Origin of the sequence: Sphingomonas fuzhouensis, assembly GCF_034659795.1 — a bacterium.
Taxonomy (GTDB): domain Bacteria; phylum Pseudomonadota; class Alphaproteobacteria; order Sphingomonadales; family Sphingomonadaceae; genus Sphingomonas; species Sphingomonas fuzhouensis.
The window spans coordinates 1-57,671 of sequence record NZ_JAXSQY010000013.1 but is presented as its reverse complement, the minus strand read 5'-3'; the positions used below and the strand labels follow the sequence as shown (position 1 = coordinate 57,671).

The following is a 57,671-nucleotide window of genomic DNA, read 5'->3' as shown; positions in this document are numbered from 1 at the left end:
GCCCGCTACGATACCTGCTCGTGCCCGACCACTGAGAAGTTCTGGGTAAGCGTTCGTCGCCCATCCTTCAGATGGATATTTACCGCATCATAGTTGTGCTCAACATCCAACCGCCACAGCGCATCATCGGGCATTTTAATCTGCAACGAGAGCGGGAAGGTGACGCTAATATCGATTGGGGTGGCACCTTGCCCTTTCGGCATCACCCTGGTCTCCAAGTGAAGCGGTCCTTTACAGGTAATCGATAGGAGCTGGGCACCAGGAGTCTGGGCGTATAGCTCCCCCTCCACATCGTTGGTTACGAACTGGCGGAAGTTGCCCCCACGTCCCAACCAAGATATCATGTGTGCGACCTCATCGACTTGCGCGAAGCCGAACGCCTCGATCCGATGCGGCTTGTTCAATGATGGTATCATATCCATTAGATCAACGCAGCTCATATTATTCGAGGTACACCGGGAATTCGATCATTATGATCTTCACCTAACAAAATCAGATCGAACGTCATTTCAAGTTTGCTGGCCATATCTAGCATCATGCTTTGCTCCGCCCGCATATACGGAGCCTCAGCCTGCAACATCTTCGTCGCCGTTCGTATTTCATTGAGCATGGCCTTGGGCACTAACGCTTGGTTCTTCAGCTCCTGGGCCAGCCTTCGAGCATCCGCATCGATCCGCTCAAACGCCGCCTCATCCAATACGCGAACAGTCTGGATTTTCAGGAGGAAGGCCCCAAGCCCGTCTTTCAGATGCTCAAAGATCGTCTCCGCTTCGGTCATCGGGGCCATATAATCGCCTCGCGTGGGATTGTCCCGTGGATCGTCACCTCCTGGCCCCAGATAGATCGATGATATGGCAATCCTTCCACGCCGTTCACACGCGGAGCAGTCCGCCACACCTCAACTTGAAGCGAGTTGACCTTACTGAGATCAATGGCGACGACACCATTCCCGCTATCGTAGGCAGTCGCGACATCGAGCCGCTTGCTAGTGGATATCCAAGGGCTATTTTTCGCCGCCCCACCGATACCCGGCCCGCTGTTCGCCACGTGCTCAGCGGCAGACCACGTGCCTTGTGGCGCTTTGGCCGTAAATCCCTGGCCCGACCGAAGCGCAACGGCATCGGCCTCGGTGAGCCCGCGATACACGATATTGGGTGCACTCTCTACGGCCGTACGCCCCAATCCGATCCTGCTGAAGAGGCCCGAACCCGCCCGAGCGATCATATTCCCTACGCCGAAGCCGACCACGCCGCCTGCAAAGTCGGTCGCCGCGCTCAAAGCGGTGTTGGTTTCGCCCAGAGCCGGTCGGTAACCCAGGCCGGTCGCCGTCGAGGACAATCCGGCGACGCCTGCATTGGCCGCTAAGGTAGTCCCGGCGCCCCAACCCGCCGTCGCCACCAAGGCCGCGCCGCCCGCACCGACCAACGCTCCACCAGCCGAACCGAGCAGGAAGCCTCCGAACAGGCGATTGACCTCCGATTCCGCCGTGCGATCCCACTGTTCGATCAGTCGCCGGTTGTTGGCGATCGAAGCGTCGAACTGCTGCTTTCCCTCGACGCTATACCGGCCGGTGCCGTATTGCGCGTCATAGGCCTGAACCCGCGCCTCCAGCGTACCCAAGTCGATCGCGTAACCCGCATCCCGCGTCACCAGATTCGGCTTTCCATCCGATCCGATCCCCGCCATGCGCTGACCGTTCGCGCGATCCAGCGCGGCCTGTTGCTCGGCGAGCCGGCTTTTGACCTCGGACGCGAACTGCCTGATTTCGGTAGCCTCCTGCGGCGTGATCCGGCCACTTGCCCGAAGCTCGGCGATGCGCCGTTCGATCGACTCCGATGTGCCGCCCGTCACCACACCGCCATCGTCCAGCGCAGCCGGATCGACCGCCAATCTCGGGACCCTGCTTCCCGATCGGAGACTGGCTTCGCCGACGGCTTGTGCAGCCAGCCGCCCGATGGTGCTGCCGATCACATCGGGGAGGACCGACAGGATGTTGTCGCCGAAGCTCGTACCCTCCACGAGGCTGCGCGTGGCGGCACCTGCGATCCCCGAGGCCGCGCCGGACAGCAGTTGCGCGCCGAAGGACGACCCGCGCGGGGCGGTGGCATAGCCCACCGGTCCCGTAACACCCGCGGCGGCCACGCCCGCCCAGTCGAACCGGTGCTGAAGGCCCGTGGCCACCGCGATGCCCTGGGTCAGCACATTACCCGCGAGGCCGCTCACCGCCGCACCGGCCACGCCGCCGACCCGGCTGGCCAGGCCGCTGGCGCCGATACCGGCACCGACCCCGCCCGAAATCGCCGCCAGCGCCACGCCCTTGAACGAGAATTGGTCCTGCAAGCCCGTTGCGACACCGACGCCCTGGCTCACGGCCGAACCAACGGCCGCCGACCCTGCACCGATCGCGATCGCGCCCAGCGTCCCGCCCAGGCCGCCGCCCAGAGCACTCGCAACGCCGCCGCTCAGGACCGTGGAGATGCCCGCCCCCAGCGAACCCACGCTCGGCGCCAGCGCCGCGACTGCGGCCCCGGCCGTCACCACGGTCACCGCGACCGCGACCACCGCCAGCAGGATCGCGCCGAAGATGCCGCAGCGGTTGCGCCTGCCGCCCTGGGCCGCGCGCGGCTGGGGGACGGGGGTGTTGGGCTGGACGTCGCCCAGCGCCTCGGCGGGGTCATAGGGGCGCCAGGTGTCGGCGGTGTTGCCCCGGTTGACCACGGTCGAGGGGATGGACAGCACCTGTCCCTCGGCCAGCGTCGCGTCGGCGGTGAGGCCGTTGGCGCCTGCGATCAGATACCAGAGGTTCGCATCGCCCCAGAGTGTCTGGGCGATGCCCGCCAGCGTGTCGCCGCCGCGCACCGTATAGCTTTGCGGCGTGGTCGCGACGTTGCGGTAATTCACCGCATCGTAATTCTGGTCGAAGTCGGCATGGGCCGCGCCCGAAAAGGCGCCGTTACGGAATGGCCCGGCCGGGTTGGCGGTCGTCGATTGCGGCTCGGCGGACCGCCCCTCGGCGACCGCCGCGGCGAAGGTCGTGTTGTCGGTGCCGTCATTGCCGACCTCGCCCATCACCACGCCGTCGAAGATATAGCGCTTCTCATGCGGGTTGGCGGCGGGGGCGTTGGTATATTGCGGCAGTTCGTCGCGGGTCAGGATCTGCCCCGCCAGGTCGGTCGTCACCGCCACGGTGCGCGGACGGGTGCCGCCGGTCAGCGTCACGCTCTGCAGCCGCCCCGCCTCGTCATAACCGTACAGCGACTGGGTGGTGCCGTCCGTGTTGGTCAGCGTCACCGCGCTGGTCAGCGGCCCGTCGCGCCAGACATAGCGATAGGTGGTCGTGGCGTTGGACGTCGTGCCGCCGCCGTCCTTCCAACTCTGCACCGCGCTGGACGACAGGGTGCCGTCCGGGTTGTACCAGTTGGTCGAATAGCTGTTATAGGTCTCGGTGCCCCGCCGCTGCGTCGCGCTCTCGGCCGTCACCCGGCCGCGATTGTCATAGGCGATGCCGTAGCGCGAGCGCACGACCGTCGCACCGTCCGGATCATATTGCTGCTCGGACAGCACCCGGCCCAGCGCGTCGCGCTGATAGCTCGCCAGCAGCGTCTCGGGCCCGAAGCTCCCGGCCGTCACCGCATCCGACTGATACACCGCGACCAGCTGGCCATCGTCGGAATAGACATAGCGTTCGCGGTGTTCGCCGGAGGACGCCGTACCCTCCTGGCCTGCGGCCGTAACGCCCGTAGCGGTGGTGGCGCTGACCCGCTGCCCCGCCGCGTCGTAGAGCAGGCTGACGCCACCGCCCCGGACGATCGTACCCCCCGCCCGCTCGCCCTGGTCGAGGACAACGCGGTTCATCGCGTCATAGAGATACCAGCGCGTCTGCGGTCCGCTCTGGAGCGATGACAGCCCGGTCGGGTCCATCGGCCGATAGCTTTGCGTCAGGCTGCGGATATTGCCGACCGCGTCATAGCTCCAAGACAGGGCGGCATTGGCCACTCCGCCATCGGCGGCAAGGTCGGTCCATGTCGCCATCCGGCCCAAGAGGTCGTAGGTGGCGCGGCTGTCCTGCTTGACCGTGCTGCCCGCGACCAGCCGCTCGTACACCCGGTTGCCCGATGCGTCATAGCCATAGGTCGCAGCTTGGCCCGCCTCGGTCACGTTCGCGAGCAGGCCGGTATTGTAATAGCCGAACGAGACCGTCCACCCGCCCGCCGGGTCGCTATGCGTCTCGGTCGTCGCCCGTCCGGCCAGGCTGTATTCGACCTGGGTGAGGTTGCCGCCCTGGTCGGTACGCTGCTGGACATGACCGAAGCTGTCGGTCGTCTCGGACGCCGCCACTGCGCCGTCGACGCCGAAGCGGTCGGCGGGGGTGCTGACCGTCTTGACCCAGCCGCCGGTGACGCCGAGCCCCGCCGTCTGCGCGGACGCGCTCCATTGATAGCTATAGGTGGTCAGGTCGCCCGCGAAGTCGACGCTGGCGACGACACGGCCTTGCAAGTCGTAATCGGTGGTCTCGACGCCTGCCACGACCAGGCCGGGCGCGCCGCCTTCACCGTCATCCTCGGGGCTTTCGTAAGTCGTCACGCCGGCGGGCAGCAGCACCGCATAGCCGCGCACCGAATCATAGACCCAGCGCCGCTCCTCCGGCCCGGTCGCGGGATAGCTGACCGGCATCGTCAGCCCCTTGTTGGTGCCCGCCGCCCCGCCGGTATCGCCCTGGATCAGATAGCGGCCACTCGGCGAGAGGTAGAAGGTGCCGCCCGCCACCTCGTCATAATAGGGATAGGTCTGTCCGACGACCGGCGCCTGATAGACCGAGTTGGAATGCCGGATACGCTGGCCCAGCCCGTCATAGGCATAGGTGTCGGTCAGCCGGGTCGTTGTCGCGCCCGGCATCGCCTGGGTCAGCAACCGCCCCAGCTTGTCGAAGGTGCGGTCGGTGCGCCGCCCGAGGCCATCGATAGCGGCGATGGCGTCACCGAAGACGTTGTATTCGCTGGTATTGGTGCTGGCGTCGGGACGATATTCGACGCGCACCAGAGCCTCTTCGTCACCATAGCCACGCCCTTCCAACAGGGTGCGACGGGTGAGATAGCCATTGGCGTCACGGGTGCCGATCGCACGGCCCGACAGATCGTAATAGAAGCGGTCCGTCGGGCTCTGGCTGACCGAGTTCGTATCGGCGAGCGTCACCGTCACGGTGGGGCCGTTACGCTCGATCAGCTTGCCGATGCTGTTGTAGCGATAGCTGGTCGTGGCCCCACGCGGATCGACATCGGACACCACATCGCCAAAGGCATTATGGGCCTGGGTCCGCGACAGCGTCACCGGCGCTGCGCTGGTTCCATCGGCTTGCAGGCCGCGTTCGCGGCCGACCTCGTAACTGGCGGTCGCCAGATTGCGGCGATCGTAAGTGGTATAGGTCACGACCGCGTCGGCATTGCCCGCCAACCCGCGTTGCAGCAGCGCACCGACTGCCGCCTCGGTGGCATCGAAGCCGTTGCTGGCGACGGTCAGGGTCGCATTGCCATTGCCGTCATAGCCATATTCGCGCCACACCCCGTCACGCGCATTGGTCTTCACCACCCGGCCGAGCGCGTCATAGACACGGCGTTCCTGAACGGTGCCGTTGACGGCGGTGAACACCGCGTCGCCGAATGCGTCATAGCCGGTGGTCGACAGGTCGCCCCGATACCAGCGATCGTTCGACAGCGACGCGGCATAGCGGCCGACCGTGCGGCCGACCGCGTCATATTGGGTGAAGCGGCCCTCGGTGACGACATCGCCGTTCGAGCGCTCGCGGTCATAGCTTTCGCGCAGCACGCGGCCGACCGCGTCATAGGCGAAGGAACGGGTGAAGCCGGTCGCATCGGTCTGGCTGACCAGCCGCCCGCCCGCGCCATAGACGAAGGCATTGACCCGGTCGGTGGCGGCGGGCGTGATCGGCGCAGTCGTCGGCGCGGCGCTACGCTGCGGCATCGCGATCACCGGGTCGGCGGGCGAGAAGGTGAAGTCGGAGGGCTGGATTTCCGCGACCGTCAGCGACTGGAGAATGATGCGCGGCGCATTCGCCATGGTGACGTGGACGTCGGCGCCGACCTGCGTGAAGGTCAGCTCGGCAAAGCTGCGGCCGGGGATGACGATACGGTCGCGGCCGGGCGCGAAACCGGCGATCATCCCCCAGTCATATTGGGGGTTCCGTATCCAGTCGTTGGGGGAAAAGATGCTGTCGTCGAAGACGAAGGTGTCATTGCCGTTGCCGCCGATCGCGAGCACACCGACGCTGCGCACTTCGATCAGGTCGTTGCCGTCACCGCCGCCGACGGTGCTCAGCCATTGCCCGCTGATGAGATGATCGTCGCCATCGCCACCGCCGAACGCCCTGCCATGCCCCTCGCCGGGAAGGACGATCAGGTCGTTGCCCGCCGTCCCCTGCGATTCATAATTCGTGCCTGTCGGCCTATTGGTGATGAGCGGGGTGGGAAGCCGGTCGCCGATCGGCCGTGAGCCGGTGAAACCCGACCGGTCGATGACGAAGTCGGCGGCAGTGACGCTCGCGGCATCGGTGTTGCGCAGCACGATTCGGGGCGCATGGAGGAAGCGCACTTCCGCATCGGCGCCATTCTGGACGATGGTCAGGTCCGCGAAGCTCGTGATCGCGTTCAGGATCGCGATCTTGTCGACGCCGGGCGTGAAATCCGCGATATCGCCCCAGCGCTCCTCGGGACTATAGCCGTATTGCTGCCCGACGAGATGCCCCATGTCGAAGACGAAATAGTCGCTGCCCGCTCCGCCGACCCCATAGAGGAACGTGCGGAATTCGAGCACGTCGTTGCCCGCGCCGCCGTCCATCATGCCGTTCCAGCTGCTGTTGATCAGCCAGTCATCGCCGTCGCCGCCCTCCAGGCCGTAATTATTCCCCCCGCCCTCTACGGCAGAGATCATGTACATGTAATCATTGCCGCTGCTGCCATGGACCCGCGAATAGCCATCGGCGGTCGCGATCCCGAAGCTGGCGGTGGTCACCGGCACCGGGACCGGGCGGACGGCGGGGACGATATCCTCGAACACCACGGGCGCCGAGGTGTCGACGGAGCCGCTCTCGCGCGCGGTCAGCAGGTTGTTCAGATCGTCATAGGTGAAGTCGGTGGTGCGGCGGATGCCGCCCAGGCTGCCGATCGGGGCATCCTGTTGACGGATCAGGCGGCCGCTATCGTCATAGCTGTACTGGGTGACGTCGCCGGTCGCCTCATGCTTGCTCAGCACCTCGCCCAGCGCGTTATAGGTATAGCGGATCACCGCGCTGGTCGCCGCCGCTTCGGTGCCGGTCGCCCCGTCCATCAGGCCGGTCACGCCCAGCCGTTCCTCACGGATACGCTGGCCGTTGCGGTTATAGGCGAACAGGGTGACGCGGTCGTTGGCGGCGTCCGCCACCGTCTGCCCGATCACGGTCGCTAGCGACGTCGTCTCGCTATAGGTGCCGCCGACCCGGTTGGCATAACGACGCTCGGCGGTGACATTGCCCTCGGCGTCGCGGACCCAGCTCGTCAGATAGCCCTCGCCATCGACCTTGCCGATCTCGCGGCCCAGTCTGTCGAACCAGTGGAGGACGGTCGCGCCGTTGCCGTCGGTCGCGCGCACGACATTGCCCAGCCCGTCATAGGCGACGGCGGTGGTGACGCCCTGCACTGTGACATAGTTCGCCCCGTCATACCGCCCGGCGACCGCCGCCGCGACGCTGGTCGAGACCAGCCGGTTGTTCCGGTCATAGGCATAGGCGGTCTCGCGGACGTTGCCCGCATTGGCCGGGGCGGGCGGCGTGCCCCCGGCCGCCGTAGGTAGGGCCACCGGATCGCCATAGACGCGCCGCAGCACCGCATTGCCCGCGCCGTCATAGTGCCAGGTGGTGAGCGTACCCACCGCCGACAGCTCGGCGATCTTGCGGTCCTGGCCGTCATAATAGGTCAGCGAGCGCGCGCCGTTCGCGTCGACCCGCTCGATCACATTGCCGCGCCGGTCGTAGATCGTCCGTTCGATCGGCGCGACCATGGCGGTGGTGCCAAGCTCCGGGTCGACCAGTATTTCGACCGGATCGCCGATCGTCGCGGTTATCCGGTCCAGGCCGTCATAGGTATAGCGGGTGGTCCGTGCCTCGGGCCGCCCCGCCGCCTCGACCTTGACCGACAGGTTGCCGCCGGCGTCATAGGCATAGGTGTTGGCGATGTTGCTGCCCATCGCCAGGCCGCGGGCGGGATCGGTCCAGCGAACCTGGGTCATCGCCTCGACCAGCAGGCCGCGCCGGTCATAGCTGTTGAAGGTCACGCCCCCCAGCTTGTTGACCACCGCCACCCGGTCGCCGAACGCATCGAGGACGTAGCGCTCGGTATTGCCGCGCGCGTCGGTCGTGGCGACCAGCCGATCGAGCCGGTCATAGCCGAAGCTGGTGATCGCGTCGGCACCGCTGCCATAGACGACGGGCATGGTCGTGGCGCTGCCGGGCGATACCGCGCGCTCGGCATAGCGGATCACGCTGTCCTTCTGGCCGGTCGGCGTCCAGTTGGTCTGGGTGACATAACCCTCGGCATCGACCTGCGCGATCAGCCGATCGAGATTGTCATAGTGGAAATAGCCCGAATGGCCGTTCGGGTCGGTAATCTGCACCACGCGGCCAAAGGCGTCATAAACGCTGGTCGTCGCCAGTCCCGCATCGGTCGCACCGACCGGCACGGTTTCGGTCGTCGCGCGGCCGAGCCGGTCATAGGCCGTCGTAACGCTGAAGCTCAGCGGATCGGTGGTGGAGACCCGCTCGCCGAAAGCGTTATAGCCATAATCGGTCCCGGTGATCGCACCCGCGCCGATCTCCCGGACGAGCTGACCCCGTTTGTCGAACACGCGCGTCGTGGTCGCGGCATCCGCCGTCCCATAGGCCGCCGTCGTGCGCACCGCGTCGCCCAGCGCATCATAGTCGAACCGGGTGACGCTGCCATCCGGATCGGTGCGCTCGGTCAACCGGCTGGTCCGGTCATAGCCATAGCGGGTCACCGCCGCGTCGACGGGGATCGCGGCGGGCAGCAGCGCGGCCAGTTCCCCCGTCGTCGTCGCATCGGTCAGGCCGGAAATGACGGCGGCATAGCGGATAGTCGTCGTGAGATTGCCGACGCCGTCATAGCGGCGCTCGGTCACGAAGCCCTCGCCATCCACGGCAAAGGCCTGTCGCCCGGCCGCGTCATGGAAGGTGCGGGTGACGCGGTCATTGGCGGCGGCAGACACGCTCGCCTGCGCCAGCGTGATCGCGGGCGGATAGGCGTCCAGCGTCGCGCGCGCGATCGGCGTCGCATAGCTCTTGGTCCACGCGATCCGGCCGAGCGCGTCATAGCCCATCGCCGTCACGCCCCCGAGCGCGTCGACCGCCGCGATCCGGCGATTGGCGGCGTCGTACACGTACCGCGTGGTACGGCCCGCCACATCGGTTTCGGCGACCACATTCCCGTTCGCGTCGCTGACGAAGGTCGTGACCTGATTGAGCCGCCCCGCCCCTGCGTCGCGGGTCTCGCTCTCCAGCCGCCCGGCGGAGTCGTAAGCATAGGCGGTGACTTGCGCCGTGGCGGGCGGAGTCGCGCCGATCAGCGCGCTCGCCTGGTCCAGCGTCGTCGCCCCGTCGATCGCCGGATAGCGGTCGGGATAGCGGATCTTCTGGATCAGGTGCGACGCTTGGTCATAGGCATATTGGGTGACATAGCCCTCGGCATCGACATCGATGCGCAGCCGGTCTTCGCGGTCGTACAGCGCGCGGGTGACGCGATCGGCTGGGTCGGCGTTGGCGGCGGCCCAGCTCGCCATCGCCGCGTCGCTCGGATCGTCGGTGCCGGTATAGGCGGTAACGAAGCGCCGTTCGGACGTCTTGTTGCCCCGGCTGTCATAGGTGAAGGCGGTGACGAAGCCCGAGGCATCGATCCCGTACACGCGCTGTCCGCTGGCATCGAAGACACTGCGGCTGACCGGCGCGGCCTCGCGCTCGGCCGTCGTCATCGCCGCGATGGCGGCCTGCATCCCGGCGACGGTGAAGGTCGCGCTATCGGCCACGGCGACCGGATAGGTGATGGTGCGGACGAGATGGTCGGCGCCATCATACAGCATCTCGGTCAGCGACCCCGCCCCGTCGACGGTGAAGCGCAAGCGGTCGTCGCGGTCGTAGATGGAGCGGGACGGCGTGTCCGCCGCCGGGTTCGCGCTCACCCGCGCCGTGATCGCCGCAGCCGTGGTGACGGCGGACAGGCCCGCCAGCGCGATCGGCGCGGCATAGCCGATGGTGCGGATCGCATTGCCCGCTTTGTCATATTCGGTGCGAACGACCCCGCCGAGCGCGTCCACCGTATAGACGCGCCGGTCGAACGCGTCATAGGCATAGCGGGTCACGGCCCCCTTGGCGTCGGTGACGGCGGCCAGATTGCCGCGCTTGTCATAGGCATAGGCCGTGACATTGCCGAGTGCGTCGGTGGTCGAGGCGAGCCGCCCCGCATCGTCATAGGTGCGCGTGCCGGTGCTGTCCCGCGCATCGGCCAGCGTCACTTCACGCCCGAAGGCGTCATGGCCATAGCTGATGGTCAGCGCCTTGCCGCCACTCGCCGCATCGACGATCCGCGTCTTGAGCAGTCCGCGTCGATCATAGGTCGCAGTCGTCACGATGCTGCGCCCGTCGAGCGGATCGACACGCGCCACCATGTCGCCGAACGCGTTATAGGCCTGGGTCGTGACCGCCGCCTCGGCATCGGTGATCGTGCTGATCCGGCCCGCCTTGTCATAGGTCCAGTCGGTCACCGCATCCCGCGCGCCGTCGGCGATGACGTTCGGCAGCGTGGTGGCGCTCGCGGCATCGCTTGCCAGATTGGCGTAGCGGAGGCTGCGCGTGACCTCGCCGAACGCGTTATGGCTGGTCACGGTCACCCGGCCGATCGCGTCGCGCGTGGTGGTCGTGCGACCGGTCAGGTCGTAGTAGCGATAGGCGGTCTTGCCCCGCGGATCGGTGACGGCCACCACCTGGTCAAAGGCATTATAGGCATAGCTGGTGGTCAGCCCCTCGGCATCGCTTTCGGTGATCCGGCGACCGGCGCGGTCATAGGTCGCGGTCACGCTGTTGCCATTGGGGTCGGTGGTGACGAGGAGATTGCCGATCCCGTCATAGACCATCGCCGTGGTCGCCGCCTCGTCGGTCCCGACGCCATCGGTCCGCGACACCATCCGCCCGGCGGCGTCATAACCATAGCTGGTCTGCGACGCGTCCGCGCTGCCGTTCGCGCGCAGCGTCTTGCCGAGCAGCCCCCCCGCCGCGTCATAGATATAGGCCGTGACCGCACCGGTTCCGTCGGTCTCGGAGGCGACTCGTCCGCTCATGTCATAGGCGGTCGCGGTGGTGATCGCCCGGCCGGTCGCGGCGGCGGCGACCTGCGCATAGCTGGTGGTGTCGGTGACGGCGATCGCATCGACGAACGCCGCCGTGCCGGTGGGACGCCCCTCGGCATCGAAATCGGTCCGCGTGACGAAGCCTTCGCCATCGACGACATAGCGCAGGTCGTTCCGCGCATCATACCAGTGGCGGGTGACGCGATCGTCGCCGACGTTCGCGTTCGCATCCGCCCAGCTATCCATCGCGGCGGCGGTCGGCAGCGACGTGGTCGCGCGCAGCGTCGCATAGCGCGTCACCCTGGTGACGTTGCCCGACACGTCATGGCGATAGCCCGTGACCGCCCCGGTCGCGTCGATCGCATAGGCCAGATTGTCGCGATCGTCGTAAATCGCCCAGGTCGTGCGGTTGTCGGCACGATCGGCGAGTCCGGCATCGTTCAGCGCGGCGCGAACGCTCGCCACGGTCCAGCGCGATGGTGCCGCGATCGATCCGGCATAGCGGATGGTCTGTCGGGCCAGGCCGTTGACGTCGGCGGCGTCGCCATTGGGATAGACCATCTCGGTCACCCGGTTCAGCGCGTCGATGCTGAACACCATCTGCCCCAGCCCGTCATAGACCATGCGGGTGGTCCGGTCGGCTGCGGCGTTGGCGAGCCCGTCGACCAGCGTCGCGAAACTGCCGTTGGCGCGGTTCGACGCGGTAGTGGCGGTCGCAAAGGCCGTCTCCGCGATCTTGCGCCCGCCCGCATCATAGTCGATCCGGGTCAGGAAGCCCTCGCCATCCAGCATCCCGACCATCCGGCCGTTCCTGTCGTAGAAGGTGCGCGACACGGCATCGCGCGCGCTGTCGGTCGTGGGCAGCGTGACGGCGGTGGGCGGCGTGGTCTTGAACCCGCTCACCTGCGTCGCGGTCAGCATGTTGTAATAGGCCGTCGACCGGACGCGGCGCCCGGCGGCATCATAGGCGTTCACGATCGTCCGGCCGGTGCCGTCAATCGTCTGGAGGATACGCCCTTCCCCGTCATAGACAGTCCATGCCCACAGGTCGCCTGCGGTCGCCGCCGGACGGATCGTGGCGATGTCGACCGCCGCCAGCGGATCGGCAAGCGTCGCCAACTGGGCGGTCGTCAGATAGTTGGCATAGGCCACCCGCCCGACCACCCGGTCATTGGCGTCGTAGCGATATTCGGTGACCATCCCATAATGGTCGACATCGGCGACCTTGCGCCCCGCCTGGTCGTAGATGACATAGCTGTTGTGGCCAGTGGCATCGGTCGCCATGCGCATCCGGCCAAGCGCATCATATTTATAAGCGGCAGTACCGGTCGCGATGTTCGTACCGCTTTCGCTCCAGCTGACGCGTTCGCCCGCCTGGTTGTAGGTCGAGGTCTGGACCAGCCCCGCCGCCAGCGTGACCACCGTCGTACTCGCCGCATCGTTGAAGACGATGCTGGTCGTGCCGCCCGCCAGATCGACCGAGGAGACGACCCGGCCCATGCCGTCATAGACATAGGTCTCGGCGGCATGCGCATAGCGGTTGGTGGACAGCAGCTGCCCCGCCTGGTCGTAGGTATAGAAGACCCCGCCCTGCGTATCGCCCGCGCCCGAACTGTCGAGCGTGCCATAGCCATAGCTGGCGGTCATGTTGCCGCGCGCGTCATAGGTGTAGGAGCGCTGGCTGATCTGCGTCTTGTCCGCATTCGACGCCCAGCTGTTCATCTGCGACAGGCTGGGCGTCGCCGTCTTGCCCAATCCGCTGACGTCATAGCGCGCCGCGGTGTAGGTGAGGGTCAGCACCTCCACCCCACCCTTGCCCGATGAATCGTCGTAACGATGCTCGACGACATTGCCGTCGGGCGACAGTTCGAACCGGACGCGGTTGTTGGTGTCATAGACCCAGCGGGCCGTCTGCTGCACTGCGGCCCCGCTCTGGTCGGCGGCGGTGCGCGTCTCGGTCAGGAGCTCGTTCTTCGATCCGAAGGTGCGCGTCGTCGCATGGCCCAGCCGGTCGGTGACCGTCTGGGCCATGCCGTTGGCGGTGAACGAAGCATAGCTGGTGACGTTGCCAAGCGGATCGGTGACCGATGTCAGGTCGCCGTTCGCATTATAGGCGAATTGCGTCACCTGCGCCGTCGCACCGCTCGCCGCCGGGGGCGCGGTGATCTTGGTCAACTGGCCCTTGTTGTCATAATCCAGCCGCGTGACCTGACCGGTCGGGTCGGTGATGCTGGTATAGCCGGACTGATAGTCCAGGCTGGTGGTGCGGGTGATCCCGCTCGCCGCCGTCTGCTCCAGCGTCTTGACCCGCAGCGCCGAGTCATAGGTGATCGCCAGCGAGGACCCATCGGTCTGGCTGATCGAGGCGACCCGCTTCGAGGTGCCGTCATAGGTGTAGGTCGTGACATAGGTCTTGCCGTCGGTCACGCTGTTGTCGGTCGGCGACAGGTCGACGGTGACGGTGGTCAGCCGGTTCGACGAGTCATAGCCATAGCGGGTGCGGGTCAGCGTCTTGGCGCTGTTCGACGCATAATCGGTATAGCCGGTGACGATCTGGGTGATGTTGTTCCCCGACCAGCCATATCGGGTGTAGCCGCCATCGGCGGTCGTCACCTTGTCCAGCTTGCCGCCGTTCAGATAGGCGAAGGTCAGGCTGTTGCCCTTGGTGTCGGTCGCGCGCGTGATCAGGTAGCGGCCGCTGCCCGCCGCATAGCCATAGGTCTCCGTCTGCTGGCTGTCGCCGTCGGTCCAGCTCCAGGTCGCGTTGGAGGCGGTCCAGGTCAGACGGTCATAGGCCCCCGCCCCATCGGTTGCGACATAGGCCGAGGCGCTGGCGTTCCAGGCATAGGTGATTTCCGCCCCGTCGGCCGACACCCGCTTGACGGTCGAGCCCGATGCATTGGCGGTGCCGGTCAGGCCATAGACGCGGCGGTCGGTCGACTGGCGCCAATTGTCGCCATTCTCGTCGGACAGGTCGCCCAGGCTGTTATAGGTGCGCCCGACCGCGACATCGGGGCCGCGCCCGATCAGCATTTCGTCCTGCTGCTGGATCAACAGATTGCCCGTCGCGGCGTTGACATGGATCCGCTCGTTCGCGCGCCCCAGCCCGCTCGACCACAGCATGCCGGCGTTGCCGAGCACATTGCCCGAACCACGCTCCGCACCCGCGCCCAGTCCGGTGAACATCGCGACCATCACAAGATCCCCTTCGACGCGACCCGTCCCTGTTGCTGGTCGCCAAGAATTTTGTCGGGGAGGGATGGGAGAAGTTTAGGCCGGTATTTTCGCGACGATGGCGAACGGCCGCGCCAGCGTCAGGCGCATCCGTTCAGGACCTTTCTCCCATGGCGCACCGAGGGGCCCGACCTATGGTGAATGGAAGGCCCAAGGGCATGAAGGGGGATCGATGGAAGCCGACCGGGCGCTCAACCTGCTCGACGACATGATGTGGCAGGCGCTGATGGTCGCCGGGCCGGTCCTCGTCGCGACGCTGGTCGTCGGCGTCGTCATCAGCGTGTTCCAGGTCGCGACCCAGATCCAAGAAGCGACGCTCAGCTATGTGCCCAAGATCCTGGTCGTCGCCGGGCTGATGATCCTGCTCGGTCCCTGGATGATGACGCGCGTCACCGATTTCGCGCGCGGGCTCTACCTTGCCATCCCGATGCTCGTGAACTGAAGGGGCGGACGGGCATGGACGCTCTGGTCGGACAGGCGGTGGCGACGCTGCTGCTGACGCTGCGGATCGTGCCGACGCTCGCCTTTGCGCAACCCTTCACGCTGATCCGCATCCCCGGCCTTGTCCGCGTCATCCTGGCGATCGCGCTTGCGGGCTGGCTGGTCGCAGCCAATCCGGAGGCGACGTGGCGCATGGCCCCGCCGCCGGGCGGTCTGCTGGCGATCGCGGGGGGTGAATTACTGCTCGGTATCGCACTCGCCCTGGCGCTCCAACTCGCCTTTGCCGCCCTGCTCGTCGCGGGGCGGACGATCGACATTCAAGCAGGCTATGGTCTGGCGGTGCTGGTCGATCCCGCGACCCGCGCACAATTGCCGCTGATCGGCACGATCCTCGCCTATGCGGCGGGCGCGATCTTCTTCACGACGCAAGGCCCGGCGCGGCTGCTCGCGGTGTGGAGCGCCTCGGTTCGGCGGGTGCCTTTGGGCAGCGCGCTGGGGCGGATCGATCCGCAAATCCTGATCGGTTACGTCTCGGGCGTGTTCCTGCTCGCGCTGGGGCTGGCGGGACTGGTGTTGGTCGTGCTGCTCATCCTCGATCTCGCCATCGCCTTCATGTCGCGCACCCTGCCGCAAATGAACGTCCTGCTGCTGGGGTTTCAGGTGAAGACGCTGGCCACCCTGATCCTGCTGCCGATCGCACTGGCGCTGTCGGGTTCGCTGTTCGCGACGATCCTGGAATACGCTTTCGACACGATGAATGCGCTTGGCGACGGAATCGGCTGACACCATGGCCGAACAGACCGAACAGAATCGCAGCGAGGCGCCGACCGAGTTCAAGCTCAAGAAGGCGCGCGAAAAGGGCACGGTCGCGCGCAGCGTCGAGCTGGGCTTCCTCGCCACCCTGGTCTCGGTCGCCGCGTTCGTGCTGATGGCGGACAAAGGGCTGATGAGCACGCTCGCCCATGCGATGCGCGTATCGCTGTCGGGCGGAATCGCGCGCGCGGGCGAACCGGCCGGCGTGGCGCCGATGCTGGGCGAACTCGGTTGGCAGGTGGTCGCACCGATCGCGCTGCTCGGCGGTATGATGGCGGCAATCGTAATCACGCTGGAACTGATCCAGCTTCGCGGTTTCCTGCTGACCTTCCATCCGCTCAAGCCCGACTGGAGCCGCCTCAATCCCGCCAAGGGGATCAAACGGCTCTTCTCGATGCGGATGCTCAAAGAGACGCTGAAGAGCATCGTCAAATTCGCGCTCTACGCCGCCGCGACCTGGTTCGTCGTCCGCTGGGCGATGGCGCGCTTTGCCAAGACGGCGAGCGACGGCGAGCGCCTGCCCGCCATGCTGCAGGCGGCGGGGATGCGTCTGGTCTGGACCTTCCTGCTCGTCGCGGTCGCGGTGGCGATCCTCGACCAGATCATGGTCCGGGGCGAGTTCACCAAGCAGATGCGGATGAGCCGCCGCGAGGTCACGCGCGAGGCGCGCGAACGCGAAGGCGAACCGCGCCTGAAGCAGCGCCGTAAACAGCTCCACCGCGAAATGATCCAGCAGGGCCAGGGCAGTCTGGCGGGCGCCGACATGCTGGTCGTCAACCCCGAGCATTTCGCCGTCGCGCTGCGTTACGACGAAGCCGCGATGGTCGCGCCCGAGGTCGCGGCCAAGGGACGTAATGCCCACGCCCTGGCCTTGCGCGAAGAGGCGTTCCGCCGAGGCCTGGCCGTCATCGCCGACCCGCCGCTCGCCCGCGCGCTGTTCCGCGCCTGCCCGGTCGGCGGCACCGTTCCGCCCGACCGCTACGAGGCGGTCGCCACCCTCTATATCGATCTTCGCCGCGCCCAGGCGGCGGCCGAGCAAGGCTGACCCGACATGTCGAACACCACCGCCGCGCCCCGCCTGCCTTCCTTGCCCAGCGGCAACCGCGACCTTGCGCTGGTGGTCGCGACGATCGGCATCCTCGTCATCCTGTTCGCGCCGATCCCGCCCGCGCTGCTCGACCTGGCGATCATCGCCAATTTCGGGCTGGGCCTGACCATCATGCTGCTGACCTTTTACGTCGGCAAGCCGGTGGAGTTCTCGACCTTTCCCTCGCTGCTCTTGGTGGCGACGCTCTATCGCCTGTCGCTCAATGTCGCGGCGACCCGGCTGATCCTGACCGGCGGCGATGCGGGGGCGGTGATCGGCTCGATCGGCGCCTTTGCGGTGCGCGGCAATTTCGTCATCGGCCTGGTCGTCTTCGCGATCCTGGTCGTCGTGCAATATGTCGTCGTCACCGCGGGCGCGCAGCGCGTGTCGGAGGTCGCGGCGCGCTTCACCCTCGATTCGATGCCGGGGCAACAGATGAGCATCGACGCCGATTTGAACATGGGTCTGATCGACCGCGACGAGGCGGTGGCACGACGCAAGGCGCTGGAGAAGGAAGCCAGCTTCTACGGCGCGATGGACGGTGCATCGAAATTCGTGAAGGGCGACGCGGTGGCGGGCATCATCATCCTGCTCATCAACATCATCGCAGGGTGGATCGTCGGGGTCAGCCAGATGGGTATGGACTGGACGCAGGCGCTCAGCCACTTCACGCTGCTGACCATCGGCGACGGCATCGCCACCCAGCTGCCCGCGCTCATCATCTCGATCGCGACGGGCATCATCGTCACCCGCTCCGCCTCCGACCGCGAATTGTCGACCGAGATATTCCGTCAGCTCGGCTCGGTCCCGCGTATCCCGCTGATCGTCGCGGCGGTGCTGGGCGCGCTCCTGCTGCTGCCCGGTATGCCGAAATGGCCGATCGCGGTGATCGGGGCGCTCGCCTTTGTCGCCTGGTGGCGAATCCGCAAGCGCGCCGCCGAACAGGCCGCGCAGCCGGTGGAGGAAGAGATCGCCGCCGAATCCACCGCCGCGCCGCCGCTCGAAATCCGGCTCGGTGACCAGCTGTCGACGGCCTGGGCGGGCGAGGGCGCGCTGGTGATGGAGCGGATCGCCAGCCTGCGCCGCACCCATGAGGACCAATTCGGCCTGCCCTTCCCCGCCGTCCGGCTGGAGGATGGCGCGGGGCTGGGCAGCCATGAATATGAGATTCGGCTGTTCGGGGCGCGTTACGGCGCGGGCACGATTCACGCCGACCGGTTGCTGGCGGTGACGGGCTCGGGGCAAAAGCCGGTGCTGGAGGGAATCGAGACGATCGACCCTGCCTTCGGCCTGCCCGCCTGGTGGATCGAGCCCGCCCAGAGCGATGCCGCCAAGGCCGCCAACTGCACGATCATCGACCCGCTCACCGTCCTCGCCACCCATTTCGGCGAGATCGTCCGGGGCGAGGTGGGCACGCTACTGACCCGCACCACCGTCGTCGGGCTGCTCGATGGGGTACGCCGCCGCCAGCCGGGCCTGATCGAGGAACTGGTGCCCCAGACGCTGTCGGTGTCCGACGTTCAGCGGGTGCTCCAGTCGCTGCTGTCCGAAGGCGTCTCGATCGCCAATCTCGACCTGATCGTCGAGCATCTGGTCGATCTCGCGCGGACACAGAAGGACCCGGCGGAACTGACCGAGCTGATCCGCCAGCGGATGAACTATGCCATCTGCCATGCCTTGCGCGGACGCCATCCCGACCTGGCAGTGCTCAGCCTGGACCCGCGTGTCGAGAACCAGCTGTCCGCCAGCCTCGGCGCAGCGGCGGGCGGCGCGTCGATGGCGGTCGAGCCGCGCCTTGCCGAACAATTGATCCGCCGCCTTATCCCCCTGACCGAAGAGATGTTCCGCCAGGGCCGCGCCCCGGTCCTGCTATGCGGAGCCGAGCTTCGCCGCCATCTGAAGGCGCTGACCCGGCGCAGCCTGCCGACCCTTTCCATCCTGTCGGTGGCGGAGATTCCGATGCGCATCACGCTCAAATCCTTCGACATCGTCCGCCTCGAACAGCAAGGTTGACCTGCCATGCCCGATTACGACCAGCTTGCCGCCTTCCTGAAGGCCGATCCCGACAACGCGGCGCTGATCGCCGACATGGCGCGTGCCGCGCTTGATGCCGGGCGCGCGGACGAGGCGGCGGCGCTCGCCGCCCGCCACCGCGCGCTGGCGGGGCCGACCCCGGCGATGGATCATGTCGCGGGGCTGGCGGCGATGGCCGCGCAGGACTGGCCCGCCGCGACGACGGCGTTCCGCAATCTGCTCGACAAGGGCGTCGACCAGCCCGCCGTGCGGTATAATCTCGCATGGTCGCTGATGATGACCGGCGACAAGGACGCCGCGCTCGCCAGCCTGGACGACGACACCGCGCACCACATTCCCCAGGCGGCGCAACTGCTGGTCGGCCTGCTCCACGAACGCGGCGAGATGGAGCGTGCCGAGGCCGTCGCCCGCAACGCGGTCGCACGCTTTCCCGACCATCGCGGGCTGAACGCAGCGGTGTCGACGCTGGCGATCGACCTGGCAGACCTGGACCTCGCGCGCGAGACGGCCGCGCGGGCGGGCGGCCATCCCGAAGCGCTGGTGACCCAGGCGACGCTGGCGCTGGAGGAGGACAATATCGCCGATGCGGGCGCGTTGTTCGAGGCCGCATTGACCCGCCACCCCGATAGTCCCCGCGCGCTGGTCGGGCGCGGGCTGGTCGCGCTGGCCAGCGATCGCCGCACCGACGCGCTCGCCGATCTCGATCGCGGCGCGGCGCTGTTCGGCACGCATCTGGGCTCGTGGATCGCGGCCGGATGGGCGCATGTGCTGGCGGGCGACACGGACGCGGCGCGGGAGCGCTTCGAACGCGCCGCCGCGATCGACGACAGCTTCGCCGAAGCGCACGGTTCCCTCGCAGTGCTCGACCTGATGGCGGGGGATGCGGCGGCGGGACAGCAGCGAACCGCGATCGCTCAACGGCTGGACCGCGAAAGCTTCTCGGGCGCGCTGGCGGCGGCGATGCTGGCGGCGGGCGGTGGCGACCGCGACAGGGCCGAGCGGATCGTCACGTTGGCGCTTTCTACCCCGATCGACGGCCAGGGCCGGACCATCGGCCAGGCACTGACCCGGTTGGGGGCTTTTTAGGGACGATGGACCATTCTGAGTAATGCCCCCCCATTCCTCCCCTGCAAGGGGAGGTGGCAGGCCGAAGGCCTGACGGAGGGGTGTCCCTGGTCGTAAGGTCGGCCAACACTCGCACCGGGGACACCCCTCCACCATCCTTCGGATGGTCCCCCTCCCCTTGCAGGGGAGGAATGGGCTGAATGTCACTCTATCCCTAACCCTCGCGCAAGGCGGTGGCGGCACGGTCGATCATCGCGCCGCCGCCCGGCATCTCCGCGATAATGCGCAGCACATCGTCGAGCACCGCGCCGAACGCCGCGTCATTGGCGACCGCATCGCCCAGTTCCTCGGCGAGCAGCGCATGGACCACCGCGCGCCGCCGATCCTCCTCGCCCAGCGCGTCGAACCCCGCCATCGCCCGCAGCCGGTCGAGCGGTCGCGGATCGGTACGCGTGGCGGCCGACCGCCCGACACGCCGCTGCCCCGCCTTGGCCAGTTTCTCGCGCAGCAACAGCAGGACATGCTCGGTGCCGGTGATCCGCGTCACGGGGTCGGCCCTCTCCCGCCCAGCTGACCGAGCAGGAACGAGGTCGCCGATGCCTCTTCGACCGGCGCGGTCTCGGTCACGGGATTGGCGACGAGCCCGCCGCATTGCGCGATGATGAGGCCCATGTCGCGATTGAGCGGCGGATTTTCGGTGTTGGCGGCGATCCCGGCTTCGAGTTCGCGGATGGTCTCCGGGAAACGGTCGTGGATCAGATGGGTCAGCCCGGCGACGAAATGCGCCAGATAATGATCCTCGGGCAGCGCCGATAGCGGCTCCCAGGTGGCCAGCGCCCGCGCCGGTTCGGCCGAGGTCAGCTCGAAAAAGCCCAGCTGGAAGCGCGCGAGGTGAAAATCCGGGGCCAGCGCCACCGCCCGCGACAGCGACGCATGCGCCTCGATCGGCCGCGCGCTGCCCGCCAGGAACGATCCGCGCAGGAAATGCAGCCGCGCATCGTCGGGATAGGCGTCGATCAGCCGCTCGGCCAAGCCGATCTCCTCGCCCGTGCCGGTTTCCGCCACCGCGATCAACCGCGCCATGTCTTCGTCGCCGCACATCAGCATCATGTCATCTCCTGTAGCCATTTAGGCGCTGCCGCAACCGGCCGATCGCGGCGGCGTGAATCTGCGACACCCGGCCCTTGGTCAGGCCGAGCAGATCGGCGATCTGGGTGAAGCTGACCCCCGCCTCATAATGCTGGCGGATGATCCAGCCCTCGCGCTCGGGGAGGTCGGCGATGCCGCGCGCGATCAGCACCTGGAGTTCGCGCCATGCGAGACTCTGATAGGCATCAGGGCGCGGGTCGGATGCATCCTCGCCGACCGGGATCGCACTACCCTCGATCATGATCCCGAGCGCCAGCCCGGCGGCCAGCGCGGCCAGTGCCGCCACCGGGTCGGTCTCCTCATGCTCGGCGTCGGTCAGCGAGCGGGCGCGGTCGACCTCCTGTCGGCGGCGCTGGCACCAGGCGGCATCGATCTCGCTCATCCGTGCGACACCGTCCGCCACGCTGCCGACGATCCGCCGCCGGGCAAAGGCGCCGAACGGGATGCCCCGCAGCGGGTCGTAGCGGTCGATCGCCTGGAGCAGGCCCTGATAGGCGAAATGCTCCATGTCACCCAGCTCGGCTCCGTGCGGCGGACGGCGGCCATGCTGCCGCCGGGCGATGGCGCGTGCCAAGGCGCGATAGCGGGTGAAGATGAGGTGGCGGCACCCCGTCTCCTTCTCGAAGCGAAGCCGTCGCCACAGCGATGCCTCGGCCCGCGGCGGAACCACCACGATCTCCAGGCCCGCGCGTGGCTTCATCGAAAGCTGCCGAGCACTCCCTGAAGGACCAGCCCCCAGCCATCGATCAGGACGAACATCAGGATCTTGATCGGCAGGGAAATGGTCGCCGGGGGCACCATCATCATGCCCAGCGCCAACAGGATCGACGCGACGACCAGATCGATCAGCAGGAAGGGCAGCAGGATCACGAAGCCGATCGTGAACGACACGCGCAGTTCGTTGAGGATGAAGGCGGGCGCGAGCTTCAGCGTCTCGACATCCGCCGCCCGGCGCGGCAGCGGCGTCTTGGCGATGGCGTAGATCGATTCTAGATCGGCGTCGCGGGTCTGCGCCAGCATGAAGCGGCGCAAGGGGGCCACGCCCGCCGCCATGGCCTGCTCCACGCCGATCCGCCCGGCCATCATCGGTTGCAGCGCGTCGGCGTTGATACGGGTGAGCGTCGGCGACATGGTGAAGGCGGTCAGGAACAGTGCGAGCGCGATCAACACCGGGTTGGGCGGCGTCTCCGGCATCCCAAAGGCATGGCGGACCATCGACAGCACGATGACCGTGCGCACGAAGCTGGTCATGCTGATGACGATCGCGGGGATGACCGCCAACAGCGTCAAGATCAGCGCGGTGCGAACCACGTCGTTGCCGATGACGCCGCTGGGCAGCATTCCGCCCGCCAACGGCGCGGCGACGACGAGTGCGATCACGACGCCGTCTCCCGCGCGGGCGAGCGACGCAGCACCCGCTGGGCAGTGGCCGAGGACAGGATCAGGAAATCCTCATCGTCGCAGCGGAACAGGCAGATATCGGCATGGGCGCTGATCCGCCGGGTTTCGATCACCGCGATCCGACGCTCGGGCACCGCCTGCCACCGGCGCAGCGCGGTCCAGTCGATCCGACCGCCGCCGCGTTTCAGCAAAAGAGCCGCCGCGCCCGCCAGCAACAGGCAGACGAGCAGCGCCGACACGATCCGCCCGAGCGACACGTCGAGCGCCCCGCCGCCGCCCAGCCGGGCGGGCGCGGCGGCGAGCATCGTTACCAGGCTCACGGCCATCAGGCTCACTGGGGCCATTCGACGATCTCAGCCAGACGCACGCCGAAGCTCTCGCCGACGGCGACCAATTCGCCCCGCGCCACCGCGACGCCGTTCAGCCGCAATTCCACCTGCCGGTTGAGCGCAGCATCGAGCGTAACGACCGATCCCGGCGACAGCGCGGTCAGCGCGCCGACGCTCATCCGGCTGCTCCCCAGAAAGGCGTCGAGCGCGACTTCGACGGTGTCGATCAGCTTGGCGCTGACACGGGGCGGGATGGCGGTGATGGTGTCGGTCACGGGATACTCATGCTGGGGTTGCGGCTTGGACGATGTCGAGAAAGGGCGGGTCGGCGGCGGCGACACGGGCGGTACCGCGCGACAGGGGATGGCCATCGACCGCGAGGGGCACCGGCGCGGCGAGCGGGCGGTCGAGTATGATTACGTCGCCGATTTCCAGCGCGCGCAGATCGGCAACGCTGAGTTCGGCGCGCCCGACCGCCGCACTCACCGCGACCTCGATGGCGGCCAGCGCGGCCGCGCCCGAGCCGAGCGGCAATGCGGGCGCTGGCGGCAGGACACGCAAAACAAGCGCCGCGAACAGCGCATCGGTCAGCGCGAGCCCCAGATGCAGGGGCGGCGTGCCGATCGTCGCGACCCAGCCCGGCGCGCGAACAACCGGCCGCCATTCAGCGGTCGGCGCCATCGCGACGGCCTGCACCAGTCGGGCGCGCAGGTCGCCGAGGCAATCCTCCGCCACCTCTTCCAGCAAGGCGCGGTCGGGCGCGGCGCGGTCCTTCGCCTCGACACCCAGCATCCGCGCACCGACCTGGACCATGGTATCGGCCGTGGTGCCGAGCATCAGCCCTGCCTCCAGCGACCGCCACGACCAATCGCCGCGGCCGTCGCGTCGCAACGACGACAGGCGCAGCGGCTCGCCCGCGAACCAGCGTGTCGACCAGGGTTCGATCGACTCCGCCAGCAGCGCACGCAACGAGGCGGGCGGCACCGTATCGGCGGGCAGCCAGGGTCGCGCGTCGGGCGTCATCCCTGCCCCCGGATACCGAACAGCTGCTGGATCATGTCGTTGGAAACGCTGACGATCTGCGATGCGGCCTGAAAGCCGCGCTGGATCAGGATCAGGTCGCCGAATTGCTGCGACAGGTCGACATTGGACGCCTCCAGCCGCTTCGATCGCACCTGTCCGACACGGTGGTCCTCACTGGCCAGCAGCATATGCTGGGCGTCCCGCGCCGCCGCGAACACGCCGTCACGCTGTTCCAGCGCCGTGGGATCACGGAAATCGGCCAGGGCGATGGCACCCAGATCGACCTTCTGCCCGTTGGAATAGGACAGCTGGAGCCGCCCGCCGGAATCCGCCGCCAGCCCCGTGACCGTACCCGCGCCATAACCATCGACCTTGGCCGCGCGCAGCGTCGACACGTCGCCGCCGGAGAAGGACGTGACACCGCTCGAAAAGTCGAACGCGACCGTCAGGCCCGATGTCGTGTCGGTGAAGTCGAGCCTGGTGGTGGTGGGGTCGACCGAACCGCCCGAGAATTTCAGCGTCTGGGTGCCGATCGCGACGCCCTTGTCATCGGTCACCGCAACCGACCAGGCGTTGCTGCCGGTGCTGGTGTCCTTGGTGAATTTGGCGGTCCAGCCATGGGACGTGCCACTGGCATCGAAGACCTTGATATCGCTGACCGTGAAGCTCGACGCGCTGGACGACAGATTGTCGGCGAACGTCACGGTGGCGGTCGGCTTGGGCGCGCTGGTACGGCGGCTGTCGATCGACAGGCTGACGGCGCGGCCGTCACCGTCCAGCGTCGCCAGCCGGTAATTCGTGCCCGCCATCACGACATAGCCGTTCGGGTCGACCTCGAAACTGCCGGTGCGGGCGTACAGGGTACGGTCGCCGTCGAGCAGCACCAGGAAACCGTTGCCGTCGACCGACAGGTCGAGGTCGCGGTCGGTGGTGCGCAACTCGCCCTGCTTGAAGTTGAGCGTACCATCATTGACCGCGACACCGTGGCCGCCGCTATCGCCCTGCCCGGTCATCGCCATGCCGCCGCGATCGGACTGGCCGTACAGATTTCGGAAGCTGACCGTCGCGCCCTTGAACCCCGTGGTGTTCAGGTTCGCGACGTTGTTGCTGACCTGTTGCAGGCCCTTGGAATAGGCGTTGAGGCCGGACAGGCCGACATAGATCGCACCGAACATCATTCATTCTCCCTGACCTGCGCGATGCTGCCGATCGCGATGCCACTCACCGTTCGCTTGTCGTCGGTCTCGATGGTCAGCGTCGGCGTCCCACCCGACAGCGCGATCGCGGTGACGGTGCCCGACAGCGTCGCCGAGCCTGCCGGTATGTCGACCCGCCGCCCCAGCAGCCCGGTCGCCTGGCTGATCGCCTGTGCACCGACCAGGGCCTGCAACCGGTCGTTGGTCGCCTGCCCCTGCTGCACCTGGCTGAACTGCGCGAGTTGCGAGACGAACTGGAAATTATCCATCGGCTTCAGCGGGTCCTGATAGGTCAGCTGGGTCAGGATGATCTTGAGCAGCGCGTCGAAGCCGAGGCCGAAGGCGCTGGATGCCGCCTGGCCGGAGCCCGCATCGGCGGACGATGTCGAAGTCTGGGTCGAAGTCTGGGTCGCAGAGGTGACGGACGAGGTCTGCATCAGCGAGGTTCCTGATGTGCGAGGCGCGCGGCCGCGTTGACGGAAATGTGCGCGGGCGCGTAGCCATGCGCGGAGAGGAATGCCGCCATCTCCTCGGCCAGCACGGTGCGGTCGCGCTCGTCGAGGCCGGCGACCCGCGCCGCGACCTCCATCCCCTGCGCCGTGGCGTGGAGCGCGACGGCGGCCATCGCGTTCATCGGCGGGGTGGGCCGTCGTGCGGGCGCGGGGGCTGCGGCGCCTTCCGCGCGACCTGGTGGCGATTCTTCGATAGGGCGAGGTGCGGTCGATAGGGGCATCCTGGCCGCGAACGCATGGTATGGGGCGGGCTTTGTCCCAGAGGTCGGTGCCGCCGGATTCCTGACGAGAGACGGGCGCGAATCCCCCTCTCCGGCTATCAAGACGGGACAGTCTTTCATGACCGATGGTCTGGCCTCCGGGACGACCGAGACCTCGGCCGCGCCTGCGGGCACCGGCGCGGGCTCAGTTATGATGGCCGGTTGCAAAGGGATGGGCACGGCCCAGGCTTGTGCGGTGCCGAAGAACCCGTCCCGATTGAACGGGTGTGCATAAGCGTCGCGAGATGGTGGCGCAGAGGTCATCAACAAATCAGCAAAAGCGGGTAGCGCCGCGCCACATGCAGCACCCGCGATGGCGGGCCGCAGCGTCGCGTCGCCGCTCGGCACCAGATCGGTGAGGGGCGGGATCATCGCGCGCTCCGGCGAAACGTCTCGCGGTCGGCGAGCGTGGCGAGCAATCGTTCGTCGGCTCGGTGCCGGGCCCGCCGCCGTGCGGCGGCGGCCTGCGCCTCGATAGCCCGGCGGCGGGCATCCTCGGCTTGCCAAGTCGCGGCTGACTGCGCCACGGCCTGTTCGGCATTCCCCTGCGCAGCCTCGGCATCGGTCAGTGCCGTCGCCCGCGCCCGGACTTCGCCAGCGAGCAGGCTGCCCAGCATGGGATCGAACCGGTCCGCCATCTGCCGATGCCATGCCGCCTCCGCCGCGACGAGCGCCAGACGGGCCGCATCGCGCGCCGCGATTGCCTCGCGCTCGGCCCGGATCGCCGAGGCGTGGCGTATACCGGACTGGTCGACCCGCGCGCGCACCGCGGTCAGGCAGTCGACCAGCATCGTCACCATCTGGTCAGCCATGCCGCCCACCCCGGCCCAGCATGGCCAGCCGCCGCACCGTTTCGGCGATCGGGCTGCGTTCATCCTGCCCCTGGCGCAGAAAGGCGTTGAGGCCATCGCGCCCCGCGATCGCGGCGTCGATCGCGGCGCTGGTCCCCGCCTGATAGATACCGCTCTGGATCATCACCCGCGCCTCGTCATAGGTCGCGAGTTGGCCTGCGACGGCGCGGGCGGCGGCGGCATGGTCGCGCGTGACGAGGCGGGATGCCTGACGGCTGATGCTGCGGGTCGCGTCGATCGCGGGGAAATGCCCCTGATCGGCAAGACGGCGCGACAATATGATATGCCCGTCGAGCAGCGACTTCATCGTCTCCACGATGGGATCGTCCACATCATCGGTTTCGCTCAGCACCGTCATGACCGCCGTGATCGCCCCGCCCGAACGGACCGCGCCGCACCGCTCGACGAGGCGGGGCAGGCTTGCGAAGACATTGGGGGTATAGGCGCGCACGGTGGGCGGCTCGCCTGCCGCAAGCCCGATTTCGCGCAACGCCATCGCCAGCCGCGTCACCGAATCGATGACCAGCAGCACATGCTCCCCGCGATCACGCCAATATTCGGCCAGGCACAAAGCGGTCGACACGCACCGCGCGCGCATCGCCGCGCTCTCGTCCGAAGTGGCGGCGACCAATGTGCAGCGATCGGCATCCGACCGCCGCGAAAACGCGCGCCAGAAGCCTTCCACCTCGCGGCCGCGCTCGCCGACCAGGCACAGGACATGACGGGTGGCGGATACCTGGGCGACGAGTTGCTCGACCAGGCCGGTCTTGCCCACACCGCTTGCCGCGACGATGCCGATCCGCTGTCCCTTGCCCAGCGTCAGCAGCGCATCGATCGCGCGGATGCCGGTTTCCAGCACCGTATCGGGTGCGGTCCGGTCCAACATGTCGGGTGCGATCCCGCGCGCCGGTCGATATGCCGTCGCGCGGATCGCCGAACGACCGTCCAGCGGGCGGCCGAGCGCATCGATCGCACGGCCGCCATAGCCGTCACCGACCCCGACCTGTCCGCCATGGGGCGCGGGCCAGACCCGCGCGCCGATCGAAACGGGTGCGCCGTCCTCGACCGGGACCAGCACCAGGCCGTCCTCACCCACTGCTGCCACCTCGGCCAATTGCCCGGTCGAACCGACCCGACAGAGATCACCCACCCCCGCCACGGGACCACTCGCCTCCATCCTGCCGGGCGTGACGCGGCGCACCTCGCCATATGGCACCGCCAACTCGGCCTCGGCGATCCGGGCGAGGAAGGGATGCGTCGTCATGCGGCGGCCATCTCGTCGAGCAACCGCGCCAGCCCATCCCATTGCCCCGGCACGTCGAGTTCGACCTGCCCCAGCCGTACCGCGACCCGGCACGCACCGGAGGGCAGGTCGCGGTCGATCGCAACGGTCGCGCGCGCACCTGCCTCGCGAACCGCCGCGTCGAGCGCTTGGCTATCGGCGAAATCGGCACCGCTGACCTGCACCGACAGCAGGACGTCGTCACGGAGCATCGCCAGATGCCGGGCGAGCGCCTCGATCACCATCGCCGCCATCGCGTCGGTCCGTGCAAATATTCGATCGAGACAGGCGCGCGCCAAGGCGGCGGCCAGGCCATCCATCGCGGTCAGTCGCGCATCGAACTGCGCCAGCGCCGCCGTCACCCCGCGCGCGATGGCGGCGACACGCTCCGCCTCACGCGTGTCGGCGGCGGCCAGTCCGGCACGGCGGCCTTCCCCCAATGCCTCTTCGCGCACTGTATCGAGCCGTTCGCGCGCCTGCGCCTCGGCCCGTGCGATGACGCCCCGCGTCTCAGCCAACTCGGCCGCCAGCGCATCGCGCTCGGCCTGAAGCAGGGCGAGCGCCTCGTCACGCGGATCGATCAGGATCGCGGTGAGGGGCGGCGGGCTGGTGAGTTGCCGCACCCTGCCCGTGCCGCCGGCCTGTTTGATGACCGCCATCGGCTTACCCCCGCCGCAGCGCATCACCGAGCCGCGCGAAGAGCGACGGGCTGCGATGGGGTGTCCCGACCGGTGCGACCGGCCCCGCGACACGGAGCAGCACGTCGCGGGCGGCCGGGGTCATCACCGTATCGGTCGGATTGGCCCCGATGCGCGCCATGATATCGGCGGCGTAACATGGGGCCATCACGGGCGCGGGGATATCCAGCGCGCCCTCGACCCGACGCCGTTCGGACGCGGTCAGCCGCGACAGGATCGCCCGTCGATCGGCGGGCGACACGGCGCGTAGCCGTTCGATGAGCAGGTCGAGCGGGTCCTCAGCGCGCAGCATAGCCGTCCCCGTCGGTCAGGGCGAGCTGGCGTCGCAGCGTCTGGACGAACGCTTCCTGCTCATCCGCCGACAGATCGCGCGCGGGCCGGGGGCGCAAGCGCGCCGCCAACACCATGGCGATCAGCGCCGCCGCGCCCGCCCAGAGCCACCATGGTCCCCAGGCATCGCCGCTCGGCGCGGCCACCGGGGCGGCGGGGACGACGAAGCGGCGCGGCTGGCCCTTGCCCGCCAGGGATGCGGCAGGGGTCGTGGCGATCATCGGGCCAGTCTCGAACAGCAGGACATCGCCCGCTGCATCGTCGAGCCCGGCGGCGGGCCGGATCGCCACCGTCAGCGCGTCCTGCGTCGTCTGGTCGAGCGGCGACGGGGTGACGATCGTCATCCGCAATCGGAAATTGCGCCCCTCACCCGTCTCGCCGGGCGTCCAGCGCGCAGGGTCGACCACCCCGTCCGCCTGCGGCAAGGCCTGGACGCGCAGTTGATAGCGCAGGTCGGGCCGCGCCGACTCGATCGCGGCCCGAGCGCGGGCGCGATAATATTGCTCCACCGCCGCGCGGGCCTCGCCCTCGACGGAGTGGTCCTCGCCCTGCGCCGGGTCGACCAGCGCAGCCTGGCTGACCACCCGCCCTTCAGCATCCAGCACAACGACGCGCGCAGCGGGCAGGTCGGAGACCGACGCCGAGACCAGCCGCTGTATGCCCGCCACCATCGCCGCATCGGGCATGGCTGTCCCGCGCATCTGCACCGTCACCGCCGCGCTGGGCTCGGTGCGGTCGTCGCGGAACAGCGCGCGTTCGGGCAGGGCTAGGTGGACCCGTGCGGTCTCAACCCCGTCCATCAGCATGATCGTGCGGACCAGCTCTCCCTGCAACGCGCGCTGATAATTGATCTTCTGCGCGAAGTTGGTGAGGCCCATGTCGGACTTGTTGAACAGCTCGAACCCGATCTGCCCGGTGGTCGCCGCATCCGAGCGGACCAGCGCCAGCCGTGTCGCATCAGCCTCAGCCGACGGCACCAGCACCGTGGTCCCGCCGTCCTTCAGCTCATAGGCGGTGCCGCGCTTGTCGAGTTCGGCGACGATCGCCGCCGCCTCGCCCGGCCGGACGTGATCGGCCAGCACCGTGTAGCTGCCCGACAGGAACCAGTAATAACCCGCGCCGAGCAGCGCGACGACGCCCGCAAAGATGCCGCCGATCACCAGCCACTGACGGCGGCGCGAAGGATCGACCGCGCTCATAACTGCATGTTCATGAGTTCGCGGTAGCCCTCGACCAGGCGGCCCCGGACCTGCATGGCGAGTTCGAGCGACAAGCGCGCCTCCTCCAGCGCCATGGTGACGTGATGGACCGGCACGCTGTCATCGACCGCGAACTGGCGGACCAGCGCGTCGGCACTTTGCAACTTGGCGTCGACCACGCCGATGCCGTTCATCAGCATCGCGCCGAATCCACCCATCGGCGCTGCCGTCGCGGGCCATGGCGCGACCGGCCCAAGTTGCAGGGCGAGCGGCGACGCGCCGACGCTGGGCAGCGGAGGAATGGCCTCGATCGTCACTGCTGCTTCCCCAGGTCGAGCGCGCGGGCATAGATTTGCTGGGCGATGCCCATCGCGGTCAGGTTCGCCTCGTACGCGCGGGCGGTGCGGATCATCAGCGCCATCTCGCCCGCCTGGTCGATGTCGGGATAGGTCACGAACCCTTGCGCATCGGCGTTCGGATGGCCGGGTTCGTGCACGCGGCGGACACCGTTCGCGACCGGCTCCAGTCCCAGCGCCGACACCCCAGACACGCGCGCGTCACGCTGGACCAGACTGCGGAAATCCCCATTGGTGCGAGCAGGCCCCGACAGCAGCCGCATCGCGCGATAGGATTGCCCGCCCGCCGACTGGCTGGTGTTCATATTGGCGATGTTCTGGGCGATGACCTGAAGACGCTGCCATTCGACGTCCAGCCCGGTGCGGCTGATCTGCGCGGCCTGCATCTCAGCGCCCCCCCGCCAGCGCGGCGCGCATCAGCCCCATCTCGCGGCCCAGCACATCGACCAGCGCGGCATAGCGCATCGACGTGGCCGAAGCGGTCGCCAGTTCGAGGTCGAGCCGCGCCTCGTTGCCGAACGCAGGGAGCGCCGCCGTCACCCGGTCGGGCCGAACCGCCGCGACCGCCGCCGCGCCCTGCCCCGCTGCGGCGCGTAAGCGGTCCTCGAAATCGACGCGGACGGGGCGATAGCCGCGCGAACTCGCATTGGCGATGTTGGCCGCGCTCGCCTCCACCCGCGCGGTCAGGCCGTCCAGGGCCTTGGCGATGATCAGCGGGGTCAGCGCGTCCACGTCTCTCTCCTCACTTGACGACCAGCTCGGCGTGCAGCGCGCCGGCGGCCTTGATGGCTTGCAGGATGCCGATCATCCGCTGGGTATCGACGCGTGCCCGCGACAGCCCCTGGACCAGGTCGGCAATGGTCGTGCTGGGGAAACGGAAAGCGCGGTCGCCGACCCCTTGCGCCACGTCGAGCTTGGTGTTGGTGACAACCAGGCTGCGGATGCCGTCACCGGGCTGGACGACATCGCTGGCGAAACCCGCGTAGAAATCGGGTTGCGAAGCGATATTCTCGGCCACCACCGACACCTTGATGTCGCCCTGCGCGATGACGACGGGCGAAATGGTCACGTCGCCGCCCGCGACGACGGTGCCGGTCCGCTCGTTGATGACGACGCGGCGCTGGGTCGCGGGCTCGACCGTAACGCCCTCCAGCGCGGCGAGGAAGCCGGTCAGCCCGGTCGGGGGCCCGGCGAACCGCACGCGTACCTCGTCGGCATTGCGCGCCCAGGCGGTGCCTGCGCCAAAGCGGCGGACGATGCCTTGCGCGATCCGCTCGGCGGTGGCGAAGCTGGGGTCGGACAACAGGAAGGACAGTTCGCCATCGGGCGTCAGGATATGACTGTCGACCGGCGCCTCGATCGTCGCGCCGCCCTCCAGGATGGCGGAGGTGGGATAGTTGCGCTGTTCGCGGTTCAGCTGGCTGTCGAAGCGGTGCCCGCCGACCAGCAGCGGCCCCTGCGCCAAGGCATAGGGCTTGCCGTCCGGTCCGAGCAGCGGCGTCATCACCAGCGTGCCGCCCGCCAGGCTCCGCGCGTCGCCGATCGAGGCGACGCCCGCATCGATCCGGTCGCCGACATTGGCGGAGGCGGGCAGCGTGCCGGTGACCATCACCACCGCGACGTTGCGGCTGCTGATCTCCGTCTCGGCGACATTGGTGCCCAGGCGGTTGAGCACGTTGCGCAGCGCCTGGCGGGTGACGGTGCTGCGCCGCGTGTCGCCCGATCCCGACAGGCCGACGACCAGGCCATAGCCGACCAGCGCATTCTCGCGCCAACCGTCGAACCGGCCGAGCGCCTTGATCGGCACCGTCTGCGCGGCGACGGGGGTCGCGATTATCAGAGCGAACAGGGCGAAGAGAACCCGCATCAGCCAAGCCCCAGGGCGCTGAAGACCCGGTTGATGATGCCCGGCTTCGACCCGCGCGTTACGAAGCCGCGACCGCCATAATCGATCTCGGCATCGGCGATGCGCGACGACAGCACGCTATTGTCGGAGCCGATATCGGCGATGCGGACACGCCCGCGCACCCCGATTTCGGTGCGTTCGCCATTGATCGCCATACGCTGCCGCCCGGTCACGACTAGGTCGCCATTGGGCAGGACGTGGGTGACGACCGCGCTCAGCCGTGCCACCAGCCGCTCGCTGCGCCGCGCCTCACCGCGCCCGGCAAAGCCGCCGCCCAGCGTCGCGCGGGCGCTTTCGTCGAGCGATCCCGCATCAAGCGCGACACTAGCGTCGGTTGCCTTGCGCGTATTGTTCTGCGCCGAATTGCTGGCATCGGCGGACTGGAAGACGACGATGGTGATGGCATCGCCCGGCGCCTGCGCCCGCTGGTCGGTGGCCAGCGCGCTCCAGGCGCTGCCGCGAAACAGATTGTCAGGAACCGGCACGGCGAGCAGGGCGATGGTCAGGATCATCGCGCATCCCCGTGCAGTGAGAGGGGGGCGGCGAAGACCTGGCCTTGCGCGTCGCGGACGAACACCCGGCGACCCGAGCGCCCCGACTGCATGGTCGTCACCGGGCGTTCGATCGCGACCACCCCGGCGGCCGAACGCAAGGTCAGGACCGTGCCCGGCGCGACCCGCTCCGGTACGGCGGGAACCAAGCGGCCGAGTAGGCCACCGGCCGGAACGGCGCTGCGCACCACTGGCTGGCCGTCCGCCCCACCGATCGCCGCGACGGCGCCGCCACATGGGGCAGGCGCGACGTCGCGCGTCGTCACCGTCTGGCCCGCAACAAGCGCATGGCGCGTGGTCCAGCAGATCGGTGCGGTTCTTGCGGCGCCACGGCGGGTGATCGTCACCGGGCCGTTGCCGGTCACCGTCAGTCCGCTCCGCCGGACCAGCGCGGCCGCCGCGGCCCAATTCAGCGTCACCCGCCGCTGTCCTTCGGGCAGGCGCAGCACGACACGCTTCGCCGATGCGCCCGTCAGCGGCCGTCCGCTGCGATCGCGTACCAGGTCCCCCGCCCGCACATCGCGGGCGTCGACCGTCACCGTCGGCACGAGCGTCAGCCCGGCCGCCAAAGCCACCAGCATCATGCCTTTCTCCCGTCCCCGTTCGCCCCCGCCTCAGCGGCGAAGCGTATTTGCAATCCCCATCATCTGGTCGGCGGCCTGGATGATCTGCGCATTCGCGGCATAGGCGCGCTGCACCAGCATCATCCGTACCATCTCGTCGGTCAGCTGGACGTTGGAGCGCTCGATCGAACCCTGGACCAGGTGTCCCGCACCGTCCTCGCCCGGCGGCGTCTCATCCAGACGCGCATCCTCGGCCAGACGGTACAGCCCGCCATCGAGACGCTCGATATTCGCCATGTCGCCCAGCCTTACGAGTCGGATCTGCCCCACCTCGACCGGGGCGGCATTCTCCCCCGCCAGCACCCGGACCGTGCCGTCGGTGCCGATGCGAATCTCGGTCGCGTCGTCGGGAATGGTGATCCCCGCCTTCAGCGCAAAGCCGCCCGCGCCGGTGAGCAATCCGTCGTCACCGACCTTCAGCCGCCCACCGCGCCACAACAGCGTGCGGCCATCGGCACCCATCAGTTCGATGAATCCGGTGCCCTCGATGGCGACATCCATCGCCGCGCCCGTCTTCTGAAGCTCGCCCTGGTCGTTCAGCATCAGCTGAAGGTCGAGCGCGACGCCCGAGAGGGTCGGGGCTGCGGATTGCAGGTCGGTGGGCAATATGACCGGGTCGGGGCCGCTCGCGACGACATCGGCGAAACGCACTTCGGATCGTTTGAACCCGCCGGTGTTGATATTGGCGATATTGTTGGCGATCGCATCGAGCGCGCGCTGCTGCGTGCTGAGGCCCACCGCCCCGACATAATAGGCGTCGCTCATCGCCCGCTGCTCCCGAATGCGCTGACTGCCCGACCGATAAGCTCGTCGTAGAGCTGGATCAGCCGCGCGCCGCTTTCCGCCTGGCGCACCGCGACCATGCTCTGCGTCATCTCGTCGCCCAGCGTGACGTTGGAGCCCTCCAACATGCCCTGGCGCACCACCATGTCCTCGGCCTGGGCCATCGCGCCCTCCGGTGCGGTGTAGAAGCTCTCGCCCACCGCCGTCATCGCGCCCGCATCCGCGCCGGTCTCGATCGCGATGCGCGCGATCGGCCGTTCGCCGTCGAGCACCGTTCCGTCCTGGCGGATGCGCATCGTCGCGCCGTCGAGCACCAGGTCGCCGCCACCCGCCTGCTGAAGCACATAGCCTTGCGAGCTGACCAGCAACCCATCGGCGTCGCGGTGGAATTGCCCCTGGCGCGTGTAGAGGATGCCGTCTCCGGCGCGGACGCGGAAATAGCCTTCGCCACTGATCGCCAGATCGAAGGGGTTCGCGGTCGCCGAAAGCTGCGCCTGCGAACGGTCGTGACGCACCATCAGGTCGACCATGCCGTTGGCAGCGGTCGCGGGCGTCGCCGATCCGGCCGCCATGGCCTGTGCGAAACCGATGCGGCGCTTGTAACCCGGCGTCGCGATGTTGGCGACATTATGCGCCACCACATCAAGCCGCCGCTCCGCCATGCGCATAATCGCCGTCGCGGAGTCCACGAGTCCCGTCATACGCCCCCCTTTCCTGTCAGGGGTGGTTCAACGCCTTGTCACCTCTGGGAGCAAGTTCGATTGACACCGAAACGAACAAGAGGATCGCAGGCCATTTTTGTTGGCTCTCAAATTTCTACGCTGTGGAAATCGCCCCCCCGGCAGATCACGCCGCCGCCTTACGCTTATAAGTTCGCATGATATTTTCGACAGATTTTGACGAGATCCCGGATATGCATGCCTGGAATCAGATCAAATCATGCCGACTTCGCCAGCTCATTGGATTTTTCGACAGGCAAAACGAACCGGATTTTCCCTCCGTATCGGATCGACATGGCCGGGGACATCGGAGCGTCCAGGGAAATCGGGTACTTGGGAGGCCCATGGTAAAAGTTGGTTGGGATCGTTTCGCCCACTCGCTAGCTATCTGTGCATGAAATTTCGTTTTTCCTTCGGCGCGCAGGTATTCGTCGGCATGGCCGTGGGCCTGCTGCTCGGCCTGCTCGCCCGGTCGCAAGGGTTAGCCGGACTGGCCGAGGGCCTGCGCATCGTCGGCGAGAGCTTTGTCCAGCTGCTCAAGGTGCTGGTCGTGCCGTTGGTGTTCACCGCCATCGTCGCCTCGATCGCCGCTTTGCGCGACCTGCACAACGCCGCGCGGCTGGTCGCCGCGACCTTTATCTGGTTCGCGATCACCGCGCTGATCGCGGTCACCATCGGGCTGACGCTGGGCACCGTGCTGCAACCCGGCCTCCATGCGGGCGTCGCGGCGGGCAGCGCGGTGCGGCCCGATACGGCGGGGTCGTGGCTCGACTTCCTGCGCGGGCTGATCCCGTCCAACATCCTCGGCCTGTCCGCCTCGACCAGTGCGGGCGACGGCGGCGCGCTGAAGACCGGGCTGTCGTTCAACATCCTCCAGATCATCGTCATGGCGGTCGCGATCGGTGTGGCGGCAGTGCGGGTCGGCGACAAGGGCGAGAGCTTCCTGTCGTTCAACGCCTCGGCGCTCGCCATCTTCCGGCGCATCCTGTCCTGGGTGATCCGACTGACCCCGATCGGCTCGGGCGCGCTGCTCGGCAATGCGATCGTGCGCTATGGGTGGCAGTCTCTGTCCGCGCTCGGCAGCTTTGCGCTGGCCATCTATATCGGCCTGGGCCTGGTGCTGTTCGTCGTCTATCCGCTGCTGCTGCTCGCCAACGGGCTTTCCCCGAAGCGCTTCTATGCTGCCGCCTGGCCCGCCATCCAGTTGGGCTTCGTGTCGCGGTCTTCGATCGCCACCTTGCCCGTCACCGAGGATGCGGTGGAGCGGCGGCTGGGCGTGCCGCGCGCCTATTCGGCCTTTGCGGTGCCCTTTGCGGCGACGACCAAGATGGACGGGTGCGCCGCCATCTATCCGGCGATCTCGGCGCTGTTCGTCGCGCAATATTATGGCCTGCCGCTGCATGTCGGCGATTATGTGCTGATCGTGCTGGTGTCAGTGCTGGGTTCGGCGGCGACGGCGGGGCTGACCGGCGCGGTCGTCATGCTGACGCTGACCCTGTCGACGCTGGGCCTGCCGCTGGAGGGAGCGGGGCTGCTGCTCGCCATCGATCCGATCCTCGACATGGGGCGGACCGCGATCAATGTGGCGGGACAGGCGCTGGTCCCGACCATCGTCGCGCACCGCGCGGGGCTGATCGAGGACACGCCGCCGGTGGACCGCTTGCCGGAGGTGCCGCAAACAGGGTAAACGCGTCCATGAGCTTGCGCGCAGTGTTCTGGTGAAGTAATACACGCGAGGCCGATGCCGGAACCCCAGATGCGCCCCGACCCATTTAATCCCGACCGTACACCCCTGGACCGGCCCTATGAGCCGGTGGGGCCGCATTATCCACTATACGATGCGGAGACGCAGAGCTGGTCCTTCGGCCCCGACGAGGACGATGCCGGGCCCGAGCGTCCGCGTCGGAACATCCGCTGGGGCCGGTGGATCGCGCGCGGGGCGGGCGCGGGGATCATCCTGCTGGTCATTGCCATCGCCTGGCTGGCCGTCACCGCACCTTTGTCGCGCTCGCTCCAGCCGCCGACGCCACCCTCGATCACGCTGACCGCCGACGACGGCACGCCGATCGCGCGGCGCGGGGCGATCATCGGCGCGCCGGTCGACGCCGCCAAGCTGCCCGCCCATGTGCGCGAGGCGTTCATGGCGATCGAGGACCGGCGCTTCTATTCGCACTGGGGCGTCGATCCGCGCGGTATCCTGCGCGCCGCCTGGCACAATCTGGGCTCGGGCGGGGTGCGCGAGGGCGGTTCGACCATCACCCAGCAGCTGGCGAAGAACGCCTTTCTCGATTCCGACCGCACGGCGGGCCGCAAGATCCGCGAGGCGATGATCGCCTTCTGGCTGGAGGCGTGGCTGACCAAGGACGAGATTCTCTCGCGCTATCTGTCCAACGTCTATTTCGGCGACAATGTGTACGGCATCACCGCCGCCTCGAAACATTATTTCGGCCGCACGCCTGACAAGCTGAACATCGGCCAGGCCGCGATGCTGGCAGGTCTGGTCAAGGCACCCTCGCGCCTCGCCCCCACCACCAATCTGAAGGGCGCGCGCGCCCGGCAGGCCGTGGTCGTCGCGGCGATGGAGGATGCGGGCTTCCTGACCAAGGCGGAGGCCGATGCCGTCCAGCCGCAGCGCGTGCTCGCCTCGCGGCCCGAGACTTTGCCCTCGGGCACCTATTTCGCGGACTGGGTCCTGCCCGAGGCCCGCGATCAGGCGGGCGAGATCAAGACCGAGGCGACCGTCCAGACCACGCTCAATCCCCGGCTGCAAAGGATCGCCGAGCGCACCGTGCGCAGCGCCGGGCTGAACCAGGCGCAGGTCGCCTTGGTCGCGATGCGCCCCGATGGCCGCGTCGTCGCGATGGTCGGCGGCAAGGATTATTCCAAGAGCCCGTTCAACCGCGCCACCCAGGCCCGCCGCCAGCCGGGTTCGGCCTTCAAGCTGTTCGTCTATCTGGCCGCGCTCCGCTCGGGCATGACCCCGGACTCGACCATCGAGGACGAGCCGATCGACATCGCCGGGTGGAAGCCGCGCAACAGCGACGGGCGCTATCTGGGCAAGATCACGCTGCGTCAGGCGTTCGCCCGCTCGTCCAACGTGGCGGCCGCGCGGCTGACCCAGGCGGTGGGCGTCAAGTCGGTCGTCAAGGCGGCGCGCGATCTGGGCATCACCACGCCAATCCCCAACGAGGCGACCATCGCGCTGGGCACCTCGACCGTCAGCCTGCTGGAGCTGACCGCCGCCTATGCCGCGGTCGCCAATGAAAGCTATCCGGTTGCCGCGCGCGGGCTGAACGACGTCAAGGAAAAGGGTTGGTATCAGTCGCTGACCGACCGCAAGACCGGCTTTTCCTCGGCGGTGCATGACGGGATGCTCGACCTGTTGTCCTCCTCGATCAAGACGGGGACCGGACGGCAGGCGCTGCTGACCGTCGACGCCTATGGCAAGACCGGCACGACGCAGGATTCGCGCGACGCGCTGTTCATGGGCTTCGCGCGCGATCTGGTGGTCGGCGTGTGGGTCGGCAATGACGACAACACCCCCAATCCCGGCCTGTCGGGCGGCGGTGTCCCTGCCCGCATCTGGCGCGCCTTCATGCAGTCCGCGCTCGACATCCCGCCCGTGGCCGCGCCGGTGGTGCAGGAACAGGTCGATCCCGACGCGCTGGCCAACGGCATGGAGGAAGAAACCATGCCCGCCGCCGATCCGGTCGGCGACATCATCCAGGGCCTGGGCCTGGACGTGAAGATGGGCGATGACGGATCGATCACCGTCGGCGGCACAGGCCGCCGCCGCCCCGACCGCGCAGGCCCGCCCCCGGAAGATCGCCGCCCGCCCGACGAGCGCGACGAAGAGGAGTAACGCACGCTTTCGGGCGGGAGATATCTTTTCCATCTTCGCGTCGTCGCGGCTTCGCGCGAACAAAGATGGATCACGCGAAGCCGCGAGGACGCGAAGAGGACTATGTTCGCGCAGAGGCGCGGAGGACGCCGAGAAGCGCTCGATATTCCTCCCCTGTAAGGGGAGGTGGCAGGCCGAAGGCCTGACGGAGGGGTGTACCCGTCGGAAGGCAATATCAAAATCGCGACTGGCAACACCCCTCCACCATGCTTCGCATGTGTACGGCCGAGATGGCACCCCCGGCACCATCTTGACGTGCCGGGGGCACGTCAAAGCCCGTACACCCTCCCCTTGCAGAGGAGGAATGGAAGAACGATCCGTAATCACTCTCTGCGTCCTTTGCGCCTCTGCGCGAACAAAAACGGTGAGCCGGGAGGACTTGCCCTCCCCACCCTTTCGTCGTTAAACGCCCGTTATTCGCAAGGACCCGGTGAAATTCCGGGTGGCTATTCCGGCCGCCGATCCGCCGGACAACAGAATGCATGGTTCCTATCCCGCTCTCCTGTCGTGAGCGCGCGTCGCCATGCGCGATATTCTGGTATTTTCATGACTGCTGACACCTATCGAACCCAATGGTTCTCGGGGCTGGGCGACGCACGCCGCGACGTGCTCGCCGGACTGGTCGTCGCCCTCGCACTGATCCCTGAGGCGATCGGTTTTTCGATCATCTCGGGCGTCGATCCGCGCGTCGGACTATACGCCTCCGTCGCCATCGCGATCGTCATTTCCTTTACCGGCGGGCGGCCCGCGATGATTTCCGCCGCAACCGCCGCCGTCGCGGTCGTCGTCACTCCGCTGGTGCGCGAGCATGGCGTCGATTACCTGTTTGCCGCCACCATCCTGATGGGGCTGATCCAGATCGCCGCAGGGTTGCTCCGCCTCGATCTGGTGATGCAGTTCGTCTCGCGCTCGGTCATCACCGGCTTCGTCAACGCACTCGCCATCCTGATCTTCATGGCGCAGCTGCCGCAGCTGACCGGCGTGACCTGGCATAGCTATGCGATGGTCGCAGGCGGTCTCGCCATCATCTACCTGCTGCCGCGCGTGACCAAGGCAGTCCCCTCACCGCTGGTCGCGATCCTCGTGCTGGCGGCGATCAGCATCGCGATGGGCCTCCCGGTGCGCACGGTCGGCGACATGGGCCGTCTGCCCGAGGGGCTACCCAGCCTGACGCTGCCGAACGTGCCGCTGACGTGGGAGACGCTACGCATCATCCTGCCCTATTCGCTGACCATGGCGGCCGTCGGCCTGCTCGAATCGCTGCTGACTGCGCAGATCGTCGACGACATGACCGACACCGACAGCGACAAGCGCCGCGAGTGCATGGGACAGGGCGGCGCGAACATCGCCGCCGCGCTGGTCGGCGGCATGGGCGGTTGTGCGATGATCGGCCAGTCGGTCATCAACGTCACGTCCGGGGGACGCAAGCGGCTGTCGACGTTGACCGCCGGGGTCGTGCTGCTGATCCTGCTGGCGGGGTTGGGGCCGGTCGTCGGGCGCATTCCGATGCCGGCGCTCGTTGCCGTCATGGTGATGGTGTCGATCGGAACGTTCAGCTGGAACTCCATCCCCAATCTGCGCCGCCATCCGGCAACCTCGTCGGTGGTCATGCTGGTGACGGTGGCCGTGGTCGTCGCGACCCATGATCTGGCACGCGGCGTCCTGGCAGGCGTGCTGCTGTCGGGCATCTTCTTTGCGGGCAAGGTCCGCCGCCTATTCGCGGTCGAGCGGATCGAGGACGCAGGTACGGTGCGCTATCGGGTGACGGGCCAGATCTTCTTCGCCTCGGTCGACCGCTTCACCCGTGCTTTCCAGGCGGAACCGGGGCGCAGCGTCGTGATCGACGTATCAGCCGCGCATTTCTGGGATATTTCGGGCGTGGGCGCGCTCGACAAGATCGTCGCGCGGTTGCGGCGCGACGGGGCGGGTGTCGCGGTGATCGGCTATAACCGGGCCAGCGCCGACCTGGTCGACCGCTTCGCGCTGCATGACAAGACGGGCGTCGAACTGGGTCTCGCGCCGCACTGACGCGCAAGCCGGGGGAGCGGTGTTGACCTACTCCCTCGCCTCCCCCAAACGCCTGGGCCATGCGCTTTTTCTCGGATAACGCCGCCCGTATCCACCCCAAGGTGATGGAGGCCATCGCCGCCGCCGACCAGATGGACACCGCCTATGACGGCGACCGCTGGTCCCAGGCGCTGGACGGGCGGCTGTCCGAGCTGTTCGGGACGGCCGTCGAGGTGCTGTGGGTGCCCACCGGCACCGCCGCCAACTGCCTGGCACTGGCGGCACTCTGCCCGCCTTATGGCGGCGTGGTCTGCCACCGCGACTCGCATATCCAGAATGACGAGGGCGGCGCGCCCGAATTCTACACGCACGGCGCTAAGCTGATGCTGGCCGATGGCGAGGGGGCGAAGCTGACCCCCGACACGATCCGCACCCTGATCGACGCCATCGCCAACGACGTGCACCGGGTCCAGCCGCACGCCATCTCGATCACCAACGCGACCGAATATGGCCGGGTCTACAACCCCGACGAGGTCGCTGCGATCGGCAAGCTCGCGCACGAACGGGGCCTGGGCTTTCATATGGACGGCGCGCGCTTCGCCAACGCAGTGGCGCGGCTGGGCTGCACGCCCGCTGCGCTGACCTGGCAGTCCGGGGTGGACGCGCTGTCCTTCGGCTTCGTCAAGAACGGCGCGATGAGTGCCGAGGCGCTGGTCTTCTTCAAGCCCGGCCTGGCGGACGTCACCCGCCGCCGCCGCAAGCGCGCCGGGCTGCTGATGTCCAAGGGCCGCTATCTGGCGGCGCAGGTGCTGGCGATGGTCGAGAACGATCTGTGGATCGCCAATGGTGCGCTCGCCAATGCCTGTGCCGAACGGCTGGCCGGGGCAGCGGGCGAGCGGCTGGTCCACCCCGTCGAGGCGAACGAGGTCTTCGTGCGCGCCACGCCCGAGGAAGCCGCCAAGCTTCGCGCGCAGGGTTTCGACTTTTACGACTGGGCGGAGGGAGAAATCCGGCTCGTCACCGCCTGGGACACCGACGCGGGAGCGGTCGGCCGCCTCGCCGACGCGATCGCCGCCTTATGAGCGAGTTCGACACCAGCCCGCGCTCGACCCGCGCCGCCGTCCTCATTCCCTTTGCCATCGTCACGCTGATCTGGGGATCGACCTGGCTGGTCATCCGCGACCAGATTTCGGTCGTGCCCGCCACCTGGTCGGTCAGCTATCGCTTCCTCGTCGGTGGCCTCGCCATGGGCGCGTTTGCGCTCGCCCGGCGCGAGAATTTCCGGCTCGGCACCACCGGCTGGCTGTTCGCCGCCGGGATCGGGGTGTTCCAGTTCGTCCTCAACTTCAACTTCGTCTACCGAGCGGAGGCGTACATCACCTCAGGGCTGGTCGCGGTCGTCTTTGCGATGCTGCTGATCCCCAATGCGGGGTTCGCGCGGCTGTTCCTAGGCCAGCGCATGGGGCGGCAGTTGCTGGTCGGCTCCGCCATCGCAATGGCGGGCGCAGCCCTGCTGTTCGTGCATGAGGCGCGGGTCGATCCTGCCGGGCCAGCCCGCGCGCTGACCGGCATCGCGCTGACCATCGTGGCGATCCTGTCCGCCTCTACGGCGAACGTCATGCAGGCGACCAAGACCGCCAAGCGTTTCCCGATGCACGCGACGCTGAGCATCGCGATGCTGATCGGCTCCGCGCTGGACGCGGTCATCGCCTATAGCCTGAACGGCCCGCCGGTGTTCGAGATGCGCGCGGGCTATATCGTCGGCATCCTCTATCTCGGGCTGTTCGCCTCGGCTTTGGCCTTTCCGCTCTATTACCGGGTGCTGCGCACCATCGGTCCGGCCAAGGCGGCCTATTCCAGCGTCATCGTGCCGGTGATCGCGATGAGCCTGTCGACGGTGTTCGAGGGCTATCGCTGGTCGCTGCTGGCGGGCGCGGGGGCGGCAGTGACGGCGGCCGGGCTGGTCATCGCGCTCAAGGCGCGCAGGCCCAACCGGTAATCGGGATAGCGCGGACGCCAGTTCAGCACCCGCTTCGCCTTGCCGTTCGCCACCCGCCTGTTCTCGGCATAGAAACCGCGCGCCGCATCCGACAGGCTTTCCAGCGGCACGAGCGGCGGCGGTGGCAGCCCGGCGAGCGTGGCGGCATAGGACACCACCGCATCCTGGTCGCACGGGAAATCGTCGGAGAGGTTGTACGCCCCCGCCGGACCGTCGAACCCGGCGACGATCCCTGAGACGATGTCGGCGATATGCACCCGGCTGAACACCTGTCCGGGCAGGCCGACCCGGTGCGCCCTTCCGCCGCGAACCCGGTCGATCGGCGAACGGCCGGGGCCGTAGATGCCGGGCAGCCGGAACACTCGCGCGCCCAAAGCCTGCCAGTCCGCATCCGCCGCCGCCCGCGCCGCGCGCCGCCCCGAGCCGATGGGGGCGGTTTCGTCCACCCACGCGCCGCCGGTGTCGCCGTATACGCCGGTCGAGGAGAGATAACCGAGCCAGGCGTCCGACCGAGCCAGTTGCGCGCCGTAGGCGACCAGCACCGGGTCATGGTCGCCCTCGGGTGGAACCGAGGACAGGATATGCGTGGCGGCGGAGATCTCCGCCTCCACCCGCGCCCGGTCGTCGAAGCGGAGCGTATTGCCGCGCCCGTCACGGGTCGTCCCCGCAACGGACCAGCCACGTCCCTCCAGCAAGGCGGCCAAGTGACCGGCGGCATAGCCCATGCCGAAGACGAACAGCTTACTCACCCGACCTCCATCCGTGGCCTTCGACGACCCTCACGCTGAACGGATGGGGGGCGGCTTGGCTGCACGAAGCCCCCGCCCCTCACTTCGCCGCCATCGGCCCTTTGTAGAGCGTGCCGAAATAATCCCCCTTGTTCCACACCGGCCGCTCGGGCGCGTCGGCGATCTCGCGGGCGATGGCGTAGTTCACGCTGACGAAGCGCGGTCCCTGGCTCCAGTCGATGCCCTGGTCGATCTCGTCGCCCACACGGTGATAGCGGTGGCTCATGAAGTCCTCGACCGCCGCCTTGCCCGGCCCCTTTTGCCCCGGCCACAGGAAGACCGAGGGGATGCCCTTCTGCACGAAGCGGAAATGGTCGGAGCGGACGAAAATGCCTTCCTCGGGCATCGGATCGGGCGAGACGGGCAGGTCCATCGCCGCCACCGCCTTACGCACGATCGGCCCCAGGGTCGAGCGGTCGGCCCCGAACACCACCATATCCTCGAACTTGTAGGTCAGGATCGGCATGTCGAGATTGACGTCGGCGACGATCGACTTCAGCGGCACGGTCGGGTGGTTGGCGAAATAGTCGGAGCCGACCAGCCCTTTCTCCTCCGCCGTCACCGCCAGGAACATGACGGTGCGCTTGGGCGGGGTGGCGGCCTTGAAGCGCTTGGCCTCCTCGATCAGGCTGGCGATGCCGATCGCATTGTCGAGCGCGCCATTGTTGATCCGGTCGCCATCGCCGCCTTCATTGGTGCCGATATGGTCGAGATGTGCGGACAGGATGACGACCTGATCCTTCAGCTTGGGATCGCTGCCGGGGATCAGGCCGATGACGTTGCTGCTGTCCATCGGCTTGAAGCTGGTCTTGGACGAAACCGTCAGCTGCCCCCTGGCGGCCAGCGGCTTATAGGCGGGCTTCGGCGTGGCGGCCGCCTTCACCACCGCGTCCCAGCCCTTGCCGAACAGCTTGGCCGCGCCCGCCTGCGACAGGGTGCCGAGCACCGGGGTCGAGGGCGTCATCGCATGCGCGGTGCCGTCCGGGTTCGCCCAGGTCACGCGCGGCGCGTTATAATAGCGGGCGAGCGAGGCGAAGGGGCGCTGCCGCCCGCCACCGCGCGGCATGTCGATCTGGATCGCGCCAACCGCACCACGCGCCGCCGCCAGCGACGCCTTGTTCGCCGCCGATCCGAAAAAGGCGCGTTCCTCGCCGCCCAGCCCTTCGGGCGTGCCGGGGACGAAGGCGACGATCTTGCCGCGCACATCGACGCCCTTGTAATCGGTCAGGCCATATTGCGCGGCGTCGATGCCGTATCCGACGAAGACCACGGGCGCGCTGACGCTCGTCTCGCGCTTGTCGGGCACGGGCGAGGGTACGAAATCCTCACCGAAGACCAGTTCCTGCGGCTGGCCACCCGCCGGGGTCCACAAGGCGCTGCCCTTGTCGGCGACGTTATAGGCGACCAGCGGCACATTCTGGAGATAGCCGCCATTGTCACCGCCGGGCCGCAAGCCCGCCGCATAGAATTGCGCCGCCACATATTGCGCGGCGATGTCATAATCGCGGGTGCCCGCCTCGCGCCCCGCCATCGCATCCGACGCCAGGAACATCACATGCGCCTTCATCGCCGCCTGATCCTCGGGGAGCGGTGCGGTGATGACGGCATTGCGCTCGGCCGGGCTGCGCTGTGCCTTTGCCTCGACCGGCGCGGCGCTAGTCGCTTGATAATGCAGGTGATCGTGATCATGCGCGAAGGCGGCGGTGGACAGAAGAAGCAGCGGCAGCAGAGCCGTCGAACGCGACATGCAGGACCTTTCGGGGAGAGGATATGGCACAGGCGTATCACGCCGCCCCCCGCGATCAAGTCCGCGTCCCTTGGATCGAAACGATTTTTACCCGGCCGCCGCCAGTGGCCCTGCTGCCTGCCGCACACTATAGTCCCGCCATGGATATTCAGCGCAGCGCCGCCCAGCCCAGCACGACCGCCTCCGCCATCCGGCGCGAGGATTACAGCCCGCCCGCCTGGGAGGTGCCGCAGATCGCGCTCGACTTCGCGCTGGCCCCCGCCGACACCCGCGTCCGCGCCGCGCTGACCGTCACACGCAGCGGCGCGCATGACGAACCCCTGCGGCTCGACGGCGCAGGGCAGACGCCGCTGTCGGTCAAGGTCGACGGCGTCGCGGTGAACGACTGGCGGATCGAGGGTGAGCAGCTGGTCGTGCCGCTGTCCGGCGACTCCCATATCGTCGAGACCGAGGTGTCGATCGCGCCCGAAAGCAACACCCAGCTGATGGGGCTCTATGCCTCGGGCGGGAATCTCTGCACCCAGTGTGAGGCGGAAGGGTTTCGCCGCATCACGTTCTTCCCCGACCGGCCCGATGTGCTGAGCGTCTACCGCGTGCGCATGACCGCCGACCGGGGGCGCTATCCGGTGCTGCTCGCCAATGGCGATCCGATTGCACAGGGCGATAACGATGACGGCACGCATTGGGCGGAGTGGCACGACCCCTTCCCCAAGCCGTCCTATCTGTTCGCGCTGGTCGCGGGCGATCTGGCGGTCAACGCGTCGACCTTCACCACGATGAGCGGGCGCGAAGTGCGCTTGGGCATCTGGGTCCGTGCCGCCGACCTGCCCAAGACCGACCACGCGCTCCATGCGCTGAAGCTCTCCATGGCGTGGGACGAGCGGGTCTATGGCCGCGAATATGATCTCGACGTGTTCAACATCGTCGCGGTCGACGATTTCAACTTCGGCGCGATGGAGAATAAGGGGCTGAACATCTTCAACAGCCGCTACATCCTCGCCGATCCCGATACCGCGACCGATTACGACTATGACGCGATCGCCGCCGTCGTCGCGCACGAATATTTCCACAACTGGTCGGGCAACCGGATCACCTGCCGCGACTGGTTCCAGCTTTCCCTGAAGGAAGGTTTCACCGTCTATCGCGACCAGTGTTTCTCCGCCGACCAGGGATCGGCGGCGGTCAAGCGGATCGAGGATGTGCGCGGGCTTCGCGCCAGCCAGTTCCCCGAGGATTCGGGCCCGCTCGCCCATCCGGTACGCCCCGAAAGCTATATCGAGATCAGCAACTTCTACACGGCCACCATCTATAACAAGGGTGCCGAGCTGATCCGCATGATGGCGACGATGCTGGGCCCGGTGAAGTTCCGCGCCGCGACCGACCTATATTTCAGCCGCTTCGACGGCACGGCCGCGACCTGCGAGGATTTCGTCGCCTGCATGGAAGAGGCGGGCGGCATCGACCTGTCGCAATTCCGCCTTTGGTATAGCCAGGCCGGTACGCCGCGCGTCTCGGCCGGGCTGTCCCACGAACCCGGCGGCGGCCGCGCCGAACTGCGCCTCGCCCAGCATATCCCCGCCACGCCGGGGCAGAGCGTCAAGCAGCCGATGCTGCTCCCGCTCAAGGTCCGGCTGTTCGGCGCGGAGACAGGGCGTCCGCTCACCGACGAAAAGCTGATCCTGCTCGACCAGGTGGCCGAGACGATCACGTTCGAGGCCATCACCGAGCGCCCCATCCTGTCGATCAATCGCGGCTTTTCCGCCCCCATCGTGGTGGAGAGCGACCGTACGGCGGAGGACCTCGCCTTCCTGTCCGCGCATGACGACGATCCCTTCGCCCGCTATGAGGCGATGCAGCAGCTGATGCTCGACACGCTGGTCGCGGGCACCATCCACGGCGCGGTAAAGGGTCAGGCGGTGATCGACGCCGTCACCCGCACGCTGGAGGCCGAGGGGTTGGAGCTGGCCTTCCTCGCCGAGGCGGTGCTGTTGCCGTCGGAGAATTTCATCGGCGACCAGCTCGTCACCGTCGATCCCGATGCGATCCATGCCGCGCGTGAAGAACTGCGCACGCAACTGGGCCAGGCGCTGTTGCCGACCTGGCGGCGGCTCTATGCGGAGCTGGCGCAAGGCGCTTATGTCTATTCGCCCGAGGCCAAGGGACGCCGCCGCCTGCGCAACGTCGCGCTCGGCTATATCGCGGCGAGCGGCGCCGAGGATGCCGCCGCACTGGCCTTCGCGCAGTTCGAGGCGGCGGACAATATGACCGACCGGCAGGCGGCGCTGACCACGCTGGTCAGTTCCGACGCACCCGAGCGCGAGGACGCGCTGGCCGACTTCCATGCGCGCTATGCCGGTAACGGGCTGGTCCTCGACAAATGGTTCCAGACCCAGGCGCTGTCGTCGCGCAGCGACACCGGCGCGGTGGTCGAGCGGCTGGTCCGGCATCCCGACTTTACGCTCGCCAACCCCAATCGGGCGCGGGCGGTGCTGGGGGCGTTCGGGGTCAACCAGCGCGCGTTCAACGCCGCCGACGGCTCGGGCTATCGTTTCCTGGCGGACCAGCTGATCGCGCTCGATCGACTCAACCCGCAGACCGCGGCCAAGCTGCTCCCGCCGCTCGGCCGCTGGCGCCGGTTCGACGCCAAGCGCTCCGCGCTGATGCGCGCGGAACTGGTGCGGATCGTGGAGACGCCGGGCCTGTCCAAGGATCTGTTCGAACAGGCGTCGAAGAGCCTGGACTAACCTTATTCCTCCCCAAGCCCTGCTTGGGGAGGGGGACCGCCGGGCGTAGCCCGGTGGTGGAGGGGCATTCTCGCTGGCCGGGACACCCCTCCGTCAGGCCTTCGGCCTGCCACCTCCCCTTACAGGGGAGGAATATTACTGCGCCTTCGGCTTCAAAAACCCTTCCATCACGATCCAGCGGTAAAAGGCATCGAACCACCCCGTGCTGGTCGTCGCCTTCGGATACATGCCAAAGCCGTGCCCGCCCCGGCCGTAAAGGTGGAACTCGACCGGCTTCTTCGCCGCCAGCCAGCCGTCGATCAGGCCGAAGCCCTTGCCCGAAAACAGCGGATCGTCGGCGGCGATCGCGGCGAACATCGGCGGTGCGTCGGCGGGCACCGTCATCGGCTGAAGCGGGCCATAGATGTCGCCGATAAAGGCGGGCTTGGCCTGCCCGTCGAGCACGGTCGCGACGGTCAGCATCGCGCCCGCCGAAAAGCCGACCATGCCGACCCGGTTCGGATCGACCTTCCACTCGCCCGCGCGCTGACGGACCAGCGCGAAGGCGGCGCGGGAATCGGCGATCTGCGGCGCGAGGCCCTTCAGCGCGTCCTCCGGGTTCGGCCGTGCGGCGGGGCGCGCCACGCTGGAGAACATCGCGGTCATCGACTTTTCGAACGCGGCCATATCGGCGGGCGTCTGGTTCAGCCGGTATTTCAGGACGAAGGCGGCGATGCCGCGATCGGCCAGCGCCTTGGCCACGTCCCAGCCTTCATTCTGCATCGACAGGGTGCGGAAACCGCCGCCGGGTGCGACGATGACGGCCGCGCCGGTCGCCTTGGCGGGATCGGGCAGGAAGGGGGTGAGCGTCGCTTCCGTCACATTCCGGGCGAACACGCTCTTATACTGGCTGTGCCAGCTCTCCGCGTTGGTCGCGCCGGGCAAGGGCCCGGTTTTGAGCGGAATGGCGCTTGGCTGTGCCGGGATGGCGATCGGCACCATCTTGTCGTCCTGCGCTATAACGGGTGCGGCAATCGATAGCGCGAACATAGCCGCCAGCGCGTGGCGGGCCCAGCGATTGGACTTCATATCCCCTCCTGTTCTCCGTGGGTTATGTCCCTACGGTCGAGATGGGATGGTACGCGCCGCAGCGCCGAGCGCAAGCAAAAATGTTAAGGCTAACAAGCAGGAAAAGCGCCTGTCGCCAAGGGATTGGCGAGGCGTCAGAACAACCGTCCCCCATTGGGCACGGGCAAATCCGGTGCGATCAACACGACTTCGCCGTCCGCATCGGGAAAGCCCAGCGTCAGCACCTCGGACATCATCGGCCCGATCTGTCGGGCCGGGAAGTTGACCACTGCCGCCACCTGCCGCCCGACCAGCGTCTCCGGCGTATAATGCCGCGTGATCTGCGCCGAGGACCGCTTGACCCCGATCACCTCGCCGAAATCGATGGTCAGCTTGATCGCGGGCTTGCGGGCTTCGGGGAAGGGTTCGGCGGCGATGACGGTGCCGACGCGGATGTCGACCGCCAGGAAATCCGCGATCCCGATGCGGGGCGCGGGCGCGTCAGAAGTCGACATTGTCGTAATGCGATGGCGGTGTGACCATCTCCATCCGCTCGGACAGGAGCGGGCGGAAGGAGGGGCGACTCTTCAGCCCGCGATACCAGCGCGCGGTCTGCTCATGCCCCTTCCAGTCGATGCCGCCCAGATAATCGGCGACCGAAATCTGCGCCGCCGCCGCCAAGTCGGCCAGACTCATCGTCGCGCCGCCCAGCCAGTTGCGATGGTCGAGCAGATAATCGGTGTAATCCAGATGCCCAACCGCCGCCTTCATCGCTTCGCGCAAGCCCTTGGCATCGGGGCTGCCGGTGCGTGCAACGCGCTTGACCATGCGTTCGTGGAGCAAGGGGCCGGTCACGTCCTGATAGAAATGCGTGTCGAACCACGTCACCAGCCGCCGGATTTCAGCGCGGCCGACGGCGGTGCCGTTGATCATCGCCGACTTCTCAACCGTCTCCTCGAAAAACTCCGAGATCGCCATCGAGTCGACCAAGAGGACGCCGCGCTCCTCGTCGACCATCACCGGGGTCTGCCCGGCGGGGTTCATGTCGAGGAACTCGTCGCGCCGCTGCCACGGCGATTCGCGCACCAATTCATAGCCGACGCCCTTCTCGCCCAGCAGCAGCCGGACCTTGCGTGAAAAGGGACAGAGCGGGAATTGGTAGAGTTGCCACATGCCGCCCACTTAAGCGGGCAGGACGCGCGACGCCAACCCCGCCGACAATGTTTTCACCCCTTGGCCCGCGCGGGGCGGCGCAACCGGCGCTGCCCAAGCACGACGCCGCTGATCGACAGGACCAGCCCGGCCAATGACCAGAGCCACATCCAGCCGGTCCAGACCCGATAATGCGCGGTCAGCCACGGCCAGTCCCAGGTGTGGAGCAGCGTATAGACCCAGCGATAGGCACGCCGCGTGCCATCCTGCCGCTCGACCAGCGCACCACTCATGGGATCGACATAGAGCCAGGTCGCCGCCGCATCGTCGAACCGCAGCCGCCAGAGCGGCAGCCGCGTCGCATCGGTCCAGTAGAAGTCGGGCCGAACCAGCCATTCGCGCGCCACTTCTCGCCCGCCCTGCACCAGCATCGCCGCGCGCACCGGATCGGCGGCGCGTGCTGGCTGAAGCGTCGCCTGCTCCAGCCAGCGTGGATGCGGCGAGGCGCGGTCGATCGCGATCCGGGCGAACCCGGCGTCCCCGCTCCACGCGACGCTACGCGCATGCGGCGCGATCCGGGCCAGCCGGTCGAGATCATGCGGCGCGCCCGCCTGCCCGGCATAGGCCCGCATCGCCGCCGCCGGGGCCTCCCCTCCCGCAAAGGCGTGGCCCGGATCGACCGACAGCCAGCCGCTGACGATCCAGGTCGTCAGCATCACGCCGCCCGCCAGTCCGCTGACATGGTGCCAGAGCATCCATCCGCGATAGGGCGTCATCCGCCCGCCGCGATAGCGCCGCCGCCCGGCCCGCAGCCGCAAGATGCCGATCCACAGGCCGGTCAGCGCGACCGCGATGCATGGCCCGGCCACCCACATCACCGCCTGCCGCCAAGCCTCCCGGTCGCGGCGCAAGATGGTCGGGTAGATCCAGTGCGGCACCGAGCCCAGCCAGTTCCACACACGCTGTGTCCGCGTGGTCCGCTGCACCGGCTGGCCGGTCATGCTGGAGATATAAAGTTCGGTTCCCGCGTCATCGACCAGCGCGACTTTCCACAAGGGGCGATGCCGGTCGAACCCGCCCGCCACCGTCCATTGGTCGTCCGCGATCCGCTCGACGGTGCGAACCGGCCCGGCGAACCGGGTCGCGACGCGCCTGGCCCGTGCGGCGTCGACGGGAGCGACCGCACCGCCCTCCGCCGACAGGATGCGGGTGTCGCCTGCGCGGCTCTCGATCCGCCAGACCGGCGCTCCGTCGCGCATCTCCAGCGTGATCCGCCGCGCGTCCGGCGCTACCGGCGCGCGTCCTGCCCGCGCCCAATCGATCGGCTGCGCGCCCGCCCAGATCGCCGCCGGGCTGAGCAACGGATAGGGGACGTAGAGCATCACCAGCCCGCTTGCGAACCACATAGCGAAGAACAGGCAGGTGACGATCCCGACCCAGCGATGGGTGAGGAAGGCGAGCCGCAAGCCCGCCTTCCCCCAAGGCCGGTCAGAACCCGGCACGAAGCGTCACGTCGAGTGCACGCGGGCGGCCCAATATCCATTGCTGGTCGCCATAAGCGGTGACGGCATAGGCCTTGTCGAACAAATTATAGACGCGGACATCGACCGCCAGGCGCGGCGTCAGCGCATAGGACAAGGTGGTATCCACCGTCGCATAACCGGGAATGCGGAACGCCTCGCCATTGTCGGAGAAACGCCGCCCGACATAACGCAGCCCGGCGCGCGCCTGCACCTTGGCCGACGCATCCCAGCGCAGCCAGAGATTGGCCAGCGCCTCGGGCACATTGGGTGGGGTCCGGCCGCTATAATCGACGCCGCCCGAGCGGAAATCGTCGAACCGCGCATCGAGCAGCGTGCCGTTCGCGTCGATCCCGAAGCCCTGCGGCAGATCGAGCGTCACGGCGGCTTCCACGCCTTGCGACGACCGCTGGCCGACCTGTTCGACCGGACTACCAAGCGTGCGCTGGACGAGCAGCCCCGTCTTGACGATACGATAGGCGGCCAGCGTCGCGGTGCCGTGGCCGTTCGCGAACAGCCATTTGGCCCCCGCCTCGACCTGATGGCCGCGCGCATTACTGAACTGCACCTGCCCGGTCGATACGGTGGTCAGCGTGCCCAGCGGATCGACGCCGGTGGCATATTGCGCATAAAGCGACAGGGCCGGCACCGGCTGATAGACCAGCCCCGCCCGCCAGGTCGCGTTGCGGAACGTCTTTTCCAGCACGAAGCGATCGGGCGTAGCGACGGTCCAGCGACGGACATTGTCGACCTCGTAGCGCACACCGCCGACCACCGACCATTTCGGGCCGAGCGTCACCCGGTCCTCGGCAAACACCGCCAGCGCGGTGGTGCGGGTGCGATAGCGCGGGGCGATTCCTTGCGTATCCAGAAAGCGACCCGGATCGAAGGCGAAGGGATCGACCGCATCGACCTGCTCGACCGAACCGAAGTCGTTCTCATGGGTGAAGCGGACCAGATTGGCGTCCAAGCCGACGACCAGGGCATTGGTAACGCCCGGCGCGATTCCGGTGCGCCAGGTCGCGCTGGCCTGATCGCCCCATTGGGTCAGGTCGTGGCGGATGCCGTAATTGCTGCTCCGCCGGATCGTGCCCGGCGTGCCCGCCGATCCGTCGGCGCAGGCGCCGCTGGCCCCCACCCAGCAATAGCTTTCCAGATTGCGCCAGAAGCGGTCGCTGGTCAGGACATAGGCGATGTTGGACAGGCTGACCGAAGCGCTCGGCGTCCAGTCGACCCGGATCAAGGCGCGGTCGTCGCGGAAGCGCATCCGCGCATCGCCGACATTATAGTTGCGATCGCGCACCGCCAAGTTCAGCCGCCCGTCGATCAGCGGGGTGCCGAAATAGGTCATGGGCCGCTGGTCGCCATGATCGCCGCGCACCGTCACCGCCAGTGTCGCGGACGGGGTCCAGCGCAGCGTGCCCGACAGCGCGACGCTGTCCGACCGCCCCCGATCGACATAGCCGTCCGACCGGTGATAGCTGGCATCCACCCTATAGCCGAGCGTCGGGGTCAGCGGCCCACCCAGCCCGGCGGCGGCGCGGAAACTGTCCTGCGCGCCGTATCCGATCTCGGCCTGGCCATGGGTCTGCGCGGTGGGCGCGCGCATCACGACATTCACCGCACCGCCCAGCGCCCCCTGCCCATAGAGAACCGAGGCGGGGCCGCTCAACACGTCGATCCGCTCGACCATCCAGGGGTCGGTGGGGAAGGTGATCGTCCCGGCCGCCGGGAACAGCCGCACGCCGTCGATCAGTTGCAGCACCGATCCCTGCCCCGAAAATCCCCGCGCGGCCAAGGCGGTGCCGCCATTGCCCGGATCGGCGACGCTCGACAGGCCGGGCGCACGCGTCTCCGCCTCCACGATCGACAGGTCCCCGCGCGCGCGGATCGTGTCGCCGTCGAGCGTCATGATGCTGGCGGGCGTCTCCAACGGGGTCAGGCCCAGCCGACTGCCGGTGGCGTTGGGCGTATCGAGCGCCGGTTTCTCACGCGACCCGATCACCAGCACGGTGGGATCGCCTGCCTGCTCCTCAAGCTTTTGCGCCCCGGCCTCGGTCGCCCCTAGCAGTAGCGCCGCACCGCCCCACAGGCCCAGTCGGACCTGTCCAATTCTGTTATGATATATCATTTTATTGCCCATAGCGTCTTGTCGCGAACAAGCCGAGGCCTTCCGATCGTTGCCGAACGGCCGGATGCCATGCGTGCGGCACGCCAATTTCCGCATTCCCCATGGCCACCCATGCGCCTCCGCCACTTATGGCGTCGCTCGTCGGAACGGACCTAGCCTCGACCATCCCCTGGACCGGGCATGAGCGACCTGACGCCGGCAGGTCTCCTGGCTCACGGGTCATCGCGGGAACATGCGCCTTCCCAGGTTACCCCAGTGGCTGGATCGCCCCTATGGCCGATCCGTGCAGTTCCGCTCACCGCTTACAGTTGCAGGGACAGCCGCGGATTCGGGCCAAAGCCCTCACCGTGTTCCCTTTTAATCCCCCTTGTCGGGGGAACCGGCGCGATCATATCACCGGATCATTCCGGCCGCGCATCGCTAAGCGGAAGCCTTATGATGCGTCAAGCGGGATGAGGTGGCGGCACGCTTGCGCTATGGCGGCGGGATGGCACGCAAGAACCGCTATCTGACCGCGACGATGCCCGATGGCTATGTGAAGACGATCGGCCCGACATCGCAGCCCTTCACCCATTATTGGCGGATCGTCGCCGATCTGGGTGGCGGCAAGACGGACGTGTTCTGGGGCCACGCCAAGTCGCGCAAGGCGGCCATGGCGAACGATGCCGCCATGGCCGAAGCGGTACGGCAGCGCGGTTGGGTGGGCTATCAATTCGAGGTGGTCGAACTGGTGGAGTCGGACGAGCCCCCCGAAGGAGGGAAGAAGGCCTCCCCTGCCAGGCGAGGTCGCAAGGCGAAAGCCTGACCGGGGACGTTCCCATATTCCAGCGCCGGGCATCAGCGATGGCGATCCGGTCAGGAGGCGCGCCGCATCCTGGGGCTTTGGGGTGGGGCAAAGCCGGGATCGACGTCGAAGCGCATGGCCGAGGAGACGAGCGTGCCGCCCCGCAACGGCGACGCTGATGATGACGGCCCCGATGCCTGGGCTCAGTCCGCTGCCCCATCGGTAATCGAGGATTTGCGCCCGGCCCGCGCAGCGATCCCCGCGCCGATACCGAGGCACTGAGAAAGGCTCGGATCAACAGCCTCCTCTATGTCTCACCCGATACCGGCCATGAGTTTCAGACCTGTCGGCGCAGCCTTCCGGCCATGGTGCCGCTACTCTTGCGGAATTGAGGGGGATGACAGGGCCGGGGTCAAGCTGCCCCCGGCCCTGTCGCCATCGGCCAGGATCAGTTCCGCAGGCTGTCGGGAACGATACCCCCATTCTCGGCAAGCTTCGCCATCACGGCCTTGTGAAGCGCGATATTCTGCTCGGCCGAACCATCCTCGGCGGCATGGACGCCCAGTTCGTCGGCCAGCTGCTTGCGTGCGGCAAGGCTGGAATCGAGGTCGAGCAGCTTGAGCAGGTCGACGATCGAGCTTTGATAATGGCCCCCGCCGCCCTTCATGGACGCCATTTCGGACAGGACCGCGCCGACATCGACAGTTTGCGGTGCGGACGCGGGGGCGGCGGGCGCCGGGGCCGCCGGTGCGGCTTGGGTCGGGGCTTGGGCCGGTGCGGGCGTCGGCTGAGCCGGACTGGGGGCAGGCGTCGCCTGGGCGTTGCCGCCATGGTGGAATATCTTGTTCAGAATATTGCCGAAGATGCTCATGGGCTGGTTCCTTCGCTGTTCGGTTCGCGGCGATGCGCGCTTCAACGACGTAGCGGCCCATCCGGGTCCACCGCATGGGAACGTCATCGCCCGACAGACGCTTATCCCCCATCTCCTTCGCAATTTCAGGGGTTTGCCATGACCATCCGTACGACACTTATCGCCACCACCGCCCTTCTCGCGCTGGCGGGCTGTGGCCGGAACCAGGATAATGCGTCGACCTACACGACGAACGGTGCCGATACCGTCAACCAAGCGGATACCACCGCGCCCGCCTCAACGCAGACCGCAACGACCAGCGCCGCGCAGAGCTTTGCCAACACGGCCGCGGCCAGCGACGCCTTCGAGATCGCAACGTCCCAACTGGCGTTGACCAACGGCGCTTCGGCCTCGGTCAAATCCTTCGCCCGCAAGATGATCGAAGCGCATGAGACATCGACCGCCAAGCTGAAGACGTTGACCGCCGGAATGACGCCCGCCCTCACCCCCAACCCGGCTCTGAACGCCGAGCAGCAGCAGACGCTGGATCGGCTGAAGGGTCTGAACGGCAAGGCGTTCGACGAAGCCTATATCGCAGGCCAAACCGCCGGACACCAGCAGACGCTGGACGCGCTGAAAGCCTATGCCACGACCGGCGATGCCCCACAGCTCAACACCTTCGCGACCGACCTGATCCCAACGGTGACCGCGCATCTCAACATGGCCAAAGGGCTGAAGGCGTAACATCGACAGCGTTCGACGGGCGCAGGCGCATCCGAATGCCCCAGAAAGGCGAGCATGGTCGACATGCTCGCCTTTCTCAAGATGATGAGGGCTGAAAGGCTGTCCCGGGTTCAGCGCCATAAAGTCGGACAGCACAGCCTCAGCGACATGGCACCCGCCGCATTTGTCGACCAGCCCTGTGATCTGCCTCCGCGTCATCGAACGGATTTAAGCAGTTGCCGAATTCCGTGCGAGAGGCTCACAGGGCGAACCTATGCGGCGGTCACCGCCGATCGAAAGGCATTGGGCTTAGTGCCCTGATGAACGAGGGAGAGTGATTGGCGATCGCCTATTGGGCGGCCTTTGCAAGTGCGCCGCCTCTGCAAGAAACGCTGAAAGCGTTTTGGCGAACGAACAATCGGCAATCTCTCCGAAATCTGGTGGCGAGTATCGCCACCCCACCCTTTGTCAGATGATCGACGAACGGGAGGCAGAAAGGGCTCTCTGATTGCGCGAAACGCCACTGTCGACCAAGGGCATCATCCGTCTTGTAGGTCCAATTCCAAGCGTGGGTGGCCGACTTGCGCACTACGCTGGAAGCCCCTGCGGTACGCGGGCAGGCCGTCACGGCTACCGAGAGCGTGACGATCTATCCGGATGAGCGGGATTGCCCTGCGGCGGAGGTGATGGCCAGCGTGGTGGCTTTGGTGGGGCATGCCACAAACGGCAACGCCGCCCGTTGGGGCGGCGTGAGCGGTTTCGATAGGAATGGTTGCGGGGGCAGGATTTGAACCTGCGGCCTTCAGGTTATGAGCCTGACGAGCTACCGGGCTGCTCCACCCCGCGCCAAGAAGGTAAGGTGGTGGACAAGTGAATGGGTTTTTGTTGTGTTCGCGGACTGTAATGCCTGGCGACGCCCTACTCTTCCACTGCTTGAGCAGTAGTACCATTGGCGCAGTCGGGTTTCACGGCCGAGTTCGGGATGGGATCGGGTGGGACACCGACGCTATGGCCACCAGGCAATAGAGTCCGCGAA

47 protein-coding genes, 1 tRNA gene, 1 rRNA gene, 1 riboswitch and 1 other annotated feature are annotated in these 57,671 nt (G+C 67.6%); of the genes, 13 read left to right on the top strand and 36 right to left on the bottom strand.

Features of this window, described 5'->3' with window-relative positions:
• Positions 1-5: 5 nt before the first annotated feature.
• Genes U1H82_RS18240 through U1H82_RS18230 form a run of 3 tightly spaced genes read right to left on the bottom strand, consistent with a single transcriptional unit; the run spans position 6 to position 14,595 of the window.
• Positions 6-404 carry a hypothetical protein gene (locus U1H82_RS18240; RefSeq protein ID WP_322966415.1) on the bottom strand — a complete coding sequence of 133 codons (399 nt, stop codon included), beginning with the start codon at positions 402-404 and terminating at the stop codon, positions 6-8.
• Positions 405-436: 32 nt separating this feature from the next.
• On the bottom strand, positions 437-787 hold the full coding sequence (locus U1H82_RS18235; protein ID WP_322966414.1) for a hypothetical protein: 351 nt from the start codon (positions 785-787) through the stop codon (positions 437-439).
• Positions 775-14,595: a DUF6531 domain-containing protein gene (locus U1H82_RS18230; protein ID WP_322966413.1), complete on the bottom strand. Its 13,821-nt coding sequence runs from the start codon at positions 14,593-14,595 to the stop codon at positions 775-777. The genes U1H82_RS18235 and U1H82_RS18230 overlap by 13 nt, the downstream gene beginning before the upstream one ends.
• 211 nt (positions 14,596-14,806) lie before the next feature.
• Between U1H82_RS18230 and fliQ the strand changes: the two genes are divergently transcribed.
• The 5 genes from fliQ to U1H82_RS18205 are packed head-to-tail and all read left to right on the top strand — an operon-like array spanning position 14,807 to position 20,095.
• Positions 14,807-15,076: a flagellar biosynthesis protein FliQ gene (fliQ, locus tag U1H82_RS18225; protein ID WP_322966412.1), complete on the top strand. Its 270-nt coding sequence runs from the start codon at positions 14,807-14,809 to the stop codon at positions 15,074-15,076.
• A 14-nt stretch (positions 15,077-15,090) separates the two neighbouring features.
• On the top strand, positions 15,091-15,858 hold the full coding sequence (locus tag U1H82_RS18220) for a flagellar biosynthetic protein FliR (RefSeq protein ID WP_322966411.1): 768 nt from the start codon (positions 15,091-15,093) through the stop codon (positions 15,856-15,858).
• 4 nt (positions 15,859-15,862) lie between these two features.
• Positions 15,863-16,933, top strand: a complete 1,071-nt coding sequence (locus U1H82_RS18215; RefSeq protein WP_322966409.1) for an EscU/YscU/HrcU family type III secretion system export apparatus switch protein — start codon at positions 15,863-15,865, stop codon at positions 16,931-16,933.
• Positions 16,934-16,939: 6 nt separating this feature from the next.
• Positions 16,940-18,988: a flagellar biosynthesis protein FlhA gene (locus U1H82_RS18210; protein WP_322966408.1), complete on the top strand. Its 2,049-nt coding sequence runs from the start codon at positions 16,940-16,942 to the stop codon at positions 18,986-18,988.
• A 6-nt stretch (positions 18,989-18,994) separates the two neighbouring features.
• Positions 18,995-20,095 (top strand): tetratricopeptide repeat protein, encoded by a 1,101-nt coding sequence (locus U1H82_RS18205; protein ID WP_322966407.1) that lies wholly within the window; start codon positions 18,995-18,997, stop codon positions 20,093-20,095.
• Positions 20,096-20,288: 193 nt separating this feature from the next.
• Here the strand turns inward: U1H82_RS18205 and U1H82_RS18200 are convergent, their stop codons facing one another.
• The 23 genes from U1H82_RS18200 to U1H82_RS18090 all read right to left on the bottom strand — a co-directional run bounded on the left by U1H82_RS18200 (position 20,289) and on the right by U1H82_RS18090 (position 35,224).
• Entirely contained in the window at positions 20,289-20,621 is a 333-nt protein-coding gene (locus tag U1H82_RS18200) for a hypothetical protein (protein ID WP_322966406.1), read from the bottom strand.
• Positions 20,618-21,184 (bottom strand): tetratricopeptide repeat protein, encoded by a 567-nt coding sequence (locus U1H82_RS18195; RefSeq protein WP_322966405.1) that lies wholly within the window; start codon positions 21,182-21,184, stop codon positions 20,618-20,620. The genes U1H82_RS18200 and U1H82_RS18195 overlap by 4 nt, the downstream gene beginning before the upstream one ends.
• 1 nt (position 21,185) lies before the next feature.
• Positions 21,186-21,923 (bottom strand): sigma-70 family RNA polymerase sigma factor, encoded by a 738-nt coding sequence (locus U1H82_RS18190; RefSeq protein WP_322966404.1) that lies wholly within the window; start codon positions 21,921-21,923, stop codon positions 21,186-21,188.
• Positions 21,920-22,603 carry a flagellar type III secretion system pore protein FliP gene (gene fliP / locus U1H82_RS18185; RefSeq protein ID WP_322966403.1) on the bottom strand — a complete coding sequence of 228 codons (684 nt, stop codon included), beginning with the start codon at positions 22,601-22,603 and terminating at the stop codon, positions 21,920-21,922. The genes U1H82_RS18190 and fliP overlap by 4 nt, the downstream gene beginning before the upstream one ends.
• Positions 22,600-22,950: a hypothetical protein gene (locus U1H82_RS18180; RefSeq protein ID WP_322966402.1), complete on the bottom strand. Its 351-nt coding sequence runs from the start codon at positions 22,948-22,950 to the stop codon at positions 22,600-22,602. The genes fliP and U1H82_RS18180 overlap by 4 nt, the downstream gene beginning before the upstream one ends.
• Before the next feature lie 5 nt (positions 22,951-22,955).
• Positions 22,956-23,228, bottom strand: coding sequence for a FliM/FliN family flagellar motor switch protein (locus U1H82_RS18175; RefSeq protein WP_322966401.1), 273 nt, complete (start codon positions 23,226-23,228; stop codon positions 22,956-22,958).
• Between the two features lie 7 nt (positions 23,229-23,235).
• Positions 23,236-23,976 (bottom strand): FliM/FliN family flagellar motor switch protein, encoded by a 741-nt coding sequence (locus U1H82_RS18170; protein ID WP_322966400.1) that lies wholly within the window; start codon positions 23,974-23,976, stop codon positions 23,236-23,238.
• Positions 23,973-25,154: a flagellar hook-basal body complex protein gene (locus tag U1H82_RS18165; RefSeq protein WP_322966399.1), complete on the bottom strand. Its 1,182-nt coding sequence runs from the start codon at positions 25,152-25,154 to the stop codon at positions 23,973-23,975. The genes U1H82_RS18170 and U1H82_RS18165 overlap by 4 nt, the downstream gene beginning before the upstream one ends.
• Positions 25,151-25,609 (bottom strand): flagellar hook assembly protein FlgD, encoded by a 459-nt coding sequence (locus U1H82_RS18160; protein WP_322966398.1) that lies wholly within the window; start codon positions 25,607-25,609, stop codon positions 25,151-25,153. The genes U1H82_RS18165 and U1H82_RS18160 overlap by 4 nt, the downstream gene beginning before the upstream one ends.
• A complete protein-coding gene (locus U1H82_RS18155) occupies positions 25,609-25,806 on the bottom strand; it encodes a hypothetical protein (RefSeq protein ID WP_322966397.1) in 198 nt (65 codons plus the stop codon). Before U1H82_RS18155 ends, U1H82_RS18160 begins: the two co-directional genes overlap by 1 nt.
• Positions 25,807-26,312: 506 nt before the next feature.
• Positions 26,313-26,756, bottom strand: coding sequence for a hypothetical protein (locus U1H82_RS18150; protein ID WP_322966396.1), 444 nt, complete (start codon positions 26,754-26,756; stop codon positions 26,313-26,315).
• The gene (locus U1H82_RS18145; protein ID WP_322966395.1) at positions 26,749-28,059 is read right to left on the bottom strand and encodes a FliI/YscN family ATPase; all 1,311 of its coding nucleotides are present in this window, start codon (positions 28,057-28,059) and stop codon (positions 26,749-26,751) included. The genes U1H82_RS18150 and U1H82_RS18145 overlap by 8 nt, the downstream gene beginning before the upstream one ends.
• A complete protein-coding gene (locus U1H82_RS18140; RefSeq protein WP_322966394.1) occupies positions 28,056-28,736 on the bottom strand; it encodes a FliH/SctL family protein in 681 nt (226 codons plus the stop codon). Before U1H82_RS18140 ends, U1H82_RS18145 begins: the two co-directional genes overlap by 4 nt.
• Positions 28,737-28,740: 4 nt before the next feature.
• Positions 28,741-29,067, bottom strand: coding sequence for a hypothetical protein (locus U1H82_RS18135; RefSeq protein WP_322966393.1), 327 nt, complete (start codon positions 29,065-29,067; stop codon positions 28,741-28,743).
• Positions 29,054-30,304, bottom strand: a complete 1,251-nt coding sequence (gene fliF, locus U1H82_RS18130; RefSeq protein ID WP_322966392.1) for a flagellar basal-body MS-ring/collar protein FliF — start codon at positions 30,302-30,304, stop codon at positions 29,054-29,056. Before fliF ends, U1H82_RS18135 begins: the two co-directional genes overlap by 14 nt.
• Complete coding sequence (gene fliE, locus U1H82_RS18125) at positions 30,301-30,621, bottom strand: flagellar hook-basal body complex protein FliE (protein ID WP_322966391.1); 321 nt, start codon at positions 30,619-30,621, stop codon at positions 30,301-30,303. The genes fliF and fliE overlap by 4 nt, the downstream gene beginning before the upstream one ends.
• A complete protein-coding gene (locus tag U1H82_RS18120; protein WP_322966390.1) occupies positions 30,618-31,046 on the bottom strand; it encodes a flagellar basal body rod protein FlgC in 429 nt (142 codons plus the stop codon). Before U1H82_RS18120 ends, fliE begins: the two co-directional genes overlap by 4 nt.
• 1 nt (position 31,047) lies before the next feature.
• A complete protein-coding gene (locus U1H82_RS18115; RefSeq protein WP_322966389.1) occupies positions 31,048-31,392 on the bottom strand; it encodes a hypothetical protein in 345 nt (114 codons plus the stop codon).
• Between the two features lie 10 nt (positions 31,393-31,402).
• Complete coding sequence (gene flgI / locus U1H82_RS18110) at positions 31,403-32,527, bottom strand: flagellar basal body P-ring protein FlgI (protein ID WP_322966387.1); 1,125 nt, start codon at positions 32,525-32,527, stop codon at positions 31,403-31,405.
• Positions 32,527-33,078 carry a flagellar basal body L-ring protein FlgH gene (locus U1H82_RS18105; RefSeq protein WP_322966386.1) on the bottom strand — a complete coding sequence of 184 codons (552 nt, stop codon included), beginning with the start codon at positions 33,076-33,078 and terminating at the stop codon, positions 32,527-32,529. The genes flgI and U1H82_RS18105 overlap by 1 nt, the downstream gene beginning before the upstream one ends.
• Positions 33,075-33,701: a hypothetical protein gene (locus U1H82_RS18100; protein ID WP_322966385.1), complete on the bottom strand. Its 627-nt coding sequence runs from the start codon at positions 33,699-33,701 to the stop codon at positions 33,075-33,077. Before U1H82_RS18100 ends, U1H82_RS18105 begins: the two co-directional genes overlap by 4 nt.
• Positions 33,702-33,731: 30 nt before the next feature.
• On the bottom strand, positions 33,732-34,505 hold the full coding sequence (locus U1H82_RS18095) for a flagellar hook-basal body protein (protein WP_322966384.1): 774 nt from the start codon (positions 34,503-34,505) through the stop codon (positions 33,732-33,734).
• Entirely contained in the window at positions 34,502-35,224 is a 723-nt protein-coding gene (locus U1H82_RS18090) for a flagellar hook-basal body protein (RefSeq protein ID WP_322966383.1), read from the bottom strand. Before U1H82_RS18090 ends, U1H82_RS18095 begins: the two co-directional genes overlap by 4 nt.
• Positions 35,225-35,636: 412 nt before the next feature.
• Between U1H82_RS18090 and U1H82_RS18085 the strand changes: the two genes are divergently transcribed.
• The 5 genes from U1H82_RS18085 (at position 35,637) to U1H82_RS18065 (ending at position 43,149) form a co-directional block, all read left to right on the top strand.
• Positions 35,637-36,929 carry a dicarboxylate/amino acid:cation symporter gene (locus tag U1H82_RS18085; RefSeq protein WP_322966382.1) on the top strand — a complete coding sequence of 431 codons (1,293 nt, stop codon included), beginning with the start codon at positions 35,637-35,639 and terminating at the stop codon, positions 36,927-36,929.
• 69 nt (positions 36,930-36,998) lie between these two features.
• Positions 36,999-39,104 carry a transglycosylase domain-containing protein gene (locus tag U1H82_RS18080; RefSeq protein ID WP_322966381.1) on the top strand — a complete coding sequence of 702 codons (2,106 nt, stop codon included), beginning with the start codon at positions 36,999-37,001 and terminating at the stop codon, positions 39,102-39,104.
• 459 nt (positions 39,105-39,563) lie between these two features.
• Positions 39,564-39,619 (top strand) — a sequence feature (sul1 is cis-regulatory element that is thought to sense ions involved in sulfur or methionine metabolism; They are found in Alphaproteobacteria).
• A gap of 70 nt (positions 39,620-39,689) precedes the next feature.
• A complete protein-coding gene (locus U1H82_RS18075; protein ID WP_322966380.1) occupies positions 39,690-41,171 on the top strand; it encodes a SulP family inorganic anion transporter in 1,482 nt (493 codons plus the stop codon).
• 59 nt (positions 41,172-41,230) lie between these two features.
• Complete coding sequence (locus U1H82_RS18070; RefSeq protein WP_322966379.1) at positions 41,231-42,232, top strand: threonine aldolase family protein; 1,002 nt, start codon at positions 41,231-41,233, stop codon at positions 42,230-42,232.
• Positions 42,229-43,149, top strand: coding sequence for a DMT family transporter (locus U1H82_RS18065; protein ID WP_322966378.1), 921 nt, complete (start codon positions 42,229-42,231; stop codon positions 43,147-43,149). Before U1H82_RS18070 ends, U1H82_RS18065 begins: the two co-directional genes overlap by 4 nt.
• Here U1H82_RS18065 and U1H82_RS18060 read toward each other — a convergent pair.
• On the bottom strand, positions 43,059-43,898 hold the full coding sequence (locus U1H82_RS18060; protein ID WP_322966377.1) for a Rossmann-fold NAD(P)-binding domain-containing protein: 840 nt from the start codon (positions 43,896-43,898) through the stop codon (positions 43,059-43,061). The genes U1H82_RS18065 and U1H82_RS18060 overlap by 91 nt on opposite strands.
• A 79-nt stretch (positions 43,899-43,977) precedes the next feature.
• On the bottom strand, positions 43,978-45,684 hold the full coding sequence (locus U1H82_RS18055; protein ID WP_322966376.1) for a M28 family metallopeptidase: 1,707 nt from the start codon (positions 45,682-45,684) through the stop codon (positions 43,978-43,980).
• A gap of 140 nt (positions 45,685-45,824) precedes the next feature.
• On the opposite strand from U1H82_RS18055, the gene pepN reads away from it, so the two are divergent.
• Positions 45,825-48,428, top strand: coding sequence for an aminopeptidase N (pepN, locus tag U1H82_RS18050; protein ID WP_322966375.1), 2,604 nt, complete (start codon positions 45,825-45,827; stop codon positions 48,426-48,428).
• Positions 48,429-48,563: 135 nt separating this feature from the next.
• Here the strand turns inward: pepN and U1H82_RS18045 are convergent, their stop codons facing one another.
• The 5 genes from U1H82_RS18045 to U1H82_RS18025 form a co-directional block, all read right to left on the bottom strand.
• On the bottom strand, positions 48,564-49,496 hold the full coding sequence (locus U1H82_RS18045) for an alpha/beta hydrolase (RefSeq protein WP_322966374.1): 933 nt from the start codon (positions 49,494-49,496) through the stop codon (positions 48,564-48,566).
• A 134-nt stretch (positions 49,497-49,630) separates the two neighbouring features.
• The gene (locus tag U1H82_RS18040; RefSeq protein WP_322966373.1) at positions 49,631-49,990 is read right to left on the bottom strand and encodes a tRNA-binding protein; all 360 of its coding nucleotides are present in this window, start codon (positions 49,988-49,990) and stop codon (positions 49,631-49,633) included.
• The gene (locus tag U1H82_RS18035; RefSeq protein ID WP_007405605.1) at positions 49,977-50,648 is read right to left on the bottom strand and encodes a glutathione S-transferase family protein; all 672 of its coding nucleotides are present in this window, start codon (positions 50,646-50,648) and stop codon (positions 49,977-49,979) included. The genes U1H82_RS18040 and U1H82_RS18035 overlap by 14 nt, the downstream gene beginning before the upstream one ends.
• A gap of 53 nt (positions 50,649-50,701) precedes the next feature.
• Positions 50,702-52,093, bottom strand: a complete 1,392-nt coding sequence (locus U1H82_RS18030) for a PepSY-associated transmembrane domain-containing protein (RefSeq protein ID WP_322966372.1) — start codon at positions 52,091-52,093, stop codon at positions 50,702-50,704.
• A 22-nt stretch (positions 52,094-52,115) separates the two neighbouring features.
• Positions 52,116-54,278 carry a TonB-dependent receptor gene (locus U1H82_RS18025; protein WP_322966371.1) on the bottom strand — a complete coding sequence of 721 codons (2,163 nt, stop codon included), beginning with the start codon at positions 54,276-54,278 and terminating at the stop codon, positions 52,116-52,118.
• A gap of 180 nt (positions 54,279-54,458) precedes the next feature.
• Positions 54,459-54,677, bottom strand: a riboswitch (cobalamin riboswitch).
• An 88-nt stretch (positions 54,678-54,765) separates the two neighbouring features.
• Here U1H82_RS18025 and U1H82_RS18020 point away from each other — a divergent pair.
• Positions 54,766-55,083: a hypothetical protein gene (locus tag U1H82_RS18020; protein ID WP_322966419.1), complete on the top strand. Its 318-nt coding sequence runs from the start codon at positions 54,766-54,768 to the stop codon at positions 55,081-55,083.
• A 427-nt stretch (positions 55,084-55,510) separates the two neighbouring features.
• Here U1H82_RS18020 and U1H82_RS18015 read toward each other — a convergent pair whose 3' ends face one another.
• On the bottom strand, positions 55,511-55,933 hold the full coding sequence (locus U1H82_RS18015) for a DUF3597 domain-containing protein (RefSeq protein ID WP_322966370.1): 423 nt from the start codon (positions 55,931-55,933) through the stop codon (positions 55,511-55,513).
• A 138-nt stretch (positions 55,934-56,071) separates the two neighbouring features.
• Here U1H82_RS18015 and U1H82_RS18010 point away from each other — a divergent pair, with 138 nt between their 5' ends.
• Positions 56,072-56,656, top strand: a complete 585-nt coding sequence (locus U1H82_RS18010; protein WP_322966369.1) for a DUF4142 domain-containing protein — start codon at positions 56,072-56,074, stop codon at positions 56,654-56,656.
• 748 nt (positions 56,657-57,404) lie between these two features.
• Here the strand turns inward: U1H82_RS18010 and U1H82_RS18005 are convergent.
• Positions 57,405-57,481: transfer RNA gene (locus tag U1H82_RS18005), tRNA-Met, on the bottom strand.
• Between the two features lie 59 nt (positions 57,482-57,540).
• Positions 57,541-57,655: ribosomal RNA gene (gene rrf, locus U1H82_RS18000) — 5S ribosomal RNA — on the bottom strand.
• Between the last annotated feature and the right edge of the window lie 16 nt (positions 57,656-57,671).

Excerpts from the sequence above, each read along its gene's own strand:
- U1H82_RS18235 (WP_322966414.1), bottom strand. The coding sequence starts at position 787 with ATGGCCCCGATGACCGAAGCGGAGACGATCTTTGAGCATCTGAAAGAC.
- U1H82_RS18230 (WP_322966413.1), bottom strand. The coding sequence starts at position 14,595 with ATGGTCGCGATGTTCACCGGACTGGGCGCGGGTGCGGAGCGTGGTTCG.
- fliQ (WP_322966412.1), top strand. The coding sequence starts at position 14,807 with ATGGAAGCCGACCGGGCGCTCAACCTGCTCGACGACATGATGTGGCAG.
- U1H82_RS18220 (WP_322966411.1), top strand. The coding sequence starts at position 15,091 with ATGGACGCTCTGGTCGGACAGGCGGTGGCGACGCTGCTGCTGACGCTG.
- U1H82_RS18215 (WP_322966409.1), top strand. The coding sequence starts at position 15,863 with ATGGCCGAACAGACCGAACAGAATCGCAGCGAGGCGCCGACCGAGTTC.
- U1H82_RS18210 (WP_322966408.1), top strand. The coding sequence starts at position 16,940 with ATGTCGAACACCACCGCCGCGCCCCGCCTGCCTTCCTTGCCCAGCGGC.
- U1H82_RS18205 (WP_322966407.1), top strand. The coding sequence starts at position 18,995 with ATGCCCGATTACGACCAGCTTGCCGCCTTCCTGAAGGCCGATCCCGAC.
- U1H82_RS18195 (WP_322966405.1), bottom strand. The coding sequence starts at position 21,184 with ATGATGCTGATGTGCGGCGACGAAGACATGGCGCGGTTGATCGCGGTG.
- U1H82_RS18190 (WP_322966404.1), bottom strand. The coding sequence starts at position 21,923 with ATGAAGCCACGCGCGGGCCTGGAGATCGTGGTGGTTCCGCCGCGGGCC.
- U1H82_RS18180 (WP_322966402.1), bottom strand. The coding sequence starts at position 22,950 with ATGGCCGTGAGCCTGGTAACGATGCTCGCCGCCGCGCCCGCCCGGCTG.
- U1H82_RS18170 (WP_322966400.1), bottom strand. The coding sequence starts at position 23,976 with ATGACGCCCGACGCGCGACCCTGGCTGCCCGCCGATACGGTGCCGCCC.
- U1H82_RS18165 (WP_322966399.1), bottom strand. The coding sequence starts at position 25,154 with ATGATGTTCGGTGCGATCTATGTCGGCCTGTCCGGCCTCAACGCCTAT.
- U1H82_RS18160 (WP_322966398.1), bottom strand. The coding sequence starts at position 25,609 with ATGCAGACCTCGTCCGTCACCTCTGCGACCCAGACTTCGACCCAGACT.
- U1H82_RS18155 (WP_322966397.1), bottom strand. The coding sequence starts at position 25,806 with ATGAACGCGATGGCCGCCGTCGCGCTCCACGCCACGGCGCAGGGGATG.
- U1H82_RS18150 (WP_322966396.1), bottom strand. The coding sequence starts at position 26,756 with ATGGCTGACCAGATGGTGACGATGCTGGTCGACTGCCTGACCGCGGTG.
- U1H82_RS18145 (WP_322966395.1), bottom strand. The coding sequence starts at position 28,059 with ATGACGACGCATCCCTTCCTCGCCCGGATCGCCGAGGCCGAGTTGGCG.
- U1H82_RS18140 (WP_322966394.1), bottom strand. The coding sequence starts at position 28,736 with ATGGCGGTCATCAAACAGGCCGGCGGCACGGGCAGGGTGCGGCAACTC.
- U1H82_RS18135 (WP_322966393.1), bottom strand. The coding sequence starts at position 29,067 with ATGCTGCGCGCTGAGGACCCGCTCGACCTGCTCATCGAACGGCTACGC.
- fliF (WP_322966392.1), bottom strand. The coding sequence starts at position 30,304 with ATGAGCGCGGTCGATCCTTCGCGCCGCCGTCAGTGGCTGGTGATCGGC.
- U1H82_RS18120 (WP_322966390.1), bottom strand. The coding sequence starts at position 31,046 with ATGCAGGCCGCGCAGATCAGCCGCACCGGGCTGGACGTCGAATGGCAG.
- flgI (WP_322966387.1), bottom strand. The coding sequence starts at position 32,527 with ATGCGGGTTCTCTTCGCCCTGTTCGCTCTGATAATCGCGACCCCCGTC.
- U1H82_RS18105 (WP_322966386.1), bottom strand. The coding sequence starts at position 33,078 with ATGATCCTGACCATCGCCCTGCTCGCCGTGCCGGTTCCTGACAATCTG.
- U1H82_RS18100 (WP_322966385.1), bottom strand. The coding sequence starts at position 33,701 with ATGATGCTGGTGGCTTTGGCGGCCGGGCTGACGCTCGTGCCGACGGTG.
- U1H82_RS18095 (WP_322966384.1), bottom strand. The coding sequence starts at position 34,505 with ATGAGCGACGCCTATTATGTCGGGGCGGTGGGCCTCAGCACGCAGCAG.
- U1H82_RS18090 (WP_322966383.1), bottom strand. The coding sequence starts at position 35,224 with ATGACGGGACTCGTGGACTCCGCGACGGCGATTATGCGCATGGCGGAG.
- U1H82_RS18085 (WP_322966382.1), top strand. The coding sequence starts at position 35,637 with ATGAAATTTCGTTTTTCCTTCGGCGCGCAGGTATTCGTCGGCATGGCC.
- U1H82_RS18080 (WP_322966381.1), top strand. The coding sequence starts at position 36,999 with ATGCGCCCCGACCCATTTAATCCCGACCGTACACCCCTGGACCGGCCC.
- U1H82_RS18075 (WP_322966380.1), top strand. The coding sequence starts at position 39,690 with ATGACTGCTGACACCTATCGAACCCAATGGTTCTCGGGGCTGGGCGAC.
- U1H82_RS18070 (WP_322966379.1), top strand. The coding sequence starts at position 41,231 with ATGCGCTTTTTCTCGGATAACGCCGCCCGTATCCACCCCAAGGTGATG.
- U1H82_RS18065 (WP_322966378.1), top strand. The coding sequence starts at position 42,229 with ATGAGCGAGTTCGACACCAGCCCGCGCTCGACCCGCGCCGCCGTCCTC.
- U1H82_RS18055 (WP_322966376.1), bottom strand. The coding sequence starts at position 45,684 with ATGTCGCGTTCGACGGCTCTGCTGCCGCTGCTTCTTCTGTCCACCGCC.
- pepN (WP_322966375.1), top strand. The coding sequence starts at position 45,825 with ATGGATATTCAGCGCAGCGCCGCCCAGCCCAGCACGACCGCCTCCGCC.
- U1H82_RS18045 (WP_322966374.1), bottom strand. The coding sequence starts at position 49,496 with ATGAAGTCCAATCGCTGGGCCCGCCACGCGCTGGCGGCTATGTTCGCG.
- U1H82_RS18040 (WP_322966373.1), bottom strand. The coding sequence starts at position 49,990 with ATGTCGACTTCTGACGCGCCCGCGCCCCGCATCGGGATCGCGGATTTC.
- U1H82_RS18035 (WP_007405605.1), bottom strand. The coding sequence starts at position 50,648 with ATGTGGCAACTCTACCAATTCCCGCTCTGTCCCTTTTCACGCAAGGTC.
- U1H82_RS18025 (WP_322966371.1), bottom strand. The coding sequence starts at position 54,278 with ATGATATATCATAACAGAATTGGACAGGTCCGACTGGGCCTGTGGGGC.
- U1H82_RS18020 (WP_322966419.1), top strand. The coding sequence starts at position 54,766 with ATGGCACGCAAGAACCGCTATCTGACCGCGACGATGCCCGATGGCTAT.
- U1H82_RS18015 (WP_322966370.1), bottom strand. The coding sequence starts at position 55,933 with ATGAGCATCTTCGGCAATATTCTGAACAAGATATTCCACCATGGCGGC.
- U1H82_RS18010 (WP_322966369.1), top strand. The coding sequence starts at position 56,072 with ATGACCATCCGTACGACACTTATCGCCACCACCGCCCTTCTCGCGCTG.